This is a genomic window from Streptomyces sp. NPDC049627 (assembly GCF_044465645.1).
In the GTDB taxonomy this organism is placed as follows: domain Bacteria; phylum Actinomycetota; class Actinomycetes; order Streptomycetales; family Streptomycetaceae; genus Streptomyces.
Genome location: NZ_JBITLW010000003.1, coordinates 550,019 through 605,763, shown reverse-complemented (window position 1 = coordinate 605,763; position 55,745 = coordinate 550,019). Strand labels below are relative to the sequence as shown.

Genomic DNA, 55,745 nt, shown 5'->3' with positions numbered 1-55,745 from the left:
TACGTTGTGCCCCGTGCGCCGACCCCCAGCCCAACCGAACCAGCCCCACCACCACGACCGCCACGATCGCTCCGACCACCACAGCCCCAGACACCCGAACCGCTCCAGCCACCGGACCCCACCCACTCCCCCCTTCAACGCCACCGCCGCCCGCAAGCTCCGCGCCGCCCTCAACATGGGCCCCGGGCATGTGGCCTACGGCATGCGGGCCTCGTACGGGCTTCCCTACGTCACCGAAGACCTGGTCGTCGCCTGGGAACGGGAGCTCGCCGCCCCGACCAGCAATGAGCTCACCGCGCTCGCAGGGGTGCTGTGGTGCTCGCCCAGTGAGCTGCTCGGCAAGCCGCGGACGTTGCGTGAGCACCGCATCGCCCGCGGGCTCGCACCCGAGGACGTGGCCCGTACCGTCGGCCACGACCTCCCGGCCTATCTCCGCATGGAGGAACTCGACGACTGGCGCGGCACCGACCGCCAGTCCGCCGCCCTCGCGGACATCCTCGGTCTGTCGCTGCCGGACTTCATCACCGTCACGGGCCGCGACGGGAAGCTCGCCGAACTGCTGCGCAGTGCCGTGACGACGCGCTGGCAGGGGTACGTGCGCCCGGTCGGCAAGATGGTGCCGCTGGACCGGCGCATCCTGGAGACCGCCCTCCAGGAGCTGCACCAGAACTACCAGGGGCAGATGACGGCCACCCTCAGCTGGGGCGGCGACAACAGCCACTCCGGTGCGGCCGGCCGGGAGTACCTCGACCGGATCGTCGATCACTTCTGGACGACTGTCGGGAGAGCGCCCTGAGGCCCCCGGGCACTCGGGAACCGGGCCCTAGAAGACCGACTCCGCCTCGTCCATCCGGTCCTTCGGCACCGTCTTGAGCTCGGTGACCGCCTCCGCCAGCGGCACCATCACCACGTCGGTCCCCCGCAGTGCGGTCATCTTGCCGAACTCGCCCTGGTGCGCGGCCTCCACGGCATGCCAGCCGAAGCGGGTGGCGAGGACGCGGTCGTACGCCGTCGGCGTGCCGCCGCGCTGGACGTGGCCGAGAATGACCGGCTTGGCCTCCTTGCCGAGGCGGCGCTCCAGCTCGAACGCCAGTGCCGTGCCGATGCCCTGGAAGCGCTCGTGGCCGTACTGGTCGATCTCGCCCTTGCCGTAGTCCATGGTGCCCTCGGCGGGGTGGGCGCCCTCGGCGACGCAGATGACCGCGAACTTCTTGCCGCGCGCGAAGCGCTCCTCGACCATCTTCACGAGGTCGCCCGGGTCGAACGGGCGCTCCGGGAGGCAGATGCCGTGCGCACCGGCCGCCATGCCGGACTCCAGCGCGATCCAGCCGGCGTGGCGGCCCATGACCTCCACCACCATCACCCGCTGGTGTGACTCCGCGGTCGTCTTCAGGCGGTCCATGGCCTCCGTGGCGACCCCGACCGCCGTGTCGAAGCCGAACGTCCGGTCCGTCGACGAGATGTCGTTATCGATCGTCTTCGGCACGCCGACCACCGGCAGGCCCGCGTCCGACAGCATCCGCGCCGCCGTCAGGGTTCCCTCGCCGCCGATCGGGATCAGCGCGTCGATGCCGAAGTCACGGGCGATGTCGGGGGCGCTGTCGCACGCCTCGCGCAAGCGGTCGCGCTCCAGCCTCGACGAGCCCAGGATCGTGCCGCCGCGCGCCAGGATGCCGCCGACCGCCTCCAGGTCGAGGCTCTGGTAGCGGCCGTCCAGCAGGCCCGCGTATCCGTCCTCGAAACCGATCACCTCGTCGCCGTAATGAGCGACGGCCCGGTGCACGACCGACCGGATCACTGCGTTCAGGCCCGGGCAGTCGCCGCCTGCGGTGAGAACTCCGATACGCATCGTGCTGTGTCTCCTGCTCGCTGTTGATACCGGTGAGCCAGTCCGATTGTTTCATGTTCCCGGCCTTGCGCCGTCGCATGTCCGACCCCCGGTCCTGACGGGCGCCTTATCCACCGGCAAGGGTATTGTCAAGAGGGTTTCGCTCACCTCACTGGGCGAATTTGCGACCAGAGGCTCCGCCAAGCCGCTGACGGACGAACAGACGGACGAACAGACGAAACGGAGAGCACACGTGACGCGCAGCGTGTACGTGACCGGAATCGACCGCGGTGACGGCCGCCAGGTCGTCGAACTGGGGGTCATGGAGCTCCTGACCCGGCAGGTCGACCGGGTGGGGGTGTTCCGGCCGCTGGTGCATCACAGTCCCGACCGGCTGTTCGAGTTGCTGCGCTCCCGCTACCGCCTCTCCCAGGACCCGGCCACGGTCTACGGCATGGACTACCACGAGGCGTCCGCCCTCCAGGCCGAGCGCGGGACCGATGAGCTGGTGTCCACGCTCGTCGACCGGTTCCATGTCGTCGCCCGCGACTACGACGTCGTTCTCGTCCTCGGCACCGACTACGCCGACACCCAGCTCCCGGACGAGCTGTCCCTCAACGCCCGGCTGGCGAACGAGTTCGGCGCGTCCGTGATACCCGTCGCGGGCGGGCGGGGGCAGACCGCCGAGTCCGTGCTGGCCGAGACGCGGAACGCCTATCGGGCGTACGACAGCCTGGGCTGCGACGTGCTGGCCATGGTCACCAACCGGGTGGCCCGGGAGGACCGGGACGAGATCGCCGAGCGGCTGGATTCGCGGCTGCCGGTGCCCTGTTACGTCGTCCCGGACGAGCCCGCGCTCTCCGCGCCGACCGTCGCGCAGATCGCCCAGTCCCTCGGCGCGAAGGTCCTCCTGGGGGACGACTCGGGGCTCGCGCGCGACGCCCTCGGGTTCGTCTTCGGCGGCGCCATGCTGCCGAACTTCCTCAGCGCCCTGACCCCGGGCTGCCTGGTCGTCACCCCGGGCGACCGCGCCGACCTGGTCGTCGGCTCGCTGGCCGCGCACAGCGCCGGCACCCCGCCGATCGCCGGTGTGCTGCTCACCCTGGACGAGCGCCCCGGCGAGGAGATCCTCACCCTCGCCGCGCGCCTCGCCCCGGGCACCCCGGTGCTGTCGGTGCCCGGCTACAGCTTCCCCACCGCCGAGCAGCTGTTCTCCCTGGAGGGGAAGCTGAACGCGGCCACCCCGCGCAAGGCGGAGACCGCCCTCGGCCTCTTCGAGCGGTACGTCGACACCGGCGACCTGATCAAGCGGGTCTCGGCACCGAGCAACGACCGGGTCACGCCGATGATGTTCGAGCACAAGCTCCTGGAGCAGGCCCGCTCGAACATGCGCCGCATCGTGCTGCCCGAGGGCACCGAGCAGCGCGTCCTGCACGCGGCCGAGGTGCTGCTGCGGCGCGGTGTCTGCGACCTCACCCTCCTCGGCCCCGTCGACCAGATCCGCAAGAAGGCCGCCGACCTCGGCATCGACCTGGGCGACTCCCAGCTGATCGACCCGGCCACCAGCGAGCTGCGCGACGCCTTCGCCGAGAAGTACGCCCAGCTGCGCGCCCACAAGGGGGTCACGGTCGAGCTGGCCTACGACGTCGTCAGCGATGTGAACTACTTCGGGACGCTGATGGTGCAGGAGGGGCTCGCCGACGGCATGGTGTCGGGGTCCGTGCACTCCACCGCCGCGACCATCCGGCCCGGCTTCGAGATCATCAAGACGAAGCCGGACTCCTCCATCGTGTCGTCCGTCTTCTTCATGTGCCTCGCGGACAAGGTCCTCGTCTACGGCGACTGCGCCGTGAACCCCGACCCGAACGCCGAGCAGCTGGCCGACATCGCCATCCAGTCGGCGGCCACCGCCGAGCAGTTCGGGGTGGAGCCGCGGATCGCGATGCTGTCGTACTCGACGGGTACGTCCGGTTCGGGCGCCGACGTCGACAAGGTGCGCGAGGCGACCGAGCTGGTGCGGGAGCGGCGGCCCGATCTGAAGATCGAGGGGCCCATCCAGTACGACGCCGCCGTGGAGCCGTCCGTCGCCGCGACCAAGCTGCCGGAGTCGGATGTGGCCGGGCAGGCGACGGTTCTGATCTTCCCTGACCTCAATACAGGCAACAACACCTACAAGGCCGTGCAGCGTTCGGCCGGCGCGATCGCCGTCGGCCCGGTGCTGCAGGGTCTGCGCAAGCCCGTCAACGACCTGTCCCGGGGTGCCCTGGTCCAGGACATCGTCAACACCGTCGCCATCACGGCGATCCAGGCCCAGTCCCCCGCCCTGTCCCCGAACGAGAAGGCCGTCGCCCAGTGAGCCCGTCCCGTGTCCTCGTCCTCAACTCCGGCTCCTCGTCGGTGAAGTACCAGCTGCTCGACATGCGGGACAGCAGCCGGCTGGCCGTGGGCCTCGTCGAGCGCATCGGCGAGGAGACCTCCCGGCTCAAGCACACGCCGGTCTCGGGCGGCGGCGAGAGCCGTGAGTGGACCGGGCCGATCGCCGACCACGAGGCCGCCCTGAAGGCCGTGTCGGCGGAGCTCGCCAGGGACGGCCTCGGACTCGACTCGGCCGAGCTGGCCGCGATCGGGCACCGGGTGGTGCACGGCGGCAAGCACTTCACCGAGCCGACCGTCATCGACGACGCCGTGCTCGCCGAGATCGAGCGGCTGATACCGGTGGCCCCGCTGCACAACCCGGCCAACCTCACCGGGATCCGCACCGCACAGCAGCTGCGGCCGGACCTGCCGCAGGTCGCCGTCTTCGACACCGCGTTCCACACGACGATGCCGGAGTCGGCCGCCCGCTACGCGATCGACGTCGAGACCGCCGACCGGCACCGCATACGCCGGTACGGCTTCCACGGCACCTCGCACGCGTACGTCTCGCGGGCCACCGCCGAGCTGCTCGGCAAGGCGCCGAAGGACGTGAACGTCATCGTGCTGCACCTGGGCAACGGCGCGTCCGCGTCCGCCGTACGGGGCGGGCGGTGCGTGGACACCTCGATGGGGCTGACGCCTTTGGAGGGGCTCGTGATGGGTACGCGATCCGGTGACCTGGATCCCGCCGTCATCTTCCATTTGGCGCGGGTTGGTGAAATGTCCATCGAGGAAATCGACACTCTTCTCAACAAGAAGAGTGGATTGATCGGCCTGTGCGGCGACAACGACATGCGGGAGATCCGCCGGCGGATCGACGAAGGTGACGAGCGGGCCCAATTGGCCTTCGACATCTACATTCACCGACTGAAGAAGTACATCGGCGCCTATTACGCGGTGCTCGGCACGGTGGACGCGATCGCGTTCACGGCCGGGGTGGGCGAGAACGCGGCGCCGGTACGGGAAGCCGCCCTGGCCGGCCTGGAACAACTGGGCCTCGTGGTGGACGCCGAACTGAACGCCGTACGCGGTGACGAGCCGCGGCTGATCTCCCCCGCCGGCGCGAGGGTGGCGGTCGCCGTGGTACCGACGGATGAAGAACTGGAAATCGCGACGCAGACCTACGCGCTGGTGGGCAACGACTGAGTAACACGACTGAGCAATACACAGCTCATTTGTATCTTCCGCCAGACGGAATATTCCGCAGCGAAACAAACCGATAGGATCGTCCCATGCGCCGTTCGAAAATCGTTTGTACTCTCGGCCCCGCGGTCGACTCCCATGAACAGCTCGTCGCGCTGATCGAGGCGGGCATGAATGTGGCCCGCTTCAACTTCAGCCACGGCACCCACGAGGACCACCAGGGGCGCTACGAGCGCCTGCGGGCCGCCGCCCGGGAGACCGGGCGGGCCATCGGTGTGCTCGCCGACCTGCAGGGCCCGAAGATCCGTCTGGAGACCTTCGCCGAGGGCCCGGTCGAGCTGGAGCGCGGTGACGAGTTCGTCATCACGACCGAGGACGTCCCGGGCGACAAGTCCATCTGCGGGACCACCTACAAGGGCCTGCCCGGCGATGTCGCGCGCGGCGACCAGATCCTGATCAACGACGGCAACGTCGAGCTGAAGGTCCTGGACGTCGAGGGCCCGCGGGTGAAGACGATCGTCATCGAGGGCGGCGTCGTCTCCGACCACAAGGGCATCAACCTGCCCGGCGCGGCCGTGAACGTGCCGGCGCTGTCCGAGAAGGACATCGAGGACCTGCGGTTCGCGCTGAACATGGGCTGCGATCTGGTCGCCCTGTCCTTCGTGCGGGACGCCAACGACGTGCAGGACGTCCACAAGGTCATGGACGAGGTCGGCCGCCGCGTCCCGGTCATCGCCAAGGTGGAGAAGCCGCAGGCGGTCGCCAACATGGAGGACGTCGTGATGGCGTTCGACGGCGTGATGGTCGCGCGGGGCGACCTGGCCGTCGAGTACCCGCTCGAGAAGGTCCCGATGGTGCAGAAGCGGCTCATCGAGCTGTGCCGCCGCAACGCCAAGCCGGTGATCGTGGCGACCCAGATGATGGAGTCGATGATCACCAACTCCCGTCCGACCCGCGCCGAGGCCTCCGACGTGGCCAACGCGATCCTGGACGGGGCGGACGCGGTCATGCTGTCGGCGGAGTCCTCGGTCGGCGCGTACCCGATCGAGACCGTCAAGACGATGTCGAAGATCGTCGCCGCCGCCGAGCAGGAGCTGCTCTCCAAGGGCCTGCAGCCGCTCGTGCCGGGCAAGAAGCCCCGTACGCAGGGTGGTTCGGTGGCCCGCGCGGCCTGCGAGATCGCCGACTTCCTCGGCGGCAAGGGCCTGGTGGCCTTCACGCAGTCCGGCGACACCGCCCGCCGCCTGTGCCGCTACCGCGCCGCCCAGCCGATCGTGGCCTTCACCACGGACGAGGGCACCCGCAACCAGATGACGCTCAGCTGGGGCGTGGAGCCGCACGTGGTGCCGTTCGTGAACAGCACCGACGAGATGGTCGACCTGGTGGACCAGGAGATCGTCAAGCTCGGTCTGTTCAACGAGGGCGACATCGTGGTGATCACCGCCGGTTCCCCGCCCGGGGTCCCCGGCACCACCAACATGGTCCGCGTCCACCACCTCGGCGGCGGCGCACGGGACTGACCGCACGAGCCGCCGCGCGGCCCTTGTACGGCACTGAGGGCGCCCCCTGGAGCAGGGGGCGCCCTCGTGCGTGTGCTCAGGCGCCCGCGCCGGGTGTCACGCCTCGGCCGCCGCGCGGACGACGGCGTACGCCAGGGCGTCGAAGTTCTCCCGGTAGAAGCCCAGGCGGATGTGGAACGGCTCCTGCGCGAAGAGGCCACCGCGCTCGCAGAACATGGTGGGCGCGGCGGTCAGCGCGCTGTGCACCATGTGGAGTTCTTCCAGGGTGAGGCGGAAGTCGCGTGACTCGGTGTGCCGTCCGGCCAGGCGTTCCAGGAGTGCGTCGACCGCCTCCCGGCCCGCACCGATCAGCAGGGTCAGCTCCGTGTCGCCACGGTCCGGATCGCGCAGAAAGCTCAGCGCCTCGTACATCGCCGACACCTGACGGGGCGTGAGCCGGGCGATGAACGCGTCGCCGTCGCGGGTCACCTTCAGCTGGGTCCTCAAACGCCTCTCCTGGCTCGTGTACGGCGCTGAGGGCGCCCCCTGTGGCAGGGGGCGCCCTCAGTGTTTCGCGGCTCCCGAACGGGCTTGTGCGGACGTTCAGTCCGTCGTGAACATGTGCATCCCGGGAACGTGCAGCGTGCCACCGAACTGGGCCGCCTGCACGACCTTCACCTTGGTGAAGTAGATCAGCGGGATGTTCAGGGGCGGCGGGTGCTCCGGGTCGAACGTGATCGGGATCAGGCCGAGCAGGTTGCCGGAGATGCTCTCGGTGTACATCACCGTCTTGCCGTCGCGGATCGTGGACGTCGAGCCCTGGGCCGCCTGCACGTGGTAGGTCTTGCCGGACTGCTTGTCCTTGACCAGCTGGTGCAGGTCGCCGATGTCGGTGCCGTCGGAGATGACGTACTTCAGCACCTTCTTCTTGGTGCCGTTGGCGGTCTTCACCTCGACGATGCCCTGGTAGTCCGCGCCCTTCAGCAGCAGCGAGCTGGCCTCCAGGTACCAGGGGTCGTCCGCGACCGGCACCTTGTTGTCGACACCGCTCTCGTCGTCGGTGGCGGCCGGACAGTCCTCGGCGTCCGTGCCTTCGCTCGCGGAGGGGCTCGGCGTGGCGGCGTCGGCAGCGTCCCCCGCGGCCTCCTGGGCCGCGTCGGTCGTGTCCTCGACGGCCTTGGACGCGGTGTCGGTGGTGTCCTTCACCGTGTCGGTGACCTTGTCGGCGGTCTCCTTGACGGGGTCGGAGCCCTCGGAGGTGTCCTTGCCGGAGTCGGAGGACCCGGAAGGCGTCTCCTCGCCCGTGCTCGCGGAGGGCGTCGGCGTCGGGCTCGCGGTCTCCTCGGAGCCCGAGCCGGAGCCGCCCGTGAAGATGCCGGTGATCGCGTCGCCGATGTCCTCCAGCAGGTTGCCGCCGCTGCCCGAGGACTCCGACGGCGAGGGGGACGGCGTGGTGGTGTCGCCGGACTGGGCCTCGCTCGACGTGCTCGGGGACGGCGCGGGCGTGGGCTCGGCCGCATCGCCGGAACCTGAATCCGACGAGGAGGAGCCGCCCGCGGAACCCGCGGAACCGGACGTGTCCGAGGAGTCCGAGGAGCCCGAGGAGTCCTGGCCGGAGGAGCCCGACGGCGCCGGCTCCGACGAGTCGTCCTGGCCCGTGGAGTCACCGGAGCTCGCGGAGGGCGACGGCGAGGCCGACGCGTCCTTGGAGTCGTCCAGGGCCGCCACGCAGTCCTTGTACTGGTCGGCGAACTCGTCGTACTCGTCGGCCGTCAGGCTGTTCGACGTCAGCTTCGACGAGTCGTTGCTGTCGGCCTGTGCGAGCGTCGGCGTGAACCCCATCCCCATGAGGACGGCGGTGGGCATCGCCGCCAGGGCTATCGCCTTGCCGGCCGGCATGTGGAACCTGGTGAACAGCGGCTTCTTGGGCGCCGCGTGACGCGGCCCGGTTCTCACACGGGACTTGTCCACATCAGTCCCGTGGGTCACCTCGTCAGCCGGCACTGTGCCTCCCGTTCGCCCCGTTCGCCGGGCTCGTTCCTGACAGATCGTTCTCCCCCGGGGCCTTGAAGGCCTGGGAGGTGCCCTGCTCGTACAACCCGCCCGTGTCCTGAACCGGCTTGAGGACCGTGGTGTCGGGGTCCAGGCCCTCGGGAGCGCCGCCCGTCCCCGTCGTGTCCGTCTGCGCCGGCTCCTGCTCGGGCGGCGGGGCCGGCGCCCACGCCACGGCCATCGCCCCGCCGATGAGGGCGAAGAGGAAGCCGATGAGGAAGCCGCCGAGGTTGGACAGCGGGATGGACACCAGGCCCAGCAGGATCGCCGCGATGCCCGCGAAGGTGCGGACGTGCTGCTGGAACCAGAGAGTGAAGCCCAGCACGACGAGCAGCACGCCGATGATCAGGGAGCTGGAGCCCCCGGCGGTCTGCATCGCCAGCGTCAGGTGACCGAGTTGGAGGTTCGCGTACGGGAAGTAGGCGATCGGGAGTCCGCCGAACATGACGAACAGACCGGCCCAGAACGGCCTCGTACCCCGCCAGGCTCGGAACTGCAGCCTCCGGCGGGTGAACTGGCCGGGTACGGCAGGAGTCTCGGCGCTCATGGAAAACAGCTCCCTGGTACGGCGTTGCTGTGGTGGTGGTGCGGTGGTGAGTTGGTGAGCGTGTGACCGCTTGTGAAGAAAGCGGTGGAGAGTGGACGGGCGGGGGCGCCATCGGCTCCCCCGCCCGTCAGAGAGTGCTTAGTAGCACTCCTTGACACCCGTCGACAGCGACATCTTCAGACCGCTGAGCTTGAAGGTTCCGGCGGTGGTCGCCCACGCCGTCTGCTTCACGTCGACCAGCGTGGCCTTGTCGGCCTGCTGGGCGAAGCCGAAGGGGTTGGCCTGCTCGCCGCCGCCCTTCATGCCCGGACCCTTGCTGGCGTCCTTGGCAGCCACACCGATGTCGATGTTCTCGAACGTCGCGTCCGCGTTCAGGTCGGCGACGTCGATGTACAGGTTCTTGGCCTCAACCGGCGTGTCGCCGCCGCCCGCCCGCAGGATCAGGCTGACGCTCCCGAGGATCGGGACGTCGGGGGTGACCACGGACTGGCACAGGTTGTTGATCGTCGCGGACTTGAAACCCGAGACAGCGACGGGGTGAACCGTCTTCTTGCCGGTGAGCGTGTAGCCCTCGTCAAGAGCGCCGTACTGCGAGAAACCCGTACCGACGAGCTTGTCGGTCGTGACCTTGAACGACTGGCCGGAGACACTGAACGACGCGGCGAGAGCGCCCTGCGCGAGGGCGACACCTATCGCAGCCGTGGCGGCGACGCTGGGCACCATGACCACAGCGAACCGCTTCCATCTGGTCCCGCCACGCACCTGGGACTCCATATTTCCTCCTTCTCGGACGTACATCTCCTGGCCTCGACCGAACTCCGGTAGTCGACGGGTCGGCCGGACAGGGATGGGAGAAGTGCTACGTCCTCGGGAAGGAGAGCGCCCGCGCTCGGTGGCGCGAACCGCGCCCGAATCACCGGCGATCACCCCCGAGCGACAACCACTGGTCGCGCCTGACACGCATCACGCACAACCTTGCTGGACAGGCTTCGCCGGGTGGGCGAAGACCCCCCTGTCCAAGAGCCGACGCCACTGCCGCCGACTCTGCTCGGTGGGGACCCAGGAACTCCCGTGACCCGACCGGCTGTCGGGGTGCGGAAATGGACCGAGCGTGGCCGATCGTGGTGCATTCTCGCCGCCCGCACAAGGGGCTTCGTTACTCAGTAGTAACGGCCGGATAACCGAACAACGACCCGCAGGTCTCGGACAGCGACTCAGGGTGGCGTCAAGCGACCGGACAAATCCAGGTATCACCGGACAGGCTCTGACAGACCGAAGCCTGTGACTTACCCCAAGTAACTGCGGCCGCGATTACCAAGATTTGGTAAAGCGCGGCCGCAGTGACGCCCTGTCGGCAAATCTTTCACTCGGGCAACATGCGCCCGTGCGTTTAGTGACTGGTCAGAACAGGGCCGACGCCCCGCTCGCCGGTCCGGTCAGAACAGGGCACGTGCCAGCGCCCTGCGCGCCGCCGCCACACGCGGGTCCTCGGCGCCCACGACCTCGAACAGCTCCAGTAGCCGAAGTCGTACGGTGTCACGGTCGTCACCGACCGTGCGCCGAACCGTCTCGATGAGCCGCCCGAAGGCGTCCTCGACATGACCGCCCACCAGATCCAGGTCGGCGGCGGCGATCTGCGCCTGCGCGTCACCGGGCTTCTCGGCGGCGTCCTTGCGTACCTGCTGCGGGTCGGCACCCTGCACCCGCTGCAGCAACTCGGCCTGGGCGAGCCCCAGTTTGGCCTCCGAGTTCGTCGGGTCCTCGCTCAGCACGTTCTTGTACGCCTGTACGGCACCGCCCAAGTCGCCCGCGTCCAGGGCCTGTACGGCGGCCTCGAGCAGCGCGTCGTACGGGCCGGCCGGCACGGCGGGAGCGGCCTGGGCGCCACCCGGCTCGGCGTCCGGGTCGACGACGAGACCGGTCAGGCCGAACCGCTGCTCGGCTACGGTGACGAGCTGGTCCAGCGTCTCGCGGATCTGCGCCTCACCGGCGGCCCCCTGGAAGAGCGGCAGCGCCTGCCCGGCGACGACGGCGAAGACGGCCGGGATCCCCTGCACGCCGAACTGCTGCATCAGCATCTGGTTGGCGTCGACGTCGATCTTCGCCAGGAGGAACCGCCCGTTGTACTCGACGGCGAGCCGCTCCAGCACCGGGCTGAGCTGCTTGCAGGGCTGGCACCACTCGGCCCAGAAGTCGATGACGACGGGCACCTCGGCGGACCGCTGCAGGACATCCCGCTCGAACCCTGCCTCATCCACATCAATAACAAGATCGGCGGGCGATACGGCACCGGCGCCCCCGCCCTGCCGGGCGGCCTCGGCCCGCGCCTGCTCCGCCTTCGCCTTGGCCTCCTGGGCCGCCTTCACCGCGGCGAGGTCGACGACTCCGCTCATGGACATGTTCCGTGGCTGCATGCGTCTATCCTCCCCCGTCCGCGCGCCTCAGTGAAAAGTGTTGCGAGAGCCGGTCGTGCTCCGCGCTGTACGACGCCGGGTCCCCACCCCACGCCAGTGGTTTCGCTACGAGTCGTAGCGTAATGGCACCGAGTGCCTCCGGAACACCACGATCCGGTGATCTGCCTCACGGCCTCACAAGAACCGTCGTCTTATGGTCAAGGGATGCAGACCCCCACTCCCGCCCCACGCGCCACAGGACGCCCCCGCAGTGCCGCGGCGGACGCGGCGATCCTCGCGGCCACCCGGGCGGCTCTGGTGGAGGTGGGCTGGTCCAAGCTCACCCTGGGAGACGTGGCTACGCGCGCGGGGGTTGCAAAGACCACGCTCTATCGCCGCTGGTCGGGCAAGAACGAGCTCGTGGTGGACGCGGTGGCAGAGCTCTTCGACGAACTGGAACTCCCCGACCGGGGCACCCTGGCCGCCGACATCGAGGGCGTGGTCCTGCGGTTCGCGGCGATCCTGGCCCGTCCGGAGGCCAAAAGTGGCCTGATGGCGGTGGTCGCGGAGGCGACCAGGGACGAGGCCCTGCGCGAACGCATCCGCGAGTCGATCGTCGAGCGTCAGAAACGCCTGGTCCTCCAGGGCCGCGCAAGGGCCCAGTCCCGCGGCGAACTGCCCCCGGAGACGGACCCCGCGGAGTCCGCCCGCACGGTCGACCTCATCTTCGACATGGTGGCGGGAGCGGTGGTCCACCGCACCCTGGTCAGCGCGGAACCGGTGGACGAGGAGTGGGCACGGAGCTTCGCCGGGATCCTGTCGCTGGGCCTGGCGTACAACTCAGCCCGTCCACCCGTCACGGACGAGCCAGGCTCAGCCCCATCCAGCCCGTCCGGCGTTTGAACACGAGACCAGCTCAGCCCCATCCAGCCCGTCCGGCGTTTGAGGACGAGGCCGTTCAGGCCGAAAGGGGGGTCTGGGGGGCGAAGCCCCCCAGGGACGGGAAGGGTAGGGGCGGCGGGGGCGAGGACGTCTAGAAGCCGGCCGGCTCCGTGTACACCCCCCACTCGTCCCGCAGCACCCCACAGATCTCCCCCAACGTCGCCTCCGCACGCACCGCGTCCAGCATCGGTTCGATCATGTTGGCACCGGTTCGGGCAGCCGCCAGCATGGCGTCCAGGGCGCCCCGGACCGCCGACTCGTCCCGGGCCGTCCGCCGCTCGGAGAGCACCCGCACCTGCTCCCGCTCCACCTCATGGCTCACCCGCAGGATCTCCAGATCCCCGGTGACGGACCCGGTGTGGGCGTTCACCCCGACGACCCGCTTCTCACCCTTCTCCAGCGCCTGCTGATACCGGAACGCCGACTCCGCGATCTCCCCGGTGAACCACCCGTCCTCGATCCCCCGCAGAATCCCGGACGTGACCGGCCCGATCGGGTGCCGGCCGTCGGGGTGCGCCCGCAGGCCGCGCTCCTTTATCTGCTCGAAGATCTTCTCGGCGTCGGCCTCGATCCGGTCGGTCAGCTGCTCGACGTACCACGACCCGCCCAGCGGATCGGCCACGTTGGCGACCCCGGTCTCCTCCATCAGCACCTGCTGCGTCCGCAGCGCGATCTCGGCGGCCTGCTCGGAGGGCAGCGCGAGGGTCTCGTCGAGGGCGTTGGTGTGCAGCGAGTTCGTCCCGCCGAGCACGGCGGCCAGCGCCTCCACGGCCGTACGGACGACGTTGTTGTACGGCTGCTGGGCGGTCAGCGAGACTCCCGCGGTCTGCGTGTGGAAGCGCAGCCACTGCGCCTTCTCGCTCTTCGCCCCGTACACGTCCCGCATCCACCGCGCCCAGATGCGCCGCGCCGCACGGAACTTGGCGATCTCCTCGAAGAAATCGACGTGCGCGTCGAAGAAGAAGGACAGACCCGGGGCGAACACGTCGACGTCCAGCCCGCGCGACAGCCCCAGCTCGACGTACCCGAACCCGTCCGCCAGCGTGTACGCCAGCTCCTGCGCGGCCGTCGCCCCCGCCTCCCGGATGTGGTACCCGGACACGGACAGCGGCTTGTACGCGGGAATGCCCGCGGCGCAGTACTCCATCAGGTCGCCGATGAGGCGCAGGTGCGGCTCGGGCTGGAAGAGCCACTCCTTCTGGGCGATGTACTCCTTGAAGATGTCGGTCTGGAGGGTCCCGTTGAGCACCGCCGGATCCACACCCTGCCGCTCGGCCGCCACCAGGTACATGCAGAAGACGGGCACGGCCGGTCCGCTGATGGTCATGGACGTCGTCACGTCGCCCAGCGGGATGTCCTTGAACAGGACCTCCATGTCGGCGGCCGAGTCGATGGCGACACCGCAGTGCCCGACCTCGCCCAGCGAGCGCGGGTCGTCCGAGTCGCGGCCCATCAGGGTCGGCATGTCGAAGGCGACCGAGAGACCGCCCCCGCCGTTGCCGAGGATCATCTTGTAGCGCTCGTTGGTCTGCTCGGCGTTGCCGAACCCGGCGAACTGCCGGATGGTCCACGTCCGCCCTCGATAGCCGGTCGGATACAGGCCGCGCGTGTAGGGGTACTCCCCGGGCCAGCCGATCCGCTCGAAGCCCTCGTACCTGTCCCCCGGCCGGGGTCCGTACACCGGCTCCACGGGATCGCCGGAGAGCGTGGTGAAGTCACCGTCGCGCTTGCGCGCGGCGTCGTACCGGGCCTGCCAGCGTCGGCGGCCCTCCTCGATGGCGTCAGCGTCCATACCCTCGAATTTACTAGGACGTCCTAGTAAATGTCGATGGGAAACCGCCGCACGCGTTCCGTACGGCGGTGGGGGTCAGGCCTTGGCGACCGCCGGCGAGGCCTCGGAGACCGTGGTCTCCAGCTCGCGGGTGACCTTGCGCTCCACGAAGAAGGCGGCCGTCGGGATCGTCCCGGCGAGCAGCACCCACAGCTGCCGCTTCACCGGCCACTTCGCCTTGGCGCCCAGGTCGAAGGCGAAGACGAGGTAGACGACGTAGAGCCAGCCGTGCGCGATGCCGACGACGCTCGTGAAGCTGTCGGCGCCGTCCATGTCCAGCAGGTACTTGGCGATGACGCCCAGCGTGAGCAGGACGAGGAGGACGCCGGTCACGTAGGCCATGACGCGGTAGCGCGTCAGCACGCTCTTCTTCATGCGTACGAGCGTAACCACCCGTTCCGGGAGATCTTGGCCGGGGTGGGGCCCGGGTCGGACCCGGGGCGGATCCGGGTCAGCTCTCGTCGAAGTCGTGCGCCGCCACCCGCAGCGGGCGCAGCATCGCGAAGATCTCCGCGCACTCCTCGGCGTCGTAGACCCCGAGCCCGAAGTCCATCGCCATCAGGTCGCGGGTGGCCGCCTCGACGACCTCGCGGCCCTTGTCGGTGATGGAGGCGAGGGTGCCCCGGCCGTCGTTGGGATTGGGCCGCTTGTCCACCAGACCCGACCTGACCAGCCGGTCCACGGTGTTCGTCACCGACGTCGGGTGCACCATGAGCCGCTCGCCGATCTTGGACATGGGCAGTTCGCCGGCCTTGGAGAAGTTGAGCAGCACCAGGGCCTCGTACCGTGCGAACGTCAGCCCGTACGGCTTGACCACCGCGTCGACCTCGGCGAGCAGGATCTGCTGGGCGCGCATGATCGAGGTGATGGCGGCCATGGACGGCACATTGCCCCAGCGCTGCTTCCAGAGTTCGTCGGCGCGGGCGATGGGATCGAAGGGAAGACTGAGCGGCTTCGGCACGGAACCGACCTTACCGGCCGGTCACATGCTGGTCAGCCCCGTCTCGCCTTTCGGTCGGGCGGGCCTGGGGCCTCTCCGGCGGACCAGTCCGGCCCCAGGGAACGGAGGCCGACGACCACGCGGCAGATACGCACGCCTGCCCCCGCCGTGCCGGCAGATCCGCCGGACAGGCCCTGGCTAAGGGGTGTCTTCTGGACCAGGCCGGCGGCAAGGAAGGGTCCATCCAGCCGAGCCGAGCGGGAGGCGATGAGGTCCCCCGCTCGAGCGAAGTCGAGTCGAGCGAAGTCGAGAGTGGGGGAGTCGGCGGCCGACGGCCACGTGGCGGGTGTGCGTGCCAGACCCCGTGACGCCGGGATGATCCAGACGACACCCCTAGGTGGCCGCCGTGTCCCTGATCCGGAAGACCGCCGTCCACCGGTCGTCGTGCAGGCAGTCGTTCATCGGCGCGACCAGGGCCTGGTGATCGGGGTCGGCCCGCCACTGTTCGACCGACTCCAGGCTGTCCCACTCGCTGGTGAGCAGCCAGCGAGTGGGGTGGTCGATCGAGCGGCCCAGCTGCTCGCCGAGGTGCCCGGGGGACCGTGCGGCACGTTCGAGCACGCCCTCGTAGGACGCCACGAAGTCCGCTTCCCGTCCTTCCCGGACGTGGAGCAGTCGAATGACACGCACGCGTTCCATGGCGCTCCCGTCAGGACGGGTCGAGGACGACGGGCAGTTCCGCCAGCCCGCGGAAGGCCGGGAACGGCACGGTCAGCCAGCGCGCGTCCTCCGGGGCGCCGACCAGGGTCATGCGGGGGTACCGCCCGAAGAGGGTGGTGAGGGCGATCTGCATCTCGAGCCGGGCAAGCGGGGCGCCGATGCAGTAGTGCGGACCGACGCCGAACGCGATGTGCGCCGCCTGGACGTTCGGGCGCGTCACGTCCAGCCGGTCCGGGTCGGCGAAGGCCTCGGGGTCGCGGTGGGCCCCGGTGATCGAGATCTGCACGAGCGCACCCTTGGGGATGCGCGTGTCGCGCATCACGATGTCCTCCGTCGCGTGGCGGAACGTCGAGTTCTCCACGGAGGTCTCGAAGCGGAAGATCTCCTCGATGGCCGCGGTCATGGCGTCCGCGTCCCGGAGTGCCAGCTGCTTCTGCTCCGGCTGGGCGAGCAGATGGTAGACGGCATTGCCGATCTGGTAGGCGGTCGACTTGTGGCCGGCGAACAGCAGCACCCACGCCGTGGAGACCAGTTCGTGGTCCGTGAGCGCACCGTCCTCGTCCTGCGCCATGACGAGTGCGCTGAGCAGGCCCGAATCCGGCTCCTTCCGCTTTCGCGCGCACAGCTCCACGAGATAGTCGCGAAGATTTCCCTCGGCGATTTCCAGCTTCTTTCTCGCCTCCGGCCCAAAACCGGTCTGCGCGACGGTGGCGGACCATTCCTGAGCCTGTTTGCGCTCGTTTTCCGGGACGCCCAGCAGTTCACAGATCACATGGAGCGGCAGGGGAAAACAGAACTCCGGGAGCAGGTTGACCGTGCCCGACGCCGGGCATTGGTCCAGCAGTTCGTCGGTGATCTGCTGAACGCGTGCGCGCAGGGATTCCACCCTTTTCGGGGTGAAGGTACTGCCGACGATCCTGCGGAGCCGGGTGTGCTTCGGCGGGTCCGAGAAGAGCATGTTGTCGTCGAGCGCGATCGACGAGTCACCGAAAATGCGGTGGTAGGCGTCGATGGCGCCGTACATGTCCTTGCTCAGCCGGGGGTCGGCCAGCGCGGCACGCGCGTCGTCGTACCGCGTGATCAGGTACGTCTCGACGCCGTGGGGCGGCGACAGCGGGCACACGGGTGCCGATTCCCGGAGCGCGGCGTACACGGGATGCGGGTTGGCGCGGAACTCCCGGCTGCACCCCGAGGCCGCGGCCGCGGCCTCTTCGGGCGACAGTGCCTCGGATTCCTCGGATGCGAACGCTTGCGTCATGGCTGGTCCCCGGGTAGGCGTGGATTCCGGCGGTCGGATTCCGTCGGTCAGTGCCACCGTTTCCCGGGCGGCACCGCGCCGCAAACGGCACTGCGCCATATGGGTCGGGTCCCTGGAGGACGTGTGGGCCGGAGTCCGAGCTGGTAAACATCGTCGATGTGAGCGGACACGAAGCGGAATCGGTACCTGTTCTCATCGTCGGTGGATCCCTGGTGGGTCTTTCCACTTCGGTTTTCCTGGGGCGCCTGGGAATTGAGCACATGCTCGTGGAGCGGCATGCCGGGACTTCGACGCACCCGCGTGGCCGCGGCAACAATGTGCGCACCATGGAGATCTACCGGACCGCCGGCCTTGAGTCGCGTATTCGGGAGGCGGCCGGTGTGCTCGCCGAGAACGACGGCATTCTCCAGGTGGACACACTCACGGGGTCGCAGCGCCGCTGGATCGTCGGGGACATCTCCGGCGGCATGGACATCTCCCGGGTCAGCTCCTCGGACTGGTGCCTGTGCAGCCAGAACGATCTGGAGCCGGTCCTGCTCGACCACGCCCGTCACCAGGGCGCCGACATCCGCTTCGAGTCGGAAGTGCTCTCCTTCACGCAAGCCGAGGAGGGCGTTGAGGCCCTGATCATGCGCCGGGACACCGGTGAGACGTACACCGTGAATGCCGGCTTCCTGGTGGCCGCGGACGGCCCGAGGAGCCCCATCCGAAGGCAGCTGGGGATCGGCCAGTCGGGACCGGGCGAGCTGTTCCACAACGTCAGCGTCACGTTCCGCAGCAGGAAGCTCAGGGACCACGTCGGAGAGAAACGATTCGTCGTCTGCTACGTCACCGACCCCCAGGGGGAGGCAGCCCTGCTGCCGGTGGACAACGAGGAGCGCTGGGTGATCCACGTTCCCTGGTACCAGGACCGGGGCGAAACCCTGGAGGACTTCACCGACGAGCGGCTGACGGCCCACATCCGCGCTGCCGTCGGCGTCGCGGACATCGACGTCGAGATCACGGGAAAGGCGCCGTGGCACGCCTCCAAGCGGGTCGCGGACAGCTACGGCGAGGGCCGGGTCTTCCTGGCCGGCGACTCGGCCCACGAAATGCCGCCCACCGGTGCGTTCGGCTCCAACACCGGCATCCAGGACGCCCACAACCTCGCCTGGAAGCTGGCCGCGGTCCTGCGCGGCTGGGCCGGTCTTCCGCTGCTCGACTCCTACGAGCGGGAACGCCGGCCCGTCGCCCTCGCCACCGGCACGCGCGCGTGCGTCCAGGCGGCCGACGAACAGCACCCGGGATTCAGCCCTGCCGCGGGCCGCAACAACGACCCGGCGGACCTGATGACCGTCGCCCTCTGCTACCGGTACGCGTCGAACGCCGTGGTGGGCGCCCCGCCGGACCGGCCCGTCGTCCCCGACGCCTTCCAGCTGGGCGGCGAGCCGGGGAGCCGTGCACCCCACATGTGGGTCGGGAGAGAAGGCCGCCGGATCTCCACGCTCGACCTGTACGAGCGGTCCTTCGTGCTGCTCGCCGGGTCGGAAGGGCACACGTGGCGCAATGCCGTGGAGAAGGCGTCCCTGAACCTGGGCGTCCCGGTCGAGGCGTATCTCGTGGGAACCGGACCCGATCACGACCTCACCCCCGACCCGGACACCGACTGGGCGCAGCTGCACGGCACGGCCGACGACGGTGCCGTGCTGGTCCGCCCGGACGGCTTCGTCGCCTGGCGTGCGGGCGCCGCGATCCCGGACGCCGACCGCGTCCTGACGAACGTGCTGCAGACCGTGCTCTGCCGCGACTGAGCGGCCCCTCGCCGCACCCACAACCCCCCTGCCGAACCCCCCACACGGAGGACGTTGTTATGAGCCTTTCCGGACGCATCGACGTCCACCACCACTTCACCGCGCCCGCCTGGCTGGACTGGGCGGAGGCACAAGGCGTGGTCAACCGCGAGAAGCTGCCCTGGTGGACGCGCTGGGACCTGGACTCGGCCCTGGAGGTCATGGACAAGACGGGTATCAGTACCTCCGTCATGACCGTCGCCATGCTCGGCCGGTTCCGTTCGCGCGTGCAGCGCCAGGACAGCGCCCGGGTCGCCCTGCGCGCGGCCGCCGACGTGGTCGAGAGCAACCCCGCGCGCTTCGCCTTCTTCACTCCCGTCTTCCTCGACGACCTGGAGCTGTCGTCCTGGAGCGTCCGGTACGGCCTCGACGAACTCGGTGCCGTCGGGGTGAGCACGCGAACGAGCGTGGAGGGCGCGGTGCTCGGCGACAAGTCGCACGAACGTCTCCTGCACGAGCTGAACGAACGGTCCGCCGTCATCAGCACGCACCCCATGGAAGTGCCGGCCGGGCAGGACGGCACGGGGCTGCCGGGCATGCCGCCCTTCGTGTGCGACTTCCTGATGGACACCACCCGGGCGGCCATCAACCTCATCAGGAACGGCACCCTGGACCGCTACCCGAACCTCAGCTTCATCCTCCCGCACGGCGGAGGCTTCCTCCCCTACATGGCCACCCGGCTCGAACTCTTCGGCGGGCGCATCACCCCCGGCATCGAGCCCGGCCGGGTCCGCGACTACCTGCACCGGTTCTACTTCGACACCGCGGGCCCCATGTCCCCCTCGGCCACGCCCACGCTGCTGGCGACGGTCGACCCCGGCCGCATCCTCTTCGGCACCGACTGGCCGCCCACGCCCGCCCATGTCATCGCCGACCGCGTGACGCCCGCGCTGGACAGCGACCCCTGTCTGTCGGAGTCACAGCTCCGGGGCATCAACCGGCAGAACGCGCTGCGGCTCCTGCCGGCACTCGCCCGGCTGTCCCGGCTGTGACGGCTGCCCGCAGACCACCTGCACCAAAAGGCCGCCGCCCGCGCTCGGTCAGCGCGGGCGGCGGCCTTCCGCGTTCTTCGGTCAGTCCCTCTCCCAGTGGTAGAAGCAGCGCGCCATCGCGTCCTTGGGACTGCGCCAGGTCTGCGGGTCGTACGGACTGACGTACGCCTCCAGCCTCTTGCTGATGTCGACGAACTCGGGGTGACCGGCCACCTTCGCGATGGCGGGGCCCGGGTCCTGCTCGGCTTCGATGAAGTGCATGTACACATCGCCGAACTGGAACAGGGAACGCTGGGTCACACCGACGACGTGCGGGAGTTCGCCGCGGTCGGAGGCCGCGAAGACGCCGGCGATGTCCTTTGCCGACTGCGGGGCCATCCTGGCGACGATCAGGGCGTGGTGCACGAGACCTCCTCGATGCGGTCGCGGATGAGGGCCATCTGGATCGGCGAGTTGCGGTTGATGTTGTCCGTCATCCACGCGTCGTCGACCGGGGCGTCGGGCTTCATGGCGAAGTCCTGCGTCCAGTGCATGCGGGTGCCGTCGGGGGTCTCCTCGTACTCCCACACGATGTTCATGTACTCGAAGGGGCCGGTCTCGACCCTGTGGGCCCGCACGATGAGCTTCTCGCGGTCGGCGGTCCGCTCCGAGACCCAGCTCCACACCTTGCCGTTCTCGTCGGGGTGCATGGTGAGCCGGAAGGTCACCGTGTCGCCCTCGCGGGACAGAATCTCCGCGGACGCGTACTCGCTGAACAGCTTCGGCCAGTTCTCCACGTCGTTGGTCATGTCCCAGACCAGGTCGAGGGGAGCGGCGATGGTGATCTCGTTCTCGGTGTGTCCTGGCACCTCAGGCTCCCCTCGTCAGTGCGCCGTTGACGAGGTCGAGGAACTCGCGGGGGCTCTTGCACCGCTCCGCGTCGGTGGGCAGCGGCAGGCCGTGCCGGTTCTCCAGCTCGCCCACGATGCCGAGGAGGCCGAGCGAGTCCAGCCCGAACTCGGCGAACGGGGTCTCCGCCCGGCTCGCCAGGTCGTCCGGGTCGACGGTCACGCCGGCGGCCTTCTTCATCAGGGTGGCCAGTTCCTCGACGGTCAGCTGGGTCACTTCGGTGGTCATACGGTTCTCCTTGTCGTTCTAGACAGCGGATCCGGGGCCTCGGCGCAGGATCAGCGCCGCGTTGGATCCCATGAGTCCCCGGCTGAGGACCAGGGCCGTGCGCAGCTCGGCCGAGCGCGCCGTGGAGGTCACCAGGTCGATCTCGTGGCAGACGTCGAAGACGTTCGGGGTCGGCGGTATCTGCCCGTGCTCCATGGCCAGCACCGCGGCCGCGATGTCCAGCAGCGGTGCTCCGCAGTACGACCGCCCGATGCCGGTCTTGGGAGCCGTGACGGGCACCCGGGTGCCGTGCGGGCCGAGGGCGTCGGCGAGCGCGAGGGCCTCCGCGCGGTCCGCCTCGGGTACGCCCATCGCGTCGGCGAAGACCACGTCGATCTCCTCCGGGGCGCAGCCGGCCTCGTCGAGGGCGCCGTGGATGGCCTGGGCGAGTCCCTCCCGTGACTGGTCCCAGTGCGCGGCGCCGGTGAAGGTGGCGGCATGTCCCGCCACGGTGGCCCGTACGACCGCGCCCCGACGGCGTGCCCGGTCCGCCTCCTCGACGATCAGTACGGCACCGCCCTCGGCGGGCACGAAGCCGCGGGCCGCCGAGGTGAAGGGGCGGTAGGCGGTCGCCGGGTCGTCGTCGGTGCTCAGTTCGGGATAGCCGAGCTGACAGACCATCGAGTACGGCGCGAGCGGCGCCTCGGCCGCGCCGACCAGGACCACGTCCGTACCCCGCTCCACGACCCGGGCGGCGTGCGCGACGGCGTCCAGACCGCCCGCCTCGTCGCTGGCCACCACCCCGCAGGGGCCCTTGAAGCCGCTGCGGATGGAGATCTGGCCGGTGCTGGCGGCGTAGAACCAGGCGATGGACTGGTAGGGCCCGACGAACCGGGATCCCTGCCCCCACAGCTTCTGCAGTTCCCGCTGGCCGAACTCGCCGCCACCCGACCCGGCGGCGGTCACCACACCGACGGAGTACGGGGAGTCGGCGACGGCGGCGGCCTTGGTCAGCCCCGCGTCCTGCAGCGCGGCGTCGGCCGCGGCCAGGGCGAAATGGGTGAACAGGTCGGTCTGGACGAGGAAGGTCTCCTCGATGAGCGCCGCCGGGTCGAATCCGCGGACCTCGCCGGCGACGCGCAGCGGAAGGTGGTCGCAGCCCTCTCTGGTGATCCGGTCCAGGACACTCGCGCCTTCCTTGACGGACTTCCAGTAGGTGTCCGTGTGCAGGCCGTTGGGCGCGACCACACCGATCCCCGTGACGGCGGTGCGCCGGGTGCGTATGTCACTGCCACTACCGTTCATCGTTTCCTCCCAGCCGGCCCCGTCAGGAGCACCGCGGACTGGAACCCGCCGAAGCCGCTGCCCACGGAGAGCACGTGGTCGAGACGGCGGGAGCGTGCGGTGCGCGGTACGTAGTCCAGGTCGCACTCGGGGTCCGGGGTCTCGTAGTTCGCCGTCGGCGGGACCACCTGCCGGGCCAGGGCGAGCACGCAGGCGACGACCTCGATCGCGCCGATCGCGCCGAGGGAGTGGCCCACCATGGACTTGATCGAGCTCATGGGCGTCTCGTAGGCGTGGGCGCCCAGGGACTTCTTGACCGCGGCGGTCTCGTGCCGGTCGTTCTGCCGGGTGCCCGAGCCGTGCGCGTTGACGTAGTCGATGTCGGTGGGGTTCACGCGCGCGTGGTCGAGCGCGGTGTCGATGGCGCGGGCCATCTCCAGGCCCTCACTGGTCAGGCCGGTCATGTGGTAGGCGTTGCCGAAGGTGGCGTAACCGCCGATCTCGCAGTAGACGTGCGCGCCGCGCGCGCGGGCGTGCTCCAGTTCCTCCAGGACGAGGACGGCGGCGCCCTCGCCCATGACGAATCCGTCGCGGTGGGCGTCGAAGGGGCGGGAGGCGTGCTCGGGGTCGTCGTTGTTGGGTGAAGTGGCCTTGATGGCGTCGAAGCAGGCCATGGTGATCGGGGAGATCGGCGAGTCCGACGCCCCGGCTATGCAGATGTCGGCGCGGCCCTCCTCGATGGTGTGGAAGGCGTAGCCCACCGCGTCGAGGCCGGAGGTGCAGCCGGTGGAGACGGTCTGCACCGGCCCCTGCGCGCCGAACCGCTCCGCGACGTCCGCCGCGAGGGTGCTGGGCGAGAACGCCCGGTGCAGCTCCGGCTCGGCGGCGCGGGGGTCGACGTCCCAGCGCTTGCCCCGTTCGCTGACGAGGACGTAGTCGTGCTCCAGGCGGGTCGTGCCGCCCACGGCGCTGCCCAGGGACACGGCCACGCGCCAGGGGTTCTCGGCGGCGAAGTCGACACCGCTGTCCGCCACGGCCTCCGTCGCGGCGACCAGGGCGAACTGGATGTACCGGTCGGCGCGTTCGACCACTTCGGGTTCGAGTCCGTGGGCGAGGGGGTCGAAGTCGCACTCGGCGGCTATCCGGGACCGCAGTCCGTCGGGGTCGAACAGGGTGATGCCACGTGTCGCGGTACGGCCGCTCGAGAGGAGGTCCCAGAACGCGGGCACCCCGATCCCTCCCGGAGCGACCACGCCTATGCCGGTGACCGCCACCCGCCGGGTCACGACAGGGCCCCGGATCGTTCGGGCTGCCCGCCCTCCTCCTGGATGCGCGGGTACGACGCGACCTCGTCGCTGATCTCGGGGGCCTCCGTGTCGACGTGGCCGAGGCTCGGCTTCGGCGCGAGCGGGCTCAGATGGAAGACCATCCGGGCCTCCTCGTCACCGACGTTGCGGAAGCGGTGCCGCATGTCGATGGGGATCATCAGGCCCTGGTCGGCACGCAGGGGAAACGTTTCTCCGTCCAGGTCGACCTCCAGCCTGCCCTCGACGACGTACACGAACTCCTCGGAGTACGGGTGGTAGTGCTCGCTGATGCGTTCGCCCGGCCGCATGATGGCCAGGCCCATGAACCCGCTGGTGGAGCCCACGGTGACAGGGGTGAGCAGCGTGCGCAGGTCGCCGCCGCGCTTCCGGTTGGGCTCGATCTCTCTCACGTCCACGACGCGCGGGCGCATCTTCTCCATGGTCTGTCTCCAGGTCGGTCGATGGGGTGGGGTCCCCGAGGGCCTGTCCGGTGGATCAGGCCGGCGTCGCGGTCAGGACTGCGCAGCCCTGCGGTCGGTGATCAGGCTCATGTCGGCGTGGGCCAGGAGGCGGGTCGCCTCCCGCCCGCCCGTGGGCGCTCCCGCGAGGCCCAGTGCGGCGCTGTCGAGCAGCCGCGCCAGTACGGCGGCCTTGCGCGGGCCGTGGATGCCGAGCGCCCGGACCGGGTCGGTCTCTGGGTCTCCCCGTACGTCGATGAGGCGGACGACGACGTCCTCGCGCTGGAAGACGGTGCTGCGGTGCACGGGGCCGGCCGGGTCGGCCGCCGCGGTCTCGTCCTGCCGCGAGAGCAGCCTGGCCAGCGCCATCCCGCAGCCCTTGCGGGCCGGGTAGTAGAGGGCGTGCCGCGTGATGTCGCCGGGTTCCGGTCCGCCGCGTGCCACATGGTGGACGGCCGGCATGGCGGCGCGGGCGAAGAAGGCCCGCGCGGACTCGGGGTCGGACAGGTCCCGGTCCTGCTCCAGATGGGGGTTGATGGCCTCCTCGACGGCCCGGATCTCGGGCTGGCGCGAGACATGGCGCAGGGCCGCCATCAGGTCGCCCTCCACCTCCACGGTGCGCACGACCCGGTTGCCGTGCAGGAACAGGGTCGTGCGGCGCAGCCGCGTGGAGTCGTCGACGCGGGACTCGGGCGGCGCGTAGCCGGCGAGGATCTCCGCGACCTTGGACTCGGAGCCGGGCTTGACGGTGAAGGTCAGGGCGTGGCGCGTGACCCCGTCGCCGACCCGTACGTCCGGCTGGAGTCCGCCGATGCCCGGGCGGGCGCCGCCGGTCTCGCGGACGATGCCGTAGCGCATCGACTTCAGCTCACGGACGCAGTTCTGCAGGGGCTTGACCGTCTCGAAGTGCTCGTCACTGTTCACCCAGGCGAGGTAGGGCGGGGCAGTCGCCCACTCGCTCGTGATGAGCCACTGGGACGGGTTCTCCAGGGACTGGCACAACTGGTCACCGAGGTGACCGGGGACCGACGCGACGCGGTCGCGCATCTGCTCGTAGGCGTCGAGGAACTCCTGCTGGGCGCCTTCGTGGAGATCGACCAGCAGGGTGACGCGCATCCTGGAGCCGTCGAATGCCGACTGGGATGTGTAGGGCGAAGTGGTCATCCGAAAAGACCCTTCCTTCGCGGGAGCAAGCGGCGGCCGTCCCTGTCCACCAGCGGGAACGCGGGTTCCGGCCCTGAGCCTTCATCGTGGGTCAGGGCCACGGGGTCCGCGAGCCGCGCGGGCCAATTGAGGGAACTGCCCGCCGGGTACGCCGGAATGTGGGTATGGGCGGACTGCCGACACGGTGTCAGGCGAGTTCCGGGACGGCGGAGTCGCGGCCGGACCGTGGACCGAAGTACCCGTTCACGGCGGAGTGTTGGACACGGAAACGCGCCGGGGCGGGCGTACGGCTCCCGTACGTCCGCCCCGGCGCGCTGCGGCCTGTGGGCCGCGGCCTATTGGGCCAGATACCGCTCCACGGTCTCCACCTTGGAGGTGAGACCGTCCGTCACACCGGGCCTGATGTCCGCCTTGAGCACCAGCGACACGCGCGGTGCGCGCGCCTCGACGGCGGCCACGGCGCGCTTGACGACGTCCATGACCTCGTCCCAGCTGTCGCCCTCGATGGAAGTGAACATGGCGTCGGTGCGGTGGGGCAGACCCGACTCGCGGACGACCCGGACGGCGTCGGCGACGTACTCCCCCACGTCCTCGCCGACGCCGAGCGGCGTCACGGAAAAGGCGACGATCATGCGTTGACCTTGCCTTCCCGGCGGGCGCGGGCGGCGATGACCGCGTCCTCGGCCGCGCGCTTGAGCTTGCGCTCGGCGACGAAGCCGCCGGCCGGCAGGACGGAGAGGACGAAGTAGAGGGCCGCGGTCTTCAGGGACCATTTGGTGCGGTTCCAGGCGTCCGCCCAGAAGATCACGTAGAGGATGAAGAGGACGCCGTGGACCATGCCCATCACGGGTACCGCGTTGAAGTCCGTGGTCCGCTTCAGCACCGAGCAGACGAGCAGGAGCAGGAACGACACCGCCTCGGGGGCCGAGACGAGGCGGAGGCGGCGGAGGGCGGTGGCGGTCTTGATGTCCACGGGTCACCTTCGGTGGGGTTCGGTGGGAGAGACGTCGGTCGGCTCGGATCAGCTTGTGAACACAAGCACAAACGCCGGTCCATTGTGGCAAACGCCGGGCACGGGATCGGGTGCGGGGTCGGACGGCCGCCGAGTGGACGACAGCACCGCCCTTCCTCGCCCCCGCCGCCCCTACCCGTCCCATCCCCCAGGGGCTCCGCCCCTTCGACCCCGCCAGGGGGCTCCGCCCCCTGGACCCCCGCTCCTCAAACGCCGGAGGGGCTGGTTTTTCAGCCCGTCCGGCGTTTGAGGACGAGGCCCCTTAGGGCCGAAGCGGGGGTCTGGGGGCGGCAGCCCCCAGGGACGGGACGGGTAGGGGCGGCGGGGGCGAGGAAAAGCGAGCCTCGTAGCTGCGCGGACGGACCGTATGACGCAGGCCGGCGCCAGGAAGTAGGGGTGTCGTCAGGGGTGAAGTCCACCCCCGGGCTCTGTCGGCGGGGTGCGCCAGCGGCTACCTTCCCTGCGTGGCGATGTTCCGACTTCAAGGAAGCAAGGTGCTCGCCGTCGACATGACCGGAGACGCCGTGAAGGCCAAGAACGGCTCGATGGTCGCGTACGACGGGCAGATGGCCTTCAAGAAGATGAGCGGCGGCGGAGAGGGCATCCGGGGGATGGTCACCCGGCGGCTCACCGGTGAGCAGATGACGGTGATGGAGGTGAAGGGGCACGGGACGTGCTGGTTCGCGGACCGCGCCTCCGAGATCAACCTGGTGAACCTCCAGGGCGACAAGCTGTACGTCGAGTCGAGCAACCTGCTCGCGACCGACGCGGGGCTGCGCACCGGCACGACCTTCACGGGCATGCGCGGCGCCTCACAGGGCAACGGGCTGTTCACGACGACCGTCGAGGGGCACGGCCAGGCGGCGATCATGTCGGACGGGCCGGCCGTGGTCCTGCGGGTCAGCCCGCAGTATCCGCTGACCGTCGACCCGGGGGCGTACGTGGCCCACCAGGGGAATCTGCGGCAGTCCTTCCAGTCGGGTGTGACTTTCCGCACCCTCATGGGCGAGGGCGGCGGCGAGGCCTTCCAGATCCGCTTCGAGGGGGACGGGCTGGTGTACGTACAGCCGAGCGAGCGGAACACGATCGCGGGGGACGTGTGACATGGGCTTCCGCGAGATCAACTCCAAGATGATCGAGGCGACCGTCCTGCCTGGGCAGCGGCTGTTCAGTCAGCGCGGGGCCATGCTCGCCTACAAGGGCGAGGTGGCCTTCACCCCCAACATGGCCGGCGGCCAGGGCGGCATCATGTCGATGATCGGGCGCCGGGTGGCGAACGAGGACACGCCCCTGATGACCGTCGAGGGCAGCGGCACCGTCCTCTTCGGGCACGGCGGCCACCACGTCCAGGTGATCAACCTCACCGGCGACACCCTGTGCGTCGAGGCGGACCGCCTCCTCGCCTTCGAGGGCACCCTTCAGCAGGGCACGATGTTCCTCGGCTCGCAGGGCGGGGTCATGGGCATCGTCCGGGGGCAGATCAGCGGGCAGGGGCTGTTCACCACCACCCTGAAGGGGCACGGCGCGGTGGCCGTGATGGCGCACGGCGGCGTCTTCGAGATCCCGATCACCCCGCAGCGGCCCGTCCACGTCGACCCCCAGGCCTACGTCGCCCACCACGGCGACGTACGCAACAAGCTGTCGACCGCCCTGAGCTGGCGCGACATGGTGGGCCGCGGCTCCGGCGAGGCCTTCCAGCTGGAGCTCAGCGGCAACGGTGCGGTGTACGTCCAGGCGTCGGAGGAGAAGCTGTGAGCCACTACCCGGGCGCGGGACCCACGATCCACGACCCCGCGACGCTGCCCTCCGACGACAACGTCAACGCCTACACCTTCTGCGTGGAGCTCAAGGGGAGCCAGTGGTTCCTGCAGAAGGGGAAGATGATCGCCTACTACGGCTCCATGGAGTTCAACGGCATCGGGCACGGCGGACTGGACCGTCTTGTCCGTACGTCCTTTCATTCGCCTCTGCACGCGAGCGACTGGGTCGTCGCGGCGGGCTCGGGGAAGATGCTGCTGGCCGACCGGGCCTTCGACGTGAACTCGTACGACCTGGAAGACGGCAACCTGACCATTCGCTCGGGCAACCTGCTCGCTTTTCAGCCAAGTCTTGCCCTCAAGCAATCGATCGTGCCGGGTTTTCTGACACTCATCGGAACCGGAAAGTTCGTGGCCGCATCTAACGGTCCGGTGGTGTTCATGGAACCCCCGATCCGGGTGGACCCGCAGGCGCTCGTCGGCTGGGCCGACTGCCCGTCGCCGTGCCACCACTACGACCATGGCTACATGACCGGCGTAATGGGCGGTCTACGTGCACTGACGGGCCTCGGAGGGGCCTCCGGAGAGGAGCATCAGTTCGAGTTCGTCGGAGCGGGTACGGTCCTGCTCCAGTCGACCGAGACCCTCATGGCGGAGCAGGCCACGGGGGCGGTCCCGCCGGGCGCCGGAGTACCCGGTTCCAGTGGCACCCACACAGGCCCTTCACAAATGGCCGGTGTACCGCGCCTTCCCGGACAGCTGGGGGACCTCCAGCGTCGCTTCGGGCTGTGAGCGGTAGTCTGCGGAGTGTGACATCGAACGTGTGCGCACACAGTCATGCCACCGTGTGCGCACGGGTATGTCACAGAAACCCTCACTAGTTCGCCTTTCAACTTCTTAGGTAGACTTCATTCATGGAGACCGAGACGGCCACCCCCTGGCTGACTGATGCGGAGCAGTGCGCCTGGCGCACCCACCTGGAGGTCAACAGGCTGTTGACGTACCAGCTCGAGAAGGACCTGCAGCCGTTCGGCCTGACAATGAACGACTACGAGATCCTGGTGAATCTCTCCGAGTCGGAGGACGTACGGATGCGGATGAGTGACCTCGCGTCCGCCACCCTCCAGTCCAAGAGCCGCCTCTCCCACCAGATCACCAGGATGGAGAACGCGAACCTGGTCCGGCGTGAGAACTGCGAGTCCGACCGCCGCGGGCTCTACGCGGTCCTCACCGACCACGGCATGGAGACGATGAAGAAGGTCGCGCCGCACCATGTGGCGTCCGTGCGCAAGCACTTCATCGATCTGCTGTCCCCCGAGGCCCTGACGGAGCTCGACAAGGCCCTCAAGCCGATCGCGGAGCACCTGCGCGGTCATCGCGGGCGCCCGTAACGCCCGGGCGCACCCGGCGCCTACCGAGCCTGCGGCAGGCGGAGTTCGAACAGGGCTCCGCCCGCCGGCGCCCGGCCCACGGTGAGCGTGCCACCGTGCCGTACGGCGACGTCGCGGGCGATGGCCAGGCCCAGCCCCGCACCGCCGTCGTCGCGGCTGCGGGCCTCGTCGAGCCGTACGAACCGCTCGAAGATCCGCTCCCGGTCGGCCTCGGCCACCCCGTCCCCGTCGTCGGCGACGGCAGCGACGGCCCACTCCCCGTCCTTGCGGACGGTCACCGTGACCGCCGAGCGGGCGTGCCGCTGGGCGTTGTCCAGCAGGTTGGTGAGCACCCGGCCCACCTGCCCGCGCGCCCCCGCCACCTGAACGGCCTGCGCGCTGACCGTCACGTCCGCCCGCCCGTCGGCCCGCTCCCGGGCCAGCGCGCCGAGGTCGAACCGCGCGTCGCCGGGCCGCTCGCCCGCGTCCAGTCGGGCGAGCAGCAGCAGGTCGGCCGCGAGGTCCTGCAGCCGTACGGTGTCCTCCACGGCTCCGTCGAGGTCCAGCAAGTCGGGGTGCGCGGCGCCCACTTCGAGCTGGGTGCGCAGGGAGGCGATCGGGCTGCGCAACTCGTGCGAGGCGTCGGCGACGAAGCGGCGCTGGCGTTCCACCGAGGTCTGCAGGGCGGCCAGCGTCTCGTTGGTGGTCAGGGCGAGGTGGGCGACCTCGTCGTACGTGTCCGGCACCGGCACGCGGCGCGCGAGGTCCTCGGACGCGGTGATCGCGGCCATCTCGCTGCGGATGCCCTCGACCGGGCGCAGCGCGCGCCGGGTGACCAGCCAGGTCACGCCCGCGACGACGCCGAGCAGCAGCGGGAAGCCGATCAGCATCACGGTCAACGCCGTCTTGACGGCGCCCTGTTCGGCGGAGAGCGGCGCGCCCGCGTACACGGCGAGCGTGCCCCTGCCGTCGACCTCCACATGGACCTTGGCGAAGCGGTATTCGTCGGTCTCGCCGTCGACCGTGGCGGTGCCGTTCGTGAAGGTGGTGTGGTCGCTGACCTCGCCCGGTTCGAGGGAGGCGAGGGAGGAGTCGTCGTCCGCGTCGTCGTCGGAGTCGCCGGAGTCGCCGGAGTCGCCGGAGTCGCTCGCGGCTCCCCCGGGCGACGGCTGCGGCTGCGGTCGCACCGCGTCGGTGCCCGTGCCGCTGATCCGCTCCAGGTCCTCGCTCGCCGCGAGCAGCTTCCCGTCCTCGCCGACGATCTGGACCGGCACGTCCTTGTCCACCGACAGCCGGTCCTGCGGCTTGGTGAGCGCGATGTCCGAGGCGACGGCGCGTGCCGTGCGTTCCGCCTCCGTGGCGGCCTGCCCGATCAGGTTGGAGCGCAGCGACAGCAGCACGGCGGCCCCGGCCGCGACCAGCGCCACCGCGACGACGAGGGTGGCGGCCAGCGTCGCCCGGGACCGGACGGACCCGAAGAGGCGGCCCTTCACGCCGACGCCTCCGCTCTCTCCAGCCGGTAACCGGCGCCGCGGACCGTCCGGATGAGCCCGGCGCGCAGCTTGCGCCGCAGGGTGCTGACGTACACCTCGACGATGTTCGGATCGCCCTCGTAAGCGAAGTCCCAGACGTGCTCCAGGATCTCCGCCTTGGACACCACCTCGCCCGCCCGCACGACGAGCGTCTCCAGCACCGCGAACTCCTTGGCGGTGAGGGTCACTTCCGCGTCGCCGAGGAAGACCCGGCGCGCGGCCGTGTCGACCTTGAGATCCCCGTTGACGTGCACGGGAGAGGCCCCGGCGCCCTGACCCCCGCGCCGCAGCAGCGCCTTGACGCGGGCGACGAGGACGACGTACGAGAACGGCTTGGTCAGGTAGTCGTCCGCGCCGGTGTCCAGCCCCTCGGCCTCGTCGTACTCGCCGTCCTTGGCGGTGAGCATCAGGATCGGCACCTCGTGGCCGGCGGCGCGCAGGGCGGCGCAGACGCGGTAGCCGTTCATGCCGGGCAGCATGATGTCGAGGATCACGAGGTCGTACGACCCCTCCGAGGCCCGGTACAGCCCCTCCCGGCCGTCGTGGACGACGTCCACGGCGTATCCCTCGGCCGTCAGCCCTTTGGCGAGCGACAGGGCAAGGCGCTTCTCGTCCTCCACGATCAACAGGCGCATGCGTAAAGGTTCGCAAGGCGAAGCTGAAGATCTCTTCAGGGGGCTTCAGGTTCCGCTCAGCGTCGGTTCGGCAGATTGATTCCCGTCGAAACGAGAACGACTTGGGAGGAAACGGGATGAAGCGCAACATCGTGATCGCCACCGTCGCCGCCGCGGCCCTGATCGGAGGCGGCACCGTCGCGGCCTACGCCACCGGTGACGACGACAGCGCGCCCACGCAGCGCCCGTCGAACGCACGGGTCGCCGACGACCGGGACGACGACACCAGCGAGGTCCGTGCGCAGGCCGAGGCCGCCGAGGTCACCGCCGCCGACGCGATCGCGGCCGCGCTGCAGCACACGCCCGGCACGGCCGTCTCCGCCGACCTCGACGACGCCGGCCCGAAGGTCTGGGAGGTGAACGTCGTCAAGGGCGACGGCGCCGAGTACGACGTCCGGGTCTCCGCGGACGACGGCAAGGTCCTCGGCGCCCAGCGGGACGACGATGACGATGACGACAACGACGGCCGCGAGGACCTGGCCGCGCTGAAGGGCGCGGGTGTCGACGCCCGCGAGGCCGCACAGGCCGCCGCGGCGAAGGGCACCGTCACCGACGTCGACCTCGACGACGACCGCCCGGCGGCATGGAGTGTGGACACCACGAAGGGCGAGTGGAAGGTCGACCTCAAGACGGGCAAGGTCACCCAGGACCACGACGACCAGGACGGCCAGGACGACGGCGACGACGACTGACGTCGGGGTTGTCGGCCCGAAAGGGCCTCGTCCTCAAACGCCGGACGGGCTGAAAAGACGCGGGTCGGCATCGCCCCAAGGGGCGCGGGGAACAGCGCTACCAGCCCTCGACGGCCGTTCGTCGCGCATCCCGGCGTCAACCCCCGCGGCGCGAGCGAAGCATGGCGGAGCCCCAGGGGCTAGGCCCGCGTCAGGCCCGCCACCAGCTCGTCCGCCGCCCGGTACGGATCCAGGTCCCCGGCGACGATCTTCTCCGCCAGCGCCCCGAGCCGACGGTCGCCGTGGAGGTCGGCGATGCGTTCGCGCAGGGCCGTGACGGCGATGGTCTCCACCTCGCGGGCGGCGCGGGCGCGGCGGCGTTCGGCGAGGACGCCCCGCTCCTCCATCCAGGCGCGGTGCTTCTCCAGGGCCTCCACGACCTCGTCGACGCCCTCGGCGCGGGCGGCGACCGTCTTGACGATGGGTGGGCGCCAGTCGCCCGGGCCGCGGGACTCGCCGAGGCCGAGCATGTGGTTGAGCTCGCGGGCGGTGGCGTCGGCGCCGTCGCGGTCGGCCTTGTTGACGACGTACACGTCGCCGATCTCCAGGATGCCCGCCTTCGCCGCCTGGATGCCGTCGCCCATGCCGGGGGCGAGGAGGACGACGGAGGTGTCGGCCTGAGAGGCGATCTCCACCTCCGACTGGCCGACGCCGACCGTCTCGACCAGGATCACGTCGCAGCCCGCCGCGTCCAGGACGCGGATCGCCTGCGGGGCGGCCCACGCGAGGCCGCCCAGGTGGCCCCGCGTCGCCATCGAGCGGATGTAGACGCCCGGGTCGGAGGCGTGCTCGGACATCCGGACCCGGTCGCCGAGCAGGGCGCCGCCCGAGAACGGCGAGGACGGGTCGACGGCCAGGACGCCGACCCGCCTGCCCTGCTTGCGGTACGCCGTCACCAGCGCCGAGGTGGACGTCGACTTGCCGACGCCCGGGGATCCGGTCAGGCCGACGACGTACGCGTTGCCGGTCAGCGGGGCCAGCGCCGCCATGACCTCCCGCAGCTGCGGGGACGCCCCCTCCACCAGGGAGATCAGCCGGGCCACGGCCCGCGGCCGGCCTTCCCTGGCCTGGGCCACCAAGGTGGAGACGTCCTGCATCACAGCTCCGTTCACAAAGAAGGTCCTACAAAGGAGAACTCAGGCCTTGGGTACCCGCACGATCAGTGCGTCACCCTGACCGCCGCCACCGCACAGCGCGGCCGCGCCGATGCCGCCGCCCCGGCGCTTCAGCTCCAGGGCCAGGTGCAGGACGAGACGCGCACCCGACATACCGATCGGGTGACCCAGGGCAATGGCTCCGCCGTTGACGTTCACCCTTTCTGTGGACACTCCGAGGTCCTTCATTGACTGCACCGCGACGGCGGCGAAGGCCTCGTTGATCTCGATCAGGTCGAGGTCGGAGACCTCCAGGCCCTCCTTCTTCAGGGCGTGGAGGATGGCGTTGGACGGCTGGGACTGGAGGCTGTTGTCCGGACCCGCCACATTGCCGTGCGCGCCGATCTCCGCGATCCAGTCCAGGCCGAGCTCCTGCGCCTTGGCCTTGCTCATCACGACCACGGCGGCCGCGCCGTCCGAGATCTGCGAGGAGGAGCCGGCCGTGATCGTGCCGTCCTTCGAGAACGCGGGGCGCAGCTTGCCCAGCGACTCCGCGGTGGTGTCCCCGCGGATGCCCTCGTCCTTGCTGAAGAGAACCGGGTCGCCCTTGCGCTGCGGGATCTCGACCGGGGTGATCTCGGCCTCGAAGATGCCGTTCTTCTGCGCGGCGGCGGCACGCTGGTGGGACAGGGCGGCGATCTCGTCCTGCTCGGGGCGCTGGATGCCGAGGCGCGTGTTGTGCTTCTCCGTCGACTCGCCCATGGCGATGTTCTCGAAGGCGTCGGTCAGACCGTCGTACGCCATCGCGTCGATCATCTGCACCGCGCCGTACTTGAAGCCCTCGCGGGACTTCGGCAGCAGATGGGGGGCGTTGGTCATGGACTCCTGGCCGCCCGCGACGATCACGTCGAACTCGCCGGCGCGGATCAGCTGGTCCGCGAGGGCGATCGCGTCGAGGCCGGACAGACACACCTTGTTGATCGTGAGCGCCGGGACGTTCATCGGGATGCCGGCCTTGACCGCGGCCTGGCGCGCCGGGATCTGCCCGGCCCCGGCCTGCAGCACCTGGCCCATGATCACGTACTGCACCTGGTCGCCACCGATCCCCGCACGGTCGAGGGCGGCCTTGATCGCGAAGCCGCCGAGGTCGGCTCCGGAGAAGGACTTGAGGGAGCCCAGCAGCCGTCCCATGGGGGTACGCGCCCCCGCGACGATCACCGAGGTCGTGCTGTTCGATCCAGACATGAGGTGCGATCCCCTTCCGGCTGCACTGCCGAGGAGTGAACGAGGGTTTACTTCGAATGTACTGAGTGGCACTCCGTGCCGTCACCGGGCCGTCGGTGTGATCGCGCGCACGTTGCGTAACCACGGCGGGAGCGCTGCACTGAACACCATGCTGACGCGAATCGACCACATCGGAATCGCCTGTTTCGATCTCGACAAGACCGTCGAGTTCTACCGGGCCACTTATGGCTTCGAGGTGTTCCACTCCGAGGTCAACGAGGAGCAGGGCGTCCGCGAGGCCATGCTCAAGATCAACGACACCTCCGACGGAGGCGCCTCCTACCTGCAGCTTCTCGAGCCCACACGCCCGGACTCCACCGTCGCGAAGTGGCTCGACAAGAACGGCGAGGGTGTCCACCACATCGCTTTCGGTACGGCGGATGTGGACGGCGACGCCGCCGACATCAAGCAGAAGGGCGTACGCGTTCTGTACGAAGAGCCCCGGCGCGGCTCCATGGGGTCACGAATCACCTTCCTGCACCCGAAGGATTGCCATGGCGTACTGACAGAACTGGTCACTTCGGCGCCTGTTGAGTCGCCTGAGCACTGACCCTCGTACATATGGGCCGGTAGGGTTGGGGGCGGTCGCCGCTCAGTCCAGGGTGACCGCCATGTCCGGGGTCCGGGTTTCGGGGGACGAGGGTGGGGCAACAGCCCGTGCTCCGCCGTTGATCTGACACCATTCCCCGGGGGCCCCGTTCGGCGGATGGACGGTGCTCGTATGGAGAGACTTGCGACCAGGGGACGGATGGGACCGCGCAGTGCGGGGCTACGAACGCCAGGAGCGAGAGCCGGCGGCTGACGTCGACCACCTCTCTCGGTTCGAGGCCGAGATGGATCGGCTGAAGACCGAGCGGGAGAAGGCGATCCAGCACGCCGAGGACCTCGGCTACCAGGTCGAGGTGCTGCGCGCCAAGTTGCACGAGGCGCGGCGCACCATCATGTCCCGGCCCGACTTCGCCGGCGGCGACATCGGCTATCAGGCCGAGCAGCTGCTGCGCAACGCCCAGATCCAGGCCGACCAGCTGCGCCAGGACGCCGAGCGGGAGCTGAGCCAGGCCCGCGCACAGACCCAGCGCATCCTCCAGGAGCACGCCGAGCAGGCGGCCCGGCTCCAGGCCGAGCTGCACCAGGAGGCGGTCACCCGCCGCCAGCAGCTGGACCAGGAGCTGGCCGAGCGGCGCCAGACCGTCGAGTCGCACGTCAACGAGAACGTGGCCTGGGCGGAGCAGCTGCGCGCCCGCAGCGAGCAGCAGGCCCGCCGGCTCCTCGACGAGTCCCGTGCCGAGGCCGAGCAGGCCATGGCGGCCGCCCGTGCCGAGGCCGAGCGGCTCACCGCCGAGGCCCGCCAGCGGCTGCAGAGCGCGGCCGAGGAGGCCCGCGCGGAGGCCGAGCAGATCCTGCGCCGGGCGCGTACGGACGCCGAGCGGCTGCTGAACGCCGCCTCCACGCAGGCCCAGGAGGCCACCGACCACGCCGAGCAGCTGCGCAGCTCCACCGCGACCGAGTCGGACGCCGCCCGCCGGCAGGCCACCGAGCTCAGCCGGGCCGCCGAGCAGCGCATGACGGAGGCCGAGGAGGCGCTGCGCAAGGCGCAGTCCGAGGCCGAGAAGCTCGTCGCCGAGGCCAAGGAGAACGCCGCCAAGGCGCTCGCGTCCGCCGAGGCCGCCAACGAGACCCGCACGCGTACGGCGAAGGAGCAGGTCGCCCGGCTGGTCGAGGAGGCCACCAAGGAGGCCGAGAACACCAAGGCCGACGCCGAGCAGGTCATCGCCGACGCCCGCGCCGAGGCCGAGAAGCTGCTGGCCGAGGCCGCCGAGAAGGCCCGGACGATCACCGCCGAGGAGAGCGCCACCGCGCTGTCCAAGGCGGCCAAGACCGCCGAGGACGTCCTCAACAAGGCGCAGGAGGACGCGCAGAACACCACCAAGGCCGCGGCCGAGGAGGCCGAGCGCATCCGCAGGGAGGCCGAGGCCGAGGCGGACCGGCTGCGCGCCGAGGCGCACGACATCGCCGAGCAGCTCAAAGGCGCGGCGAAGGACGACACCAAGGAGTACCGCGCCAAGACGGTCGAGCTGCAGGAGGAGGCCCGCCGGCTGCGCGGCGAGGCCGAGCAGCTGCGCTCCGAGGCGGTCGCCGAGGGCGAGAAGATCCGCGCGGAGGCCCGCAAGGAGGCCGTCCAGCAGATCGAGGAGGCGGCCAAGACCGCCGAGGAGCTGCTGTCCAAGGCCAAGGCCGACGCGGACGAGCTGCGCCAGAAGGCCACCACGGACAGCGAGAAGGTCCGCACCGAGGCCATCGAGCGGGCGACGACGCTGCGCCGCCAGGCCGAGGAGACCCTCCAGCGCACCCGTCAGGAGGCCGAACGGCACCGCGAGGAGGTCGTCGAGCAGGCCGAGGGCATCAAGGCCGACGCCGAGCGCGCCGCGCGCGAGCTGCGCGAGGAGACCGAGCGTGCCGTCGAGGCCCGCCGGGCGGAGGCCGCCGAGGAGCTGACCCGGCTGCAGACCGAGGCCGAGCAGCGGCTCGCCGCCGCCGAGCAGGCGCTCAGCGACGCCCGTGAGGAGGCCGCGCGCATCCGCCGCGAGGCCGCCGAGGAGACCGACCGGCTCCGCACCGAGGCCGCCGAGCGGATCCGCACCCTGCAGCAGCAGGCCGAGGAGGAGGCCGACCGGCTGCGCACCGAGGCCGCGTCGGACGCGTCCGCGTCCCGGGCCGAGGGCGAGGCCGTCGCCGTACGCCTCAGGTCGGAGGCCGCGGCCGAGGCCGAGCGGCTGAAGTCGGAGGCCCAGGACACCGCCGACCGGGTACGGGCCGAGGCCCAGGCCGCCGCCGAGCGGCTCGCCACGGAGGCGTCCGAGACACTGGCCGCCGCCCAGGAGGAGGCCGCCCGGCGCCGTCGCGAGGCCGAGGAACTGCTCGGTTCCGCACGGCAGGAGGCCGACCAGGAGCGGGAGCGGGCCCGCGAGCAGAGCGAGGAGCTGCTGGCCTCCGCCCGTAAGCGGGTGGAGGAGGCGCAGGCCGAGGCGGTGCGGCTGGTCGAGGAGGCCGACCGGCGCGCCACCGAGATGGTCGGCGCCGCCGAGCAGCACGCCCAGCAGGTGCGCGACTCCGTGGCCGGACTGCACGAGCAGGCCCAGGAGGAGATCACCGGGCTGCGCAGTGCCGCCGAGCACGCGGCGGACCGTACCCGCCGGGAGGCGCAGGAGGAGGCGGACCGGGTCCGCTCCGACGCGTACGCCGAGCGGGAGCGGGCCAGCGAGGACGCGGGCCGCATCCGGCGCGAGGCGGGCGAGGAGGCCGAGGCCGCCAAGTCCCTCGCCGAGCGCACCATGGCGGAGGCGATCGCCGAGGCGGAGCGGCTGCGGTCGGACGCCTCCGAGCACGCCCAGCGGGTCCGTACCGAGGCGTCGGACAAGATCGCCGAGGCCGACCAGGCGGCCGCGCGCACCCGGGCGGACGCCCGTGAGGACGCCAACCGGATCCGGTCGGACGCGGCGACGCAGGCCGACACCCTCATCACCGAGGCGCGTTCCGAGGCGGAGCGGCTGCAGTCGGAGACGGTCGCGGAGGCCGACCGGGTGCGCGCCGAGGCGCTCGCCAAGGCCGAGAAGCTGGTCGGGGACGCGACCTCGGAGGCGGAGCGGCTGCGTGCCGAGGCCGCGGAGACCGTCGGGTCGGCGCAGGCGCACGCCGAGCGGATCCGCAGCGAGTCCCAGCAGCTCAAGGCGGACGCGGAAGCGACGGCCGAGCGGCTGGTCGCCTCCGCGCGCGAGGAGGCCGAGCGCACCCTCGACGAGGCCCGCAAGGACGCCAACAAGCGGCGCTCCGAGGCGGCCGAGCAGGTCGACAAGCTCATCACCGAGACCACGGCCGAGGCGGACAAGCTGCTCACCGAGGCGCAGACGCAGGCGCACAAGACGACCGCGGACGCCGAGGCGCAGGCCGACACCATGGTGGGCGCCGCCCGCAAGGAGGCCGACCGGCTGGTCTCCGAGGCGACGGTGGAGGGCAACTCCATGGTGGAGAAGGCCCGTACGGACGCGGACGAGCTGCTCGTCGGCGCCCGCCGGGACGCGACCGCCATCAGGGAGCGCGCGGAGGAGCTGCGCGACCGCATCACGACCGAGATCGAGAACCTGCACGAGCGGGCCCGCCGCGAGGCCGCCGAGACGATGAAGTCGACCGGGGACCGCTGCGACGCCCTCATCAAGGCCGCCGAGGAGCAGCTGGCCAAGGCGCAGGCCAAGGCCAAGGAGATCGTCTCGGAGGCCAACTCCGAGGCGGGCAAGGTCCGCATCGCCGCCGTCAAGAAGGCCGAGGGCCTGCTGAAGGAGGCCGAGCAGAAGCGGTCCTCGCTGATCAAGGAGGCCGAGGAGCTCAAGGCCGAGGCGATCCGCGAGGCCAGGCGCACGGTCGAGGAGGGCAAGCGCGAGCTGGAGGTCCTGGTCCGGCGCCGCGAGGACATCAACGCCGAGATCTCCCGCGTCCAGGACGTCCTGGAGGCGCTGGAGTCCTTCGAGGCGCCGTCCGCGGGCAAGGACGGCGGGGTCAAGGCCGGCGCGACGGTGGGCGCCCCCCGATCGGGTGGCAAGTCGCCGGACAGCTAGCCAAGAGACCGGACTCCGGTGTTTTCTGGGGCCTTTGACCAGATCTTTGGCAAGCAGTCCTGGGGTTAGCCACCCAAAAGGGGTGTCATTCTCCAGATCAAACACGCATCCGCTCGATGACACACCGCTTCGGCCCCTAGGATTCCACCTATCACCTCACCGGTCTCATTCGACAGGAACCCCATGAGCGACACTTCCCCCTACGGCTTCGAGCTTGTGCGGCGTGGGTACGACCGCGCTCAGGTGGACGAACGGATCTCCAAGCTCGTCTCCGACCGTGACAGCGCTCTCGCCCGCATCACCGCTCTGGAAAAGCGCATCGAGGAGCTCCACCTCGAGACGCAGAACGCCCAGGCCGCCGTGACCGACGCAGAGCCGTCGTACGCGGGTCTCGGCGCGCGTGTCGAGAAGATCCTCCGCCTCGCCGAGGAAGAGGCCAAGGATCTGCGCGAGGAGGCCCGCCGCGCCGCCGAGCAGCACCGCGAGCTCGCCGAGTCGGCGGCCCAGCAGGTCCGCAACGACGCAGAATCGTTCGCTGCGGAGCGCAAGGCCAAGGCCGAGGACGAGGGCGTCCGGATCGTCGAGAAGGCCAAGAGCGACGCCTCTCAGCTGCGTGCCGAGGCGCAGAAGGACGCGCAGTCCAAGCGCGAGGAGGCGGACGCCCTCTTCGAGGAGACCCGCGCCAAGGCCGCGCAGGCTGCCGCCGACTTCGAGACGAACCTCGCCAAGCGCCGCGAGCAGTCCGAGCGCGACCTGGCGTCGCGTCAGGCCAAGGCCGAGAAGCGCCTCGCCGAGATCGAGCACCGCGCCGAGCAGCTGCGCCTGGAGGCCGAGAAGCTGCGCACCGACGCCGAGCGCCGCGCCCGCCAGACGGTGGAGACCGCCCAGCGCCAGGCCGAGGACATCGTGGCCGACGCCAACGCCAAGGCCGACCGCATCCGTTCGGAATCCGAGCGCGAGCTCGCGGCCCTCACCAACCGCCGCGACAGCATCAACGCTCAGCTGACGAACGTCCGCGAGATGCTGGCGACCCTCACCGGTGCCGCGGTGGCCGCCGCGGGCACGCCGGCCGAGGACGAGCCGATCTCCCGCGGGGTGCCGGCTCAGCAGACCCGGTAACCAGTAGCGCGATCAGAGGCCCGCACCGTCTCCCCCGAGGGTGCGGGCCTTTGGCGTACCGGCTGCCCGACGGCGATGACCGCTGTTGCCGCCCTCGTCGGCCTCCGTTTGCCCGGTGGGGTGGCAGCGGCCGGAACCCGGCCCTAGCGTGGGCGCATGATTGAGCTCGAGGGGCTGACCAAGCGGTACGGCGAGAAGGTGGCGGTCAACAACCTCACCTTCACCGTCAGACCGGGTATGGTCACGGGGTTCCTCGGGCCCAACGGCGCCGGCAAGTCGACCACCATGCGGATGATCCTCGGGCTCGACCGTCCCACCGTCGGGGACGTCCGTATCGACGGCAAGCACTACGACCAGCTCAAGGATCCGCTCACGTACATCGGCGCCCTGCTGGAGGCCAAGGCCTGGCACGGCGGGCGCAGCGCCTACAACCATCTGCTGTGCCTGGCGCAGAGCAACGGCATTCCGAAGCGGCGGGTGCGTGAGGTGCTGGAGACGGTCGGGCTCACGGCGGTCGCGCGGAAGAAGACCAAGGGCTTCTCGATGGGCATGGGACAGCGGCTCGGCATCGCGGGCGCGCTGCTCGGCGACCCGCGGATCCTGATGTTCGACGAGCCGGTCAACGGGCTCGATCCGGAGGGCATCCACTGGATCCGCAACCTGATGAAATCCCTTGCCGCACAGGGCCGTACCGTCTTCGTCTCCTCGCATCTGATGAGCGAGATGGCGCTGACCGCCGACCACCTCGTCGTCATCGGGCAGGGCCGGCTGCTCGCCGACACGACCATGGCCGACTTCATCGAGCGGAACTCGAAGTCGTACGTCCGGATCCGCACCCCGCAGCGGGAGCGGCTGCTCGACGTGCTGCACACGGCCGGGATCACGGCGGTGGAGACGGGCAACGGCTCGCTGGAGGTCGACGGCGGCAAGGCGGAGCAGATCGGGGAGCTGGCGGCGCGGCACGGGGTCGTGCTGCACGAGCTGAGCCCGCAACAGGCCTCGCTGGAGGAGGCGTTCATGCAGCTGACGGCCGAGTCGGTGGAGTACCACGCGCAGTCCGCGGCGCCGCCCCACGGGCAGCAGTGGGGCGACGGCTGGAGGAGGAGCTGAACATGGCAGCCACCCAGGTCATCCGCTCCGAGTGGACCAAGATCCGGTCCGTCGCCTCCACCGTGTGGACGCTCTCCCTCGCCGTGGTGGTCACCATCGCCCTCGGCATGCTGATCGCGGGCCTGTCGGCGAACGAGTTCGACGACATGAGCGAGCGGGACAGGCTCTCCTTCGATCCGACCTTCATCAGCTTCGCCGGGATGAGCCTCGGTCAGCTCGCGATGATCGAGTTCGGGGTGCTCGTCGTCTCGAACGAGTACAGCACCGGCATGATCCGCTCCTCGCTGGCGGCCGTGCCGCAGCGCGGCACCTTCCTGTTCAGCAAGATCGCCGTGGCGACCGGCCTCGCACTCGTCGTCGGCCTGGCCACCAGCTTCGTCGCCTTCTTCCTCGGGCAGGCGATGCTCGGCGAGCACAAGGCGGAGATCGGCGACCCGGGAGTGCTGCGCGCGGTGATCGGCGGCGGGCTCTACATGACCCTCATCGCGATGTTCTCGATGGGCGTCGCCGCGATGCTGCGCTCACCGATGCTGTCGCTGGGCATCCTGATGCCGTTCTTCTTCCTGGTCTCCAACATCCTCGGCAATGTCTCGGCCACCGAGAAGATCGGCCGCTATCTGCCCGACCAGGCCGGCAGCAAGATCATGCAGGTGGTCACGCCGGTCGACGACGACACACCGTACGGTCCCTGGGGCGGGCTCGGCATCATGGCGCTGTGGGTGCTCGTGGCGATCGCCGGCGGTTACGCCACGCTCAGGAAACGGGACGCTTAGCGAGGGGCCCGGGGGAAACGGTGGGCGCGAGGTTTTACTTGCCCTTGAGTGGAACCGTCAGCGCCTCGATATCCTCCTAACCCTTACGGGGGCGTGTGCCCCGCTGTCCTGATCCTTCCGATGGGTGCGGAGCATGATCGAAGCAGTCGGCCTGACCAAGCGCTACGGCGACAAGACCGCTGTGTACAACCTGTCCTTCCAGGTGCGGCCCGGTTCCGTCACCGGCTTCCTGGGCCCCAACGGCTCGGGCAAGTCGACGACGATGCGGATGATCCTCGGCCTGGACAACCCGACCGCGGGGCAGGTGACGATCGGCGGCTATCCGTACCGCAAGCTGCCCAACGCCCCCCGCCAGGTCGGCGCCCTCCTGGACGCCAAGGCGGTGCACGGCGGCCGCGCGGCACGCAACCATCTGCTGAGCCTCGCCCAGCTGTCCGGCATCCCGGCCCGCCGGGTGGACGAGGTGCTGGGCGTGGTCGGTCTCCAGGACGTGGCCAAGAGGCGCTCCAAGGGCTTCTCGCTCGGCATGGGCCAGCGCCTCGGCATCGCCGCCGCGCTGCTCGGCGACCCCCAGGTGCTGCTGTTCGACGAGCCGGTCAACGGCCTCGACCCCGAGGGTATCCTCTGGGTGCGCAACCTGATGAAGTCGCTGGCGGCCGAGGGCCGTACCGTCTTCGTCTCCTCGCACCTCATGAGCGAGATGGCGCTGACCGCCGACCACCTGATCGTCATCGGGCGCGGGCAGCTGCTCGCCGACATGAGCGTCAAGGACTTCATCGCGGCGAACTCCGCCGGCTTCGCCCGGGTCCGTACGCCCGACACCGAGCCGCAGCTGCGCGAGAAGCTGGCCGGAGCGCTCACCGAGGCGGGCGGCCACGTGCTGCCCGAGCAGGACGGCGGGCTCCGGGTGACCGGGCTGCCGCTCCCCCGCATCAGCGACATCGCGCACGAATCCGACGTACGGCTGTGGGAGCTGTCGCCGCATCAGGCCTCGCTGGAGGAGGCGTACATGCGGATGACGCAGGGCGCGGTCGACTACCGCTCGACGGTCGACCAGAAGGAAGGGCTCCAGCAGCCGCTGCCGCCGGGCGCGCAGCCGCCGATGCCGGTCCCGGGTCAGGGCCAGCCGGGCTGGTACGCCCCGCCGCCGCCCCAGCCGGGCGGGCAGCCGTTCGCCGCGCCGCAGGGCGCGCCGGGCCAGGCGCCCGCCGGTCCGTACGGCGCTCCCGCGGCGCCGGGCGCGGGTACGGCCAACCCGTACGCCCAGCAGGCGCCCCAGCCGCCTCAGGCGTCGGCCGGCCCGGCTCCGGGACAGCCCGCGGGTCAACCGGCCGCCGCCCCGCCCGCGCCCCCGCAGGCGCCCGCACAGCCGCCCGTGGCCGCCCCCGTGCAGTCCGCCGCCCCGCCCGCCCCCGCCGCCCCGACCAAGCCCGAGGACGCCCGATGAGCACGCCCCAGCCCCCGATGCCGCAGACCGCCGCACCGAACTGGCAGGCGGCGCCCGGCTCGTCGTACCCCACCTACACCTCGCCGATCCCCGTCGTGCGCACGCACCTCGGGCATGCGCTCGCCTCGGAGTGGACGAAGATCCGCTCGGTGCGCTCCACGATGTGGACGCTCGGCGTGTTCGTGCTGCTCGTCGTCGGCATCGGCCTGGCGACCGTCGCGCTGGTGGCCGGCAACTCCTCGGAGGGGAGCCTGGCCGACCAGAACCCGCTCGGGTTCGGCTTCTTCGGCCTGCTGCTCGGCAGCATGTGCATCATCACCCTGGGCGTGCTGACCACGGCCTCGGAGTACGGCACCGGCATGATCCGCACCACGATGACGGCGTGCCCGAGCCGGAGCCGGGTGCTGGTGGCGAAGGCGATCGTGTTCTTCGCGGTCGCGTTCGTCGTGACGCTGGCGTCGGTGCTTCTCGTCGCCCTCATGGATGTGGCGCTGCTGGAGGGCGCGCGCGAGCCCAGCGGTTCGGAGTGGCTGAAGGGCACGCTCGGCATCTCGCTCTACATCGCGCTGCTCGGCCTGCTCTCGCTCGTCGTCGGCTCGATCATCCGGCACTCGGCGGGCGCGATCACGATCATGATCGGCGTGGTGCTGGCGCCGCTGGTCATCGCGCTGTTCATGTTCTCGGAGTCCCTCCAGGACGTCCAGCAGGCCCTGTTCGAGTACTCCATCCCGAACCAGTTCAGCGTCTTCTACGCCCAGTCCCTCACCGAGACCGGCCCGTCCGGCTGGGACCCGCTGTGGATCATGCTCGGCGTCACGGCCGCCGCGTTCGCCGGCGCCTACGCCCTGCTGGAGAAGCGCGACGTGTAGGCCGGGTTCAGAACCTCGGCGCGTTACGGGACCGCTGCACCCGCGTGGTGCGGCGGTCCTTCGCGTTCCAGCACGCCTTGTGCCAGTGGCGGCGGTCGTCGACGCCCGCGTGGTCCGGCCAGGCGACGACGTGCGGGACGCCGTCCGGGATCAGCTGGTCGCAGCCCGGGCAGCGGTACGCCTTGCCCTGGGCGCTCGCACCCGCCACATGCCGTACGTTCCACTCCTCGCCCTGCCAGCTCTCCGTGGACTGCCAGCCGCCGTAACGGCCGGAGCGGTCGTCCTCGGCGCTGCCTCCGGACGAGGCAGCTCCTCTGGGGCCGTTGGGCCGGTTGCGACGCGGGGACACGGAACACCTCACGGGGCTATACAGGATGCACGGGTCATGTCCAGCCTACGCGGCACGGACAGGGGTATTCGTACGGGACCAACCCCCACAAGTCCCTCACCCCGCGGATCCATTCTGCAGACAATCCGCAAATCCCTTCGCCAGGCCGTGTCCTCGGCACGTGTCAGACGGTTATGCCGGGTGGGGGAGCTCCGCGTCGGAGCCAAGGAAGCAGGAAAAAGCGATGCGCGTAGGAAGTTTCGTGTTGGCGGCCCGGTTCCCGGGACAGGGCGACGGGGAGGCGCTGCACCGCGCGGTCCGCTCCGCCGAGGTCGCCGAGGAGGCGGGGCTCGACACGGTCTGGCTGGCCGAGCACCACTTCGTGCCGTACGGCACCTGTCCGTCCGCGGTCACCCTGGCCGCTTTACTGCTCGGCCGCACCCGGCGGCTGAGGGTCGGCACGGCGGTCAGCGTGCTGCCCACCGCCCACCCGGTGGCCCTCGGCGAACAGGCCGCGCTGCTGCACATCACGTCCGGCGGGCGGTTCTCGCTGGGTGTGGGGCGCGGCGGCCCCTGGGTGGATCTGGAGGTGTTCGGCTCGGGTCTCGAGGCGTACGAGGAGGGGTTCCCGGAATCACTCGATCTGCTGCTGCGCTGGCTGCGCGAGCCCTCCGTCGCGGCCGCAGGCGAGCGGTTCGGCTTCCGTGAGGTCCCCGTCGTCCCGAGGCCGTCGGAGTGCCTCACGGACGTCGAGGGGCCCGAGGTCGTCGTCGCGTGCACATCGCCCCGGAGCGTGCGCCTCGCGGCCGAGCGCGGGCTGCCGATGCTGCTCGGCATGCATGTGGGCGACGAGGAGAAGGCCGAGATGGTCGCCCTGTGGCGGGAGTACGCCCGCGCGGCCGGGCGGCCCGCGGAGGAGATCCATGCCGCGGCCCATGTCTCGGCCGGCGTCTGCCAGATCGCGGACCGCCGCACGGACGCGGTGGAGACCCTCACGAAGGCGATGCCCGGCTGGCTCCGGCAGGGCCTGGAGGCCCATGTGACGGTGGACGGCCGCCATCGCGCGATGCGCGACCCGCTGGCGTACACCGAACTGCTCTGCGGCCTGCACCCCGTGGGCACTCCACGCCTGTGCGCCGACCGCCTGGCGGCGACCAGCGAACGGACCGGCATCTCCCGCTTCGCCCTGCTCGTCGAGGGCTCGGGCGACCTGGCGGCGACCGAGGAGAACGTACGACGGCTGGGCGCCGAAGTGCTGCCGCACCTCGGCTGAAAGCCCCTTGATGTCCCTGTGCGCGCCGAACGGCCCGGTCCGCCGGGGGGCTTGCCGCCCCAGTACTGAATGCACCTCCCGCGTACGGAGCGGCAAGCAAGCGACTGCCTGCGTCAGCAGTCCCTGAATTCCGGAGACTGGTTCAGCAGCTGACTGCGGACCGAGGTGAAGCGCGCAAGCGTCTCGTCGACCGAGGCGTCGAGCGGGAACACCGCCACCCGGTGGCAGTTCTGGAAGGCCAGTCGCACCCCGAAGTGCCGCTGCAGCGCGCCGCGTATCGCGTCACTCGCAAGCGCACGCAGCAACTGGCCACGTGCCTGCTCGTCCGGCGGGGGCGTCTGGTTGTCGGCGAACTGACCGCCGTCGACCTTCAGCTGGGCCACCAGGGAGCTGATCATCTCCCATGCATAGGGCAGGGAGGTCCGGACGCAGTCGACGAAGGCGGCTTCGTCGACCTCGCCTCGCTCGGCCTGTTCGAGTAGGGCCGGTGAGACGTCGAGCGACATGGGTTCTCCTCTCGCACCCCCGAAGCGCAGGGGTTGCCTGACAGATAAGGGAGTTCGCGATATCGAACACTCTGCGTACACGCCTCGCGACCTCCCGTTTAATACGGTAGGCAACAGACGGTGACCGCACCAGGAGATTGCGTACATGGGCGGTCCTCGTTAGGCCCACAATCGGCCAGAAATGAACAGGGGCAGTCCGGGGTCATACGGACTCCCCCAGGGCGAATCGCGTGCACCCGTGCCCGTCGAGTAGCGTTGCCGACCATGCGTCTCGTCATTGCCCGATGCTCCGTCGACTACGCGGGCCGGCTCACCGCCCACCTGCCCTCGGCGCCCCGTCTGATCCTGGTCAAGGCGGACGGCAGCGTCTCCATCCACGCGGACGACCGGGCCTACAAGCCCCTGAACTGGATGTCGCCGCCCTGCACCCTGAAGGAGGGGGACGGTGAGCAAAAGGACGTCTGGACGGTCACCAACAAAGCGGGCGAGAAGCTGATCATCACGATGGAGGAGATCCTCCACGACTCCTCGCACGAACTGGGCGTGGACCCCGGCCTGATCAAGGACGGCGTGGAAGCACACCTCCAGGAACTCCTCGCCGACCGCATCGAGACCCTCGGCGAGGGCTACACGCTCATCCGCCGCGAGTACATGACGGCGATCGGCCCGGTGGACATCCTGTGCCGGGACGCCGAGGGCCGGACGGTCGCGGTCGAGATCAAGCGCCGGGGCGAGATCGACGGCGTAGAGCAACTCACCCGCTACCTGGAGCTGTTGAACCGGGATCCCCACCTCGCGCCGGTCCGCGGCATCTTCGCCGCCCAGGAGATCAAGCCGCAGGCCCGGGTCCTCGCCACGGACCGGGGGATCGGGTGCCAGGTGCTGGACTACGACGCGCTACGGGGCATCGAGGACGACAAGCTGCGGTTGTTCTGACCGGCGGTCGTCAGCAGGTTTTGGCGGTTCTACGACGGTGAGGGCCGGGTCCGAGGAGTGGACCCGGCCCTCTTGGGTGGGTGGTGCGTCAGATCACGGGGTCCGCGCTGCTCGCCGTGCCTGCCCCGCTCGTCTCCGGTGCGCTTGCCGAGCTGCTCACAGGGGCGCTGGAGGCAGGGCCGCTGGCCGAGTCCGAGGTCGTCGGTTCCGTCGTCGTGGGCTGCTCCGTCGGCGTGGGCGACGTGCTCTCGGTCGGCGTGGGCGTAGGCGACGGCGAAGTCGGTCGAGTCGTCGGACTCGTCGGCGGCCTGGACGAGGACGGCGGCCTCGTCGTCGACGACGGCGGCTTCGTCGGAGAGGTCGTCGTACCGCCACCGGAACCCTGCGTTCCACTCGGGTCGTCCGACGGCCCTGCCGTCTCCGTCGGCGTCGGGTCGTCCGACGTGCCGAGGGTGCCGTCGGGCCCCGGATCCGTCGGCCGGCTCGTCGCCGTACCCGTGTCTCCGGAGTTCTTCCCGTCACCCTCCGCCTTGTCGGCACCGAGGCTGTCGTCGCCGATGCCCTGGCTGGCGGACGGGTTGACGCCGACCTGGGTGGACGGGTCGCCCGGGTCGTTGTCGGAGGTCGCGCCGAGGGTCACCACCGTGCCGAGCACGGCGACGAGCAGCGCGCCCGCGCCGGCCGCGACGAGGTTGCGGCGCGCGAAGTTCCGGACGCCGCCGCGGCCCTTGTGCGAGGCCGACGACGACGGCGAGGAGGCCTGGTGGGTGACCAGCGTCGTGGCTTCCCCGCCCGGCGGGAACGCGGTCGGCACGCCTCCGGGCGGCGACTGCGACTCCTCGTACCGCGCGTCCGGCACCTCCTCCCCCGCCGTGGCGGCGAAGGCGGCGACGCCCGGTGTCGTACCGGAGCGGTCCGAGACCAGCGCGAGGGCACGGCGTCCCGCCACCGTGCCGCGCTTGTCGGCGAGGGCGCCGCGCAGCCCGACGGAGGTCTCCAGCTCGGCACGGGCCCGGTCCAGCCGGCCGCCGCAGAGCGCGAGGATGCCCAGCTCGTGGTGGAAATAGGCCTGTTCGGCGACGTCACCGGCCAGCCTGGCGGCCTCGGCACCGGCCCGCAGCGCCCGCTCCCAGGCGCTCCAGTGCAGCCCCGCGGCGAAGGCGGGCGCGGCCGTGCGGGCCAGCCGGACGGTCGGGCTCTCCTCGTCCTCGGCGGGCGGCGTCGTACCGGGTACCAGCACGCCCAGCGCGGCGAGCACGGCGTCCGCCTCGGCGCACACGCGCTCCGGTGTGACCGAGGGATGCCCGGCCCACCAGGTGTAGTGCCGGGCGGCGGTGAGGGCGCTGTCCCGCACGTCCTCGGTGTATCCGGCGGCCTCCAGCTGGGCCTGCACGCCGGCGGCGAGCCGGTAGCGGGAGCCGACGGGTGAGACGAGGCCGCAGGCGGCCAGCTCGCCCAGCGCGGCGTCCGCGTGGGTGTCGCCGACCAGCGCGGGCAGATGCGCCTGGTGCGGCACCTCGCCGCCGAGCGCGACGGCGAACCTCAGGGTGGCGCGGGCCGAGGCGCTGAGCCGGGAGGCGAGCAGCGGCGCCGGGCCGGCCGCTTCGCCGAGCGACGGCAGAGGCACCTCCTGGCTGCCGGACTCCTCCCCGAACGGTGCGTCGAAGGGCGCGTCGGCGGGCGGCGCGTCCTCGAAGACCCCGTACTCGTCGACGGCGTCCGCCCCGGCCCGCAGCCGGTCCCGCTGCCGCAGCAGCGCCCCGGCCTGGACGAACCGCAGCGGCAGCCCCTCCGACTCGAACCACAGGTCGCCCGCCCAGTTCGCCTCGTCCTCGGTGAGGACCCGGTCGACGCCGCGCTCGAGGAGCTCCACGCTCGCGGCACGGTCGAGACCGGCGAGGACGACGTCCTCGATGCCGGACTCGGCGGACGGCGCTGGCACGTCGGGCGTGGCGCCGAGCAGGAAGGCGCACTCGGGGGTCGCGTCCAGCAGCTCGTCGAGCGCGGCGCCGCCGAACTCGATGTCGTCCAGGACGACGACGGCGCCGATCTCCCGGACCAAGGAGAGCAGTTCGTCCTGTTCCGGGCGGTACAGGGGCGCGCTGTAGACGGCGTAGAACAGGTCGTACAGCAGGTCCTCGGGCGTGCGGTGGAAGCCGGTGAGGCGGACGACGCCGTCGGGGGCCAGGTCCGCGCAGTCCTCGGCGACGAGGTCGAGGAGGCTGGTGCGGCCGGCGCCCGGGGCGCCGACGAGGCGTACGGAGCGGCCGCGGGCGAGCATCCGTACCAGCTCCTCGCGCTCGTCCTGGCGGGCGAGCAGGGGCTGTGCGGGGCGGGTGGGGCCGGGCGGGACGGGCGGTTTCGCGGCGCGGTCGGCCTCGGCGCGGTCGGCCGGGGTCAGCTTCTCGGGCCGCGCGGGACGCTCTCCCGGCGGGCAGGCCTCGATCTCGCTGCCGTCGACGGGGTTGACGGTGAGCAGGTGGTCGCCCGAGACCAGTTGCACCGTGCGGGCGAGCGCGGGCGTGTGCTGTCCGAAGTCGGGTGTGAGGGGATCCCTGGGCGGGCGCTGGCGCGACGACGGGCCGTCGGCGTCATGGCCGTACTCCTCGGGTCCCCGGTTGTTCGGGTCCATAGGTTCCAAGCCCCCCAAAAGCGTCTCGTGTGCTGAGGTTCCTGTCTCCGGTGACAGGACCAGGGCCCCTCCCGGCCTTTGCACACCGCGCTGTCGCTTCTGGTCCGGGCCCGCTCGAAGGGGTGTGTCTGGTCGGCGGGCAGCCGAACCCTAAACCTTCGCACAGTATCTACGACAGGTCGGGGTACCGCGCCGCCCGAGACGTCACAGTCTCATGAGGATTGCGCCCGACGTGCACTTCGCAACCGGAACGTCCGGCCGTCCCGCCCCAGCCGTGCCGGGTGTCACACCCGGGGCAGTGACTCCACCCCGATGCCGCCCTCGATCGCCAGGATCCGGTGCAGCCGGGTGGCCACCAGCAGGCGCTGCATCTGCGGCGGTACGCCACGCAGGACCAGACGCCGGCCGCAGCGGCCGGCCCGCCGGTGTGCCCCCATGATCACGCCGAGTCCGGTGGCGTCCCAGGAGTCCAGCTCGGACAGGTCCAGCACCAGATCGCCGACTCCGTCGTCGACGGCCGAATGAAGGACCGTACGGGCGTCCGCCGCGCTGCGGACGTCGAGGACGCCCCCGACGACCAGTTCGGCGTGGTCGCCCCTGATGTGCATATGCGCTCCCCAAGCGTGCGTTCGTGCTCCGCGATGCGTTGCCAGTGCTTGTGCTTGTGCCTGTGCTTGCTATGAGTCTTCGCTGCGGCCGGTGATGCAACCTCTGACTGCGTTGAGCGGTCAGAGGTTGCCGTCTGTAAGCGAACCGATACCGAATTCACCCCATCGCGTGACACGCCAGGGGACTGTGCGGTTTTACGAATGCTCAGTAGCTGTAAAAGCCTTGCCCGCTCTTACGGCCGATGTCACCCGCGTCCACCATCCGGCGCATCAGCTCCGGCGGGGCGAACTTCTCGTCCTGGGACTCGGTGTAGATGTTGCTGGTGGCGTGCAGCAGGATGTCGACGCCGGTGAGGTCGGCCGTGGCGAGCGGGCCCATGGCGTGACCGAAGCCCAGCTTGCAGGCGAGGTCGATGTCCTCGGCGGTGGCGACGCCCGACTCGTAGAGCTTGGTGGCCTCGACGACGAGCGCCGAGATGAGCCGGGTGGTGACGAAGCCGGCGACGTCCCGGTTCACCACGATGCAGGTCTTGCCGACGGACTCGGCGAACTCCCGCGCGGTGGCGAGGGTTTCGTCGCTCGTCTTGTAACCGCGGACCAGCTCGACGAGCTGCATCATCGGCACCGGCGAGAAGAAGTGCACGCCGACGACCCGCTCCGGGTGCTCGGTGGCCGCCGCGATCTTGGTGATCGGGATGGCGGAGGTGTTGGAGGCGAGCACGGTGTCCGGCCGCACGATCTTGTCGAGGACGCGGAAGATCTCGTGCTTGACCTCCAGCTTCTCGAAGACGGCCTCGACGACGACGTCCGCGTCGGCGGCGGCGTCCAGGTCGGTGGTCGCGGTGATGCGGGCGAGGGCGGCGTCGGCGGCGTGCGCCTCCAGCTTGCCCTTGCTGACGAACTTGTCGTACGACGCCTTGATGCCGTCGGTGCCCCGCTTGAGCGCCTCGTCGGTGACGTCACGCAGGACCACGTCCCAGCCCGCCTGCGCGGAGACCTGGGCGATCCCGGAACCCATCAAGCCGGCGCCGATGACGGCAAGCTTCCGTGCCACTGTTGCGACTCCCCTTTGAAACGCCTTACACCCTGTTTAGGTTGCCTCTTCGGCGGACCTTAGCGCTCGTGAGGGACTGTGTGACCGGTTAGTAACGCGAGTCACGTCTCATCTGACGGACATCACACCGGCACGGGTCATTGCACGCCTCGGACGGCGTAGTTGAGCACCTTCTCGCTCAACAGCTCCTCGATGTCGTCGAGAAGCACCAGCACCTCCCGTGATACTTCGTCCGGATTGCGCCCCTTGAGCATCTCGCGGCCGACGGTGACGAAGACCGTCTGATGGATCCAGGAGATCTGACCGGCGATCAGCCCCGGCAGCGGGTCGTCGTCGGAGGCGCCGGTCTCCTCGCGCACGGTCGCTTCGAGGTGGTCGTGGATCTCCTGCTGGAGGCTCCACAGCCGGGAGCGCAGCGGGGGTGCCTCGTGGATGACGCGCATGAAGCGGTCGTAACCCTCCATGAGGCCGAGGCGCGGCGAGACCGCCTCGGCCTCGGCGCGCAGCTCGCGCAGCACGGCCCGGGCGGCCGACTCACCCTTGTCCCGGGCCCGCACCCACCGCGAGAGCTGTTCGACGACGCCGGCGGAGCGGTCGAAGAAGAGGTCCTCCTTGGCCGGGAAGTAGTTGTAGACGGTGTTCACGGACACGTCCGCCGCCTCGGCGACGTCCGCGATGGTCACCGTCACGAACCCGTGCTCCAGGAACAGCCCCGTCGCGATGTCCGAGATCCGCTGCCTGGTCTCGCGCTTCTTCCGCTCCCTGAGCCCCTCTGCCATGGATCACATCCTATCTTCGTGGGCTCTCTTAAATTTTGGGGTCGTTGCAAACTTTCAGAGACTCTGCTTTTCTGGGGTCATGCCAATCATCAGTACGGCCGGACTGGCCCGTACCTTCCAGACGAAGCTCGGCCCCGTTCAGGCCGTGCGCGGGATCGATCTGACCGTCCGCGAGGGCGAGATCCTCGGCTTCCTGGGCCCCAACGGCGCCGGGAAGACGACCACCCTGCGGATGCTCACCACCCTCCTGGCCCCCACCGGCGGCGCGGCCACCGTCGCCGGCTGCGACCTCGCGACCGACGCCACGGGGGTGCGCCGGGCATGCGGTTACGTCGCCCAGTCGGGCGGGGTCGACCCGCAGATCTCCGTGCGGGAGGAACTCGTCACCCAGGGGCGCCTGTACCGCCTGACGAAGACCCAGGCCGCCGAGCGCGCCGAGGAGTTGGCCCGCGACCTGGACCTGACCGAGCTGCTGGACCGCAAGTGCGGTGTGCTCTCCGGCGGGCAGCGGCGGCGCCTGGACATCGCGCTGGCGCTCACGCACCGCCCGAAGGTCCTCTTCCTCGACGAGCCGACCACCGGCCTGGACCCCGGCAGCCGCGCCGACCTCTGGGACCTGGTCCGCCGGCTGCGCGACGCGTACGGCACGACCGTCTTCCTGACCACCCACTACCTCGACGAAGCGGACGCCCTCTCCGACCGCCTGGTGATCGTCGACAAGGGCGTGGTCGTGGCGGAGGGCACCCCGACCGCGCTGAAGCTGAAGTACGGCGGCTCGATCGACGCCACGCTCCAGGACACGTTCCTCGCCATCACGGGCCGCAGCGCGGCGCCGGCCGACCAGACCCCCGTAGCCGTCTAGCCCCCCGTATCCGTAGAGGACTCCTCCGATGCTGTTGCACGACACGGCCCTCATCTACGGCCGGTACGTCCGCCAGTCACTGCGCTCCCGCTTCGCGCTGCTCTTCGGCGTCCTGATGCCACTGCTGTACCTGTTGTTCTTCGGTCCCCTGCTGACCGATCTGCCGCTGGGCGGGCGCGGCAGCTCCTGGCAGGTGCTGGTGCCGGGGTTGCTGCTGCAACTCGGCTTGTTCGGGGCCCTGTTCGCGGGGTTCGTGATCATCATCGAGAAGAGCCAGGGGGTGGTGGAACGCATGCGGGTCACTCCCGTCAGCCGCCTCGCCCTGCTGCTCGGCCGGGTGCTGCGCGACGCCACGGTGTTCGTCTTCCAGGCGGTGCTGCTGGTGCTGGCGGCGGTGGTGATGGGGCTGCGCGCCCCGCTCGCCGGGGTGCTGATCGGCTTCGCGTTCGTCGGGCTGCTCACCGTGTCGCTGGCCTCGCTGTCGTACGCGGTGGCGATGAAGGTCCGCACCCCGCAGGAGTTCGGGCCCCTGATCAACGCGGTGAGCATGCCGTCCATGCTGCTGTCGGGGCTGATGCTCCCGATGACCCTGGGGCCGGCGTGGCTGGACGTCCTGTCCCACTTCATGCCGTTCCGTTATCTGGTGGACGCGATGCGGGACGCGTACGTCGGCTCGTACGGCACGACGCACATGCTGTACGGCGCTCTGGTCGCCGTCGCCCTCACCGCACTGGCCGTGACGGTGGGCACACGGGTCTTCCGGACGGCCGGAGCGTAACTACGCTGGCCACATGGTCAATCTGACGCGCATCTACACCAGGACCGGCGACCAGGGCACCACCGCCCTCGGCGACATGAGCCGGGTCGCCAAGACCGATCTGCGGATCTCCGCGTACGCGGACGCCAACGAGGCGAACGCGGTGATCGGCACGGCGATCGCGCTGGGGAACCTGGACGAGGAGATCGTCAAGGTCCTCACCCGCGTGCAGAACGACCTGTTCGACGTGGGTGCGGACCTGTCGACGCCGGTGGTGGAGAACCCCGAGTTCCCGCCCCTGCGAGTCGAACAGTTCTACATCGACAAGCTGGAGGCGGACTGCGACCGCTTCAACGAGCAGCTGGAGAAGCTGCGGTCCTTCATCCTGCCCGGGGGAACGCCGGGAGCGGCGTTGCTGCACCAGGCCTGCACGGTGGTACGACGGGCCGAGCGGTCGACGTGGGCGGCGCTGGAGGTCCACGGCGAGGTGATGAACCCGCTGACCGCGACCTACCTCAACCGGCTGTCCGACCTGCTGTTCATCCTGGCGCGCACGGCGAACAAGGAGGTCGGGGACGTGCTGTGGGTGCCGGGCGGGGAGCGTTAGCGCTGCTTCGCCGGTTCCCGCTTCGGGAACAGGGTGTAGCTGCCGGCGATGATCACGTTGATGCCGATCACCCACAGCATGCGCTGCTGCCACGCCCGCAGCGATTCGGTCCCGCCGTCGCCGCCGACGTACCAGACCGCGGTCTGGAGCAGGGCCATGGCGACCACCGCCGCGAGGATCCAGCGGCCCGCGACCCTCCATTCGTGGACGGCGCGGGCCGTGCCGTACTTCGGCGGCCGGACCGGCGGCGGGCCGCCCGCGAAGCGGTGGGCGACGTGGGCGTCGGCCCACTTGATCGTGGAGTGGCCCAGGCCCACGGTGAAG

At 70.3% G+C, this 55,745-nt stretch carries 55 protein-coding genes (1 of these 55 cut by a window edge); 24 read left to right on the top strand and 31 right to left on the bottom strand.

The genetic code is table 11. The features are described from left to right. Positions 1–13: 13 nt before the first annotated feature. Entirely contained in the window at positions 14–796 is a 783-nt protein-coding gene (locus tag ACIBU0_RS11905; protein WP_398815456.1) for an XRE family transcriptional regulator, read from the top strand. 27 nt (positions 797–823) lie between these two features. On the opposite strand, the gene ACIBU0_RS11900 is transcribed toward ACIBU0_RS11905, so the two are convergent. Then, positions 824–1,849, bottom strand: coding sequence for an ATP-dependent 6-phosphofructokinase (locus tag ACIBU0_RS11900; protein ID WP_398815453.1), 1,026 nt, complete (start codon positions 1,847–1,849; stop codon positions 824–826). Positions 1,850–2,081: 232 nt separating this feature from the next. Here ACIBU0_RS11900 and pta point away from each other — a divergent pair, with 232 nt between their 5' ends. The 3 genes from pta to pyk all read left to right on the top strand — a co-directional run bounded on the left by pta (position 2,082) and on the right by pyk (position 6,906). Then, on the top strand, positions 2,082–4,184 hold the full coding sequence (pta, locus tag ACIBU0_RS11895) for a phosphate acetyltransferase (protein ID WP_398815450.1): 2,103 nt from the start codon (positions 2,082–2,084) through the stop codon (positions 4,182–4,184). Further along, positions 4,181–5,389, top strand: coding sequence for an acetate kinase (locus ACIBU0_RS11890; RefSeq protein WP_398815447.1), 1,209 nt, complete (start codon positions 4,181–4,183; stop codon positions 5,387–5,389). The genes pta and ACIBU0_RS11890 overlap by 4 nt, the downstream gene beginning before the upstream one ends. An 86-nt stretch (positions 5,390–5,475) precedes the next feature. Further along, on the top strand, positions 5,476–6,906 hold the full coding sequence (gene pyk, locus ACIBU0_RS11885) for a pyruvate kinase (protein ID WP_398815444.1): 1,431 nt from the start codon (positions 5,476–5,478) through the stop codon (positions 6,904–6,906). A 96-nt stretch (positions 6,907–7,002) separates the two neighbouring features. Here pyk and ACIBU0_RS11880 read toward each other — a convergent pair whose 3' ends face one another. The 5 genes from ACIBU0_RS11880 to ACIBU0_RS11860 form a co-directional block, all read right to left on the bottom strand. After that, the gene (locus tag ACIBU0_RS11880) at positions 7,003–7,392 is read right to left on the bottom strand and encodes a hypothetical protein (protein ID WP_398815442.1); all 390 of its coding nucleotides are present in this window, start codon (positions 7,390–7,392) and stop codon (positions 7,003–7,005) included. A gap of 96 nt (positions 7,393–7,488) precedes the next feature. Then, positions 7,489–8,889, bottom strand: a complete 1,401-nt coding sequence (locus ACIBU0_RS11875) for a hypothetical protein (protein WP_398815439.1) — start codon at positions 8,887–8,889, stop codon at positions 7,489–7,491. Further along, positions 8,879–9,484, bottom strand: a complete 606-nt coding sequence (locus tag ACIBU0_RS11870) for a DUF6114 domain-containing protein (protein WP_398815436.1) — start codon at positions 9,482–9,484, stop codon at positions 8,879–8,881. The genes ACIBU0_RS11875 and ACIBU0_RS11870 overlap by 11 nt, the downstream gene beginning before the upstream one ends. Before the next feature lie 138 nt (positions 9,485–9,622). Beyond that, on the bottom strand, positions 9,623–10,258 hold the full coding sequence (locus tag ACIBU0_RS11865; RefSeq protein ID WP_398815433.1) for a DUF6230 family protein: 636 nt from the start codon (positions 10,256–10,258) through the stop codon (positions 9,623–9,625). A gap of 662 nt (positions 10,259–10,920) precedes the next feature. After that, complete coding sequence (locus ACIBU0_RS11860; protein ID WP_398815430.1) at positions 10,921–11,898, bottom strand: tetratricopeptide repeat protein; 978 nt, start codon at positions 11,896–11,898, stop codon at positions 10,921–10,923. Between the two features lie 204 nt (positions 11,899–12,102). Between ACIBU0_RS11860 and ACIBU0_RS11855 the strand changes: the two genes are divergently transcribed. After that, positions 12,103–12,780: a TetR/AcrR family transcriptional regulator gene (locus ACIBU0_RS11855; RefSeq protein ID WP_398815427.1), complete on the top strand. Its 678-nt coding sequence runs from the start codon at positions 12,103–12,105 to the stop codon at positions 12,778–12,780. 130 nt (positions 12,781–12,910) lie between these two features. Here the strand turns inward: ACIBU0_RS11855 and ACIBU0_RS11850 are convergent, their stop codons facing one another. The 5 genes from ACIBU0_RS11850 to ACIBU0_RS11830 all read right to left on the bottom strand — a co-directional run bounded on the left by ACIBU0_RS11850 (position 12,911) and on the right by ACIBU0_RS11830 (position 17,568). After that, on the bottom strand, positions 12,911–14,611 hold the full coding sequence (locus ACIBU0_RS11850) for a methylmalonyl-CoA mutase (protein ID WP_398815424.1): 1,701 nt from the start codon (positions 14,609–14,611) through the stop codon (positions 12,911–12,913). 75 nt (positions 14,612–14,686) lie between these two features. After that, entirely contained in the window at positions 14,687–15,025 is a 339-nt protein-coding gene (locus ACIBU0_RS11845; protein WP_398815421.1) for a DUF3817 domain-containing protein, read from the bottom strand. Between the two features lie 76 nt (positions 15,026–15,101). After that, positions 15,102–15,611: a MarR family winged helix-turn-helix transcriptional regulator gene (locus tag ACIBU0_RS11840; protein WP_398815418.1), complete on the bottom strand. Its 510-nt coding sequence runs from the start codon at positions 15,609–15,611 to the stop codon at positions 15,102–15,104. A 372-nt stretch (positions 15,612–15,983) separates the two neighbouring features. Then, positions 15,984–16,289, bottom strand: coding sequence for an antibiotic biosynthesis monooxygenase family protein (locus tag ACIBU0_RS11835; protein ID WP_398815415.1), 306 nt, complete (start codon positions 16,287–16,289; stop codon positions 15,984–15,986). A 10-nt stretch (positions 16,290–16,299) separates the two neighbouring features. Further along, positions 16,300–17,568 (bottom strand): cytochrome P450, encoded by a 1,269-nt coding sequence (locus ACIBU0_RS11830; RefSeq protein WP_398815412.1) that lies wholly within the window; start codon positions 17,566–17,568, stop codon positions 16,300–16,302. A gap of 158 nt (positions 17,569–17,726) precedes the next feature. On the opposite strand from ACIBU0_RS11830, the gene ACIBU0_RS11825 reads away from it, so the two are divergent. Both ACIBU0_RS11825 and ACIBU0_RS11820 read left to right on the top strand, forming a co-directional pair. Next, the gene (locus tag ACIBU0_RS11825) at positions 17,727–19,358 is read left to right on the top strand and encodes an FAD-dependent oxidoreductase (RefSeq protein ID WP_398815410.1); all 1,632 of its coding nucleotides are present in this window, start codon (positions 17,727–17,729) and stop codon (positions 19,356–19,358) included. Between the two features lie 59 nt (positions 19,359–19,417). After that, positions 19,418–20,389, top strand: coding sequence for an amidohydrolase family protein (locus ACIBU0_RS11820; RefSeq protein ID WP_398815407.1), 972 nt, complete (start codon positions 19,418–19,420; stop codon positions 20,387–20,389). An 81-nt stretch (positions 20,390–20,470) separates the two neighbouring features. On the opposite strand, the gene ACIBU0_RS11815 is transcribed toward ACIBU0_RS11820, so the two are convergent. From ACIBU0_RS11815 to ACIBU0_RS11775, 9 genes are all read right to left on the bottom strand, one after another. Further along, positions 20,471–20,794: a TcmI family type II polyketide cyclase gene (locus tag ACIBU0_RS11815; protein WP_398815404.1), complete on the bottom strand. Its 324-nt coding sequence runs from the start codon at positions 20,792–20,794 to the stop codon at positions 20,471–20,473. Next, positions 20,779–21,237 (bottom strand): SRPBCC family protein, encoded by a 459-nt coding sequence (locus ACIBU0_RS11810; protein WP_398815401.1) that lies wholly within the window; start codon positions 21,235–21,237, stop codon positions 20,779–20,781. Before ACIBU0_RS11810 ends, ACIBU0_RS11815 begins: the two co-directional genes overlap by 16 nt. A 1-nt stretch (position 21,238) precedes the next feature. Then, positions 21,239–21,505, bottom strand: coding sequence for an acyl carrier protein (locus ACIBU0_RS11805; RefSeq protein ID WP_398815399.1), 267 nt, complete (start codon positions 21,503–21,505; stop codon positions 21,239–21,241). Between the two features lie 18 nt (positions 21,506–21,523). After that, positions 21,524–22,789 carry a ketosynthase chain-length factor gene (locus ACIBU0_RS11800; protein WP_398815396.1) on the bottom strand — a complete coding sequence of 422 codons (1,266 nt, stop codon included), beginning with the start codon at positions 22,787–22,789 and terminating at the stop codon, positions 21,524–21,526. Further along, entirely contained in the window at positions 22,786–24,054 is a 1,269-nt protein-coding gene (locus ACIBU0_RS11795) for a beta-ketoacyl-[acyl-carrier-protein] synthase family protein (RefSeq protein ID WP_398815394.1), read from the bottom strand. Before ACIBU0_RS11795 ends, ACIBU0_RS11800 begins: the two co-directional genes overlap by 4 nt. Continuing rightward, a complete protein-coding gene (locus ACIBU0_RS11790) occupies positions 24,051–24,515 on the bottom strand; it encodes a cupin domain-containing protein (protein ID WP_398815391.1) in 465 nt (154 codons plus the stop codon). Before ACIBU0_RS11790 ends, ACIBU0_RS11795 begins: the two co-directional genes overlap by 4 nt. Positions 24,516–24,587: 72 nt before the next feature. Next, entirely contained in the window at positions 24,588–25,697 is a 1,110-nt protein-coding gene (locus ACIBU0_RS11785; protein ID WP_398815388.1) for a SchA/CurD-like domain-containing protein, read from the bottom strand. A gap of 335 nt (positions 25,698–26,032) precedes the next feature. Next, positions 26,033–26,329 (bottom strand): MTH1187 family thiamine-binding protein, encoded by a 297-nt coding sequence (locus ACIBU0_RS11780; RefSeq protein ID WP_398815385.1) that lies wholly within the window; start codon positions 26,327–26,329, stop codon positions 26,033–26,035. Beyond that, a complete protein-coding gene (locus ACIBU0_RS11775) occupies positions 26,326–26,670 on the bottom strand; it encodes a DUF3817 domain-containing protein (protein WP_398815382.1) in 345 nt (114 codons plus the stop codon). The genes ACIBU0_RS11780 and ACIBU0_RS11775 overlap by 4 nt, the downstream gene beginning before the upstream one ends. A 509-nt stretch (positions 26,671–27,179) precedes the next feature. Between ACIBU0_RS11775 and ACIBU0_RS11770 the strand changes: the two genes are divergently transcribed. From ACIBU0_RS11770 to ACIBU0_RS11755, 4 genes are all read left to right on the top strand, one after another. Continuing rightward, positions 27,180–27,812, top strand: coding sequence for an AIM24 family protein (locus ACIBU0_RS11770; protein WP_398815573.1), 633 nt, complete (start codon positions 27,180–27,182; stop codon positions 27,810–27,812). A gap of 1 nt (position 27,813) precedes the next feature. Further along, positions 27,814–28,464, top strand: coding sequence for an AIM24 family protein (locus ACIBU0_RS11765; RefSeq protein WP_398815379.1), 651 nt, complete (start codon positions 27,814–27,816; stop codon positions 28,462–28,464). Next, positions 28,461–29,258, top strand: coding sequence for an AIM24 family protein (locus ACIBU0_RS11760; RefSeq protein ID WP_398815376.1), 798 nt, complete (start codon positions 28,461–28,463; stop codon positions 29,256–29,258). Before ACIBU0_RS11765 ends, ACIBU0_RS11760 begins: the two co-directional genes overlap by 4 nt. Before the next feature lie 122 nt (positions 29,259–29,380). Beyond that, entirely contained in the window at positions 29,381–29,857 is a 477-nt protein-coding gene (locus tag ACIBU0_RS11755) for a MarR family winged helix-turn-helix transcriptional regulator (RefSeq protein ID WP_398815373.1), read from the top strand. Positions 29,858–29,877: 20 nt separating this feature from the next. Here ACIBU0_RS11755 and ACIBU0_RS11750 read toward each other — a convergent pair whose 3' ends face one another. Then, positions 29,878–31,329: a sensor histidine kinase gene (locus ACIBU0_RS11750; protein ID WP_398815370.1), complete on the bottom strand. Its 1,452-nt coding sequence runs from the start codon at positions 31,327–31,329 to the stop codon at positions 29,878–29,880. Beyond that, a complete protein-coding gene (locus ACIBU0_RS11745; protein WP_398815367.1) occupies positions 31,326–32,003 on the bottom strand; it encodes a response regulator transcription factor in 678 nt (225 codons plus the stop codon). Before ACIBU0_RS11745 ends, ACIBU0_RS11750 begins: the two co-directional genes overlap by 4 nt. A 116-nt stretch (positions 32,004–32,119) precedes the next feature. Between ACIBU0_RS11745 and ACIBU0_RS11740 the strand changes: the two genes are divergently transcribed. Further along, positions 32,120–32,734 (top strand): PepSY domain-containing protein, encoded by a 615-nt coding sequence (locus ACIBU0_RS11740; protein ID WP_398815364.1) that lies wholly within the window; start codon positions 32,120–32,122, stop codon positions 32,732–32,734. Positions 32,735–32,913: 179 nt separating this feature from the next. Here the strand turns inward: ACIBU0_RS11740 and meaB are convergent, their stop codons facing one another. Together meaB and ACIBU0_RS11730 are read right to left on the bottom strand one after the other, a co-directional pair. Further along, positions 32,914–33,870: a methylmalonyl Co-A mutase-associated GTPase MeaB gene (gene meaB, locus ACIBU0_RS11735; RefSeq protein ID WP_398815361.1), complete on the bottom strand. Its 957-nt coding sequence runs from the start codon at positions 33,868–33,870 to the stop codon at positions 32,914–32,916. A gap of 39 nt (positions 33,871–33,909) precedes the next feature. Then, positions 33,910–35,112, bottom strand: coding sequence for an acetyl-CoA C-acetyltransferase (locus ACIBU0_RS11730; RefSeq protein WP_398815358.1), 1,203 nt, complete (start codon positions 35,110–35,112; stop codon positions 33,910–33,912). Between the two features lie 148 nt (positions 35,113–35,260). Here ACIBU0_RS11730 and mce point away from each other — a divergent pair, with 148 nt between their 5' ends. The 7 genes from mce to ACIBU0_RS11695 all read left to right on the top strand — a co-directional run bounded on the left by mce (position 35,261) and on the right by ACIBU0_RS11695 (position 45,079). Continuing rightward, positions 35,261–35,701: a methylmalonyl-CoA epimerase gene (mce, locus tag ACIBU0_RS11725; RefSeq protein ID WP_398815570.1), complete on the top strand. Its 441-nt coding sequence runs from the start codon at positions 35,261–35,263 to the stop codon at positions 35,699–35,701. A gap of 211 nt (positions 35,702–35,912) precedes the next feature. After that, the gene (scy, locus tag ACIBU0_RS11720) at positions 35,913–39,761 is read left to right on the top strand and encodes a polarized growth protein Scy (protein ID WP_398815355.1); all 3,849 of its coding nucleotides are present in this window, start codon (positions 35,913–35,915) and stop codon (positions 39,759–39,761) included. 183 nt (positions 39,762–39,944) lie between these two features. Continuing rightward, positions 39,945–40,880 (top strand): hypothetical protein, encoded by a 936-nt coding sequence (locus ACIBU0_RS11715; protein WP_003997840.1) that lies wholly within the window; start codon positions 39,945–39,947, stop codon positions 40,878–40,880. Positions 40,881–41,036: 156 nt separating this feature from the next. Continuing rightward, positions 41,037–41,990, top strand: coding sequence for an ABC transporter ATP-binding protein (locus ACIBU0_RS11710; RefSeq protein ID WP_398815352.1), 954 nt, complete (start codon positions 41,037–41,039; stop codon positions 41,988–41,990). A 2-nt stretch (positions 41,991–41,992) separates the two neighbouring features. Then, positions 41,993–42,763: an ABC transporter permease gene (locus tag ACIBU0_RS11705; RefSeq protein WP_398815349.1), complete on the top strand. Its 771-nt coding sequence runs from the start codon at positions 41,993–41,995 to the stop codon at positions 42,761–42,763. Positions 42,764–42,896: 133 nt separating this feature from the next. Then, positions 42,897–44,210, top strand: a complete 1,314-nt coding sequence (locus ACIBU0_RS11700) for an ABC transporter ATP-binding protein (RefSeq protein ID WP_398815347.1) — start codon at positions 42,897–42,899, stop codon at positions 44,208–44,210. Beyond that, positions 44,207–45,079, top strand: coding sequence for an ABC transporter permease subunit (locus ACIBU0_RS11695; RefSeq protein ID WP_398815345.1), 873 nt, complete (start codon positions 44,207–44,209; stop codon positions 45,077–45,079). The genes ACIBU0_RS11700 and ACIBU0_RS11695 overlap by 4 nt, the downstream gene beginning before the upstream one ends. A 7-nt stretch (positions 45,080–45,086) precedes the next feature. Here ACIBU0_RS11695 and ACIBU0_RS11690 read toward each other — a convergent pair whose 3' ends face one another. After that, positions 45,087–45,428 carry an ATP/GTP-binding protein gene (locus tag ACIBU0_RS11690; RefSeq protein WP_398815342.1) on the bottom strand — a complete coding sequence of 114 codons (342 nt, stop codon included), beginning with the start codon at positions 45,426–45,428 and terminating at the stop codon, positions 45,087–45,089. Positions 45,429–45,651: 223 nt separating this feature from the next. On the opposite strand from ACIBU0_RS11690, the gene ACIBU0_RS11685 reads away from it, so the two are divergent. After that, positions 45,652–46,680 (top strand): LLM class flavin-dependent oxidoreductase, encoded by a 1,029-nt coding sequence (locus ACIBU0_RS11685; protein ID WP_398815339.1) that lies wholly within the window; start codon positions 45,652–45,654, stop codon positions 46,678–46,680. Positions 46,681–46,793: 113 nt separating this feature from the next. Here ACIBU0_RS11685 and ACIBU0_RS11680 read toward each other — a convergent pair whose 3' ends face one another. After that, positions 46,794–47,186 carry an SCO5389 family protein gene (locus ACIBU0_RS11680; protein ID WP_215161494.1) on the bottom strand — a complete coding sequence of 131 codons (393 nt, stop codon included), beginning with the start codon at positions 47,184–47,186 and terminating at the stop codon, positions 46,794–46,796. A gap of 264 nt (positions 47,187–47,450) precedes the next feature. On the opposite strand from ACIBU0_RS11680, the gene nucS reads away from it, so the two are divergent. Beyond that, positions 47,451–48,122 (top strand): endonuclease NucS, encoded by a 672-nt coding sequence (gene nucS, locus ACIBU0_RS11675; protein ID WP_398815335.1) that lies wholly within the window; start codon positions 47,451–47,453, stop codon positions 48,120–48,122. Positions 48,123–48,210: 88 nt separating this feature from the next. Here nucS and ACIBU0_RS11670 read toward each other — a convergent pair whose 3' ends face one another. The 4 genes from ACIBU0_RS11670 to ACIBU0_RS11655 form a co-directional block, all read right to left on the bottom strand. Then, the gene (locus tag ACIBU0_RS11670) at positions 48,211–50,754 is read right to left on the bottom strand and encodes an ATP-binding protein (protein ID WP_398815332.1); all 2,544 of its coding nucleotides are present in this window, start codon (positions 50,752–50,754) and stop codon (positions 48,211–48,213) included. 284 nt (positions 50,755–51,038) lie between these two features. Beyond that, positions 51,039–51,362 carry an STAS domain-containing protein gene (locus ACIBU0_RS11665; protein WP_030046661.1) on the bottom strand — a complete coding sequence of 108 codons (324 nt, stop codon included), beginning with the start codon at positions 51,360–51,362 and terminating at the stop codon, positions 51,039–51,041. Positions 51,363–51,567: 205 nt separating this feature from the next. Beyond that, positions 51,568–52,416: a 3-hydroxyacyl-CoA dehydrogenase family protein gene (locus tag ACIBU0_RS11660; RefSeq protein WP_398815328.1), complete on the bottom strand. Its 849-nt coding sequence runs from the start codon at positions 52,414–52,416 to the stop codon at positions 51,568–51,570. Positions 52,417–52,553: 137 nt separating this feature from the next. Further along, on the bottom strand, positions 52,554–53,195 hold the full coding sequence (locus tag ACIBU0_RS11655) for a TetR/AcrR family transcriptional regulator (protein ID WP_398815326.1): 642 nt from the start codon (positions 53,193–53,195) through the stop codon (positions 52,554–52,556). 79 nt (positions 53,196–53,274) lie between these two features. Here ACIBU0_RS11655 and ACIBU0_RS11650 point away from each other — a divergent pair, with 79 nt between their 5' ends. Genes ACIBU0_RS11650 through ACIBU0_RS11640 form a run of 3 tightly spaced genes read left to right on the top strand, consistent with a single transcriptional unit; the run spans position 53,275 to position 55,421 of the window. Then, a complete protein-coding gene (locus ACIBU0_RS11650) occupies positions 53,275–54,057 on the top strand; it encodes an ABC transporter ATP-binding protein (protein WP_398815323.1) in 783 nt (260 codons plus the stop codon). A 28-nt stretch (positions 54,058–54,085) separates the two neighbouring features. Further along, positions 54,086–54,835 carry an ABC transporter permease gene (locus ACIBU0_RS11645; RefSeq protein ID WP_398815320.1) on the top strand — a complete coding sequence of 250 codons (750 nt, stop codon included), beginning with the start codon at positions 54,086–54,088 and terminating at the stop codon, positions 54,833–54,835. Positions 54,836–54,848: 13 nt separating this feature from the next. Next, the gene (locus ACIBU0_RS11640) at positions 54,849–55,421 is read left to right on the top strand and encodes a cob(I)yrinic acid a,c-diamide adenosyltransferase (RefSeq protein ID WP_398815317.1); all 573 of its coding nucleotides are present in this window, start codon (positions 54,849–54,851) and stop codon (positions 55,419–55,421) included. Here ACIBU0_RS11640 and ACIBU0_RS11635 read toward each other — a convergent pair. Then, positions 55,418–55,745 carry the 3' portion of a hypothetical protein gene (locus ACIBU0_RS11635; RefSeq protein ID WP_398815314.1) on the bottom strand. The gene runs 218 nt beyond the window's last position, so the window shows 328 of its 546 coding nt (coding positions 219–546); its start codon lies beyond the right edge, outside the window — the gene reads right to left on this strand; it ends in the stop codon at positions 55,418–55,420. The two genes, ACIBU0_RS11640 and ACIBU0_RS11635, sit on opposite strands and share 4 nt — an antisense overlap.

Excerpts from the sequence above, each read along its gene's own strand:
- ACIBU0_RS11820 (WP_398815407.1), top strand. The coding sequence starts at position 19,418 with ATGAGCCTTTCCGGACGCATCGACGTCCACCACCACTTCACCGCGCCC.
- ACIBU0_RS11835 (WP_398815415.1), bottom strand. The coding sequence starts at position 16,289 with ATGGAACGCGTGCGTGTCATTCGACTGCTCCACGTCCGGGAAGGACGG.
- ACIBU0_RS11670 (WP_398815332.1), bottom strand. The coding sequence starts at position 50,754 with ATGGACCCGAACAACCGGGGACCCGAGGAGTACGGCCATGACGCCGAC.
- ACIBU0_RS11645 (WP_398815320.1), top strand. The coding sequence starts at position 54,086 with ATGCTGTTGCACGACACGGCCCTCATCTACGGCCGGTACGTCCGCCAG.
- meaB (WP_398815361.1), bottom strand. The coding sequence starts at position 33,870 with ATGCAGGACGTCTCCACCTTGGTGGCCCAGGCCAGGGAAGGCCGGCCG.
- ACIBU0_RS11765 (WP_398815379.1), top strand. The coding sequence starts at position 27,814 with ATGGGCTTCCGCGAGATCAACTCCAAGATGATCGAGGCGACCGTCCTG.
- ACIBU0_RS11790 (WP_398815391.1), bottom strand. The coding sequence starts at position 24,515 with ATGGAGAAGATGCGCCCGCGCGTCGTGGACGTGAGAGAGATCGAGCCC.
- ACIBU0_RS11740 (WP_398815364.1), top strand. The coding sequence starts at position 32,120 with ATGAAGCGCAACATCGTGATCGCCACCGTCGCCGCCGCGGCCCTGATC.
- ACIBU0_RS11700 (WP_398815347.1), top strand. The coding sequence starts at position 42,897 with ATGATCGAAGCAGTCGGCCTGACCAAGCGCTACGGCGACAAGACCGCT.
- ACIBU0_RS11680 (WP_215161494.1), bottom strand. The coding sequence starts at position 47,186 with ATGTCGCTCGACGTCTCACCGGCCCTACTCGAACAGGCCGAGCGAGGC.
- ACIBU0_RS11805 (WP_398815399.1), bottom strand. The coding sequence starts at position 21,505 with ATGACCACCGAAGTGACCCAGCTGACCGTCGAGGAACTGGCCACCCTG.
- ACIBU0_RS11640 (WP_398815317.1), top strand. The coding sequence starts at position 54,849 with ATGGTCAATCTGACGCGCATCTACACCAGGACCGGCGACCAGGGCACC.
- ACIBU0_RS11785 (WP_398815388.1), bottom strand. The coding sequence starts at position 25,697 with ATGACCACTTCGCCCTACACATCCCAGTCGGCATTCGACGGCTCCAGG.
- pyk (WP_398815444.1), top strand. The coding sequence starts at position 5,476 with ATGCGCCGTTCGAAAATCGTTTGTACTCTCGGCCCCGCGGTCGACTCC.
- ACIBU0_RS11800 (WP_398815396.1), bottom strand. The coding sequence starts at position 22,789 with ATGAACGGTAGTGGCAGTGACATACGCACCCGGCGCACCGCCGTCACG.
- ACIBU0_RS11850 (WP_398815424.1), bottom strand. The coding sequence starts at position 14,611 with ATGGACGCTGACGCCATCGAGGAGGGCCGCCGACGCTGGCAGGCCCGG.
- ACIBU0_RS11685 (WP_398815339.1), top strand. The coding sequence starts at position 45,652 with ATGCGCGTAGGAAGTTTCGTGTTGGCGGCCCGGTTCCCGGGACAGGGC.
- ACIBU0_RS11755 (WP_398815373.1), top strand. The coding sequence starts at position 29,381 with ATGGAGACCGAGACGGCCACCCCCTGGCTGACTGATGCGGAGCAGTGC.
- mce (WP_398815570.1), top strand. The coding sequence starts at position 35,261 with ATGCTGACGCGAATCGACCACATCGGAATCGCCTGTTTCGATCTCGAC.
- ACIBU0_RS11900 (WP_398815453.1), bottom strand. The coding sequence starts at position 1,849 with ATGCGTATCGGAGTTCTCACCGCAGGCGGCGACTGCCCGGGCCTGAAC.
- ACIBU0_RS11705 (WP_398815349.1), top strand. The coding sequence starts at position 41,993 with ATGGCAGCCACCCAGGTCATCCGCTCCGAGTGGACCAAGATCCGGTCC.
- ACIBU0_RS11655 (WP_398815326.1), bottom strand. The coding sequence starts at position 53,195 with ATGGCAGAGGGGCTCAGGGAGCGGAAGAAGCGCGAGACCAGGCAGCGG.
- ACIBU0_RS11650 (WP_398815323.1), top strand. The coding sequence starts at position 53,275 with ATGCCAATCATCAGTACGGCCGGACTGGCCCGTACCTTCCAGACGAAG.
- ACIBU0_RS11745 (WP_398815367.1), bottom strand. The coding sequence starts at position 32,003 with ATGCGCCTGTTGATCGTGGAGGACGAGAAGCGCCTTGCCCTGTCGCTC.
- ACIBU0_RS11830 (WP_398815412.1), bottom strand. The coding sequence starts at position 17,568 with ATGACGCAAGCGTTCGCATCCGAGGAATCCGAGGCACTGTCGCCCGAA.
- ACIBU0_RS11770 (WP_398815573.1), top strand. The coding sequence starts at position 27,180 with ATGTTCCGACTTCAAGGAAGCAAGGTGCTCGCCGTCGACATGACCGGA.
- ACIBU0_RS11710 (WP_398815352.1), top strand. The coding sequence starts at position 41,037 with ATGATTGAGCTCGAGGGGCTGACCAAGCGGTACGGCGAGAAGGTGGCG.
- ACIBU0_RS11780 (WP_398815385.1), bottom strand. The coding sequence starts at position 26,329 with ATGATCGTCGCCTTTTCCGTGACGCCGCTCGGCGTCGGCGAGGACGTG.
- ACIBU0_RS11845 (WP_398815421.1), bottom strand. The coding sequence starts at position 15,025 with ATGAAGAAGAGCGTGCTGACGCGCTACCGCGTCATGGCCTACGTGACC.
- ACIBU0_RS11870 (WP_398815436.1), bottom strand. The coding sequence starts at position 9,484 with ATGAGCGCCGAGACTCCTGCCGTACCCGGCCAGTTCACCCGCCGGAGG.
- nucS (WP_398815335.1), top strand. The coding sequence starts at position 47,451 with ATGCGTCTCGTCATTGCCCGATGCTCCGTCGACTACGCGGGCCGGCTC.
- ACIBU0_RS11665 (WP_030046661.1), bottom strand. The coding sequence starts at position 51,362 with ATGCACATCAGGGGCGACCACGCCGAACTGGTCGTCGGGGGCGTCCTC.
- ACIBU0_RS11730 (WP_398815358.1), bottom strand. The coding sequence starts at position 35,112 with ATGTCTGGATCGAACAGCACGACCTCGGTGATCGTCGCGGGGGCGCGT.
- ACIBU0_RS11855 (WP_398815427.1), top strand. The coding sequence starts at position 12,103 with ATGCAGACCCCCACTCCCGCCCCACGCGCCACAGGACGCCCCCGCAGT.
- ACIBU0_RS11715 (WP_003997840.1), top strand. The coding sequence starts at position 39,945 with ATGAGCGACACTTCCCCCTACGGCTTCGAGCTTGTGCGGCGTGGGTAC.
- ACIBU0_RS11695 (WP_398815345.1), top strand. The coding sequence starts at position 44,207 with ATGAGCACGCCCCAGCCCCCGATGCCGCAGACCGCCGCACCGAACTGG.
- ACIBU0_RS11865 (WP_398815433.1), bottom strand. The coding sequence starts at position 10,258 with ATGGAGTCCCAGGTGCGTGGCGGGACCAGATGGAAGCGGTTCGCTGTG.
- ACIBU0_RS11860 (WP_398815430.1), bottom strand. The coding sequence starts at position 11,898 with ATGCAGCCACGGAACATGTCCATGAGCGGAGTCGTCGACCTCGCCGCG.